The organism is Pelomicrobium sp. G1 (assembly GCF_051905455.1).
In the GTDB taxonomy this organism is placed as follows: Bacteria; Pseudomonadota; Gammaproteobacteria; order Burkholderiales; family UBA6910; genus Pelomicrobium.
The window spans coordinates 1-55586 of sequence record NZ_JBQACR010000003.1 but is presented as its reverse complement, the minus strand read 5'-3'; the positions used below and the strand labels follow the sequence as shown (position 1 = coordinate 55586).

53 protein-coding genes and 1 pseudogene (1 of these 54 running past the window's edge) are annotated in these 55586 nt (G+C 67.4%); 27 read left to right on the top strand and 27 right to left on the bottom strand.

Features of this window, described 5'->3' with window-relative positions:
* Nucleotides 1-94: the end of a rhodanese-like domain-containing protein gene (locus ACTFO6_RS03960; RefSeq protein ID WP_439933404.1), read on the top strand. The gene continues 302 nt to the left of window position 1, outside the view; 94 of the gene's 396 nt are visible here — the last part of the coding sequence; its start codon lies off the left edge, out of view; the stop codon is at nt 92-94.
* A 46-nt stretch (nt 95-140) separates the two neighbouring features.
* Here ACTFO6_RS03960 and ACTFO6_RS03955 read toward each other — a convergent pair whose 3' ends face one another.
* The gene (locus ACTFO6_RS03955; RefSeq protein WP_439933152.1) at nt 141-1637 is read right to left on the bottom strand and encodes a YifB family Mg chelatase-like AAA ATPase; all 1497 of its coding nucleotides are present in this window, start codon (nt 1635-1637) and stop codon (nt 141-143) included.
* Between the two features lie 79 nt (nt 1638-1716).
* Nucleotides 1717-1962, bottom strand: a complete 246-nt coding sequence (locus tag ACTFO6_RS03950) for an accessory factor UbiK family protein (RefSeq protein WP_439933151.1) — start codon at nt 1960-1962, stop codon at nt 1717-1719.
* A gap of 301 nt (nt 1963-2263) precedes the next feature.
* On the opposite strand from ACTFO6_RS03950, the gene ACTFO6_RS03945 reads away from it, so the two are divergent.
* From ACTFO6_RS03945 to ACTFO6_RS03890, 12 genes are all read left to right on the top strand, one after another.
* A complete protein-coding gene (locus ACTFO6_RS03945; RefSeq protein ID WP_439933150.1) occupies nt 2264-3064 on the top strand; it encodes a TorF family putative porin in 801 nt (266 codons plus the stop codon).
* Nucleotides 3065-3115: 51 nt separating this feature from the next.
* Complete coding sequence (gene glnK, locus ACTFO6_RS03940) at nt 3116-3454, top strand: P-II family nitrogen regulator (RefSeq protein ID WP_147799005.1); 339 nt, start codon at nt 3116-3118, stop codon at nt 3452-3454.
* A 9-nt stretch (nt 3455-3463) separates the two neighbouring features.
* A complete protein-coding gene (locus ACTFO6_RS03935; RefSeq protein WP_439933149.1) occupies nt 3464-4888 on the top strand; it encodes an ammonium transporter in 1425 nt (474 codons plus the stop codon).
* Nucleotides 4889-5016: 128 nt separating this feature from the next.
* Nucleotides 5017-6318 carry a glutamate--cysteine ligase gene (gshA, locus tag ACTFO6_RS03930; protein WP_439933148.1) on the top strand — a complete coding sequence of 434 codons (1302 nt, stop codon included), beginning with the start codon at nt 5017-5019 and terminating at the stop codon, nt 6316-6318.
* Nucleotides 6319-6325: 7 nt separating this feature from the next.
* The gene (gshB, locus tag ACTFO6_RS03925; protein WP_439933147.1) at nt 6326-7306 is read left to right on the top strand and encodes a glutathione synthase; all 981 of its coding nucleotides are present in this window, start codon (nt 6326-6328) and stop codon (nt 7304-7306) included.
* Between the two features lie 82 nt (nt 7307-7388).
* The gene (locus tag ACTFO6_RS03920; RefSeq protein WP_439933146.1) at nt 7389-8456 is read left to right on the top strand and encodes an FAD:protein FMN transferase; all 1068 of its coding nucleotides are present in this window, start codon (nt 7389-7391) and stop codon (nt 8454-8456) included.
* Nucleotides 8457-8486: 30 nt separating this feature from the next.
* On the top strand, nt 8487-8906 hold the full coding sequence (locus ACTFO6_RS03915) for a PTS sugar transporter subunit IIA (protein WP_439933145.1): 420 nt from the start codon (nt 8487-8489) through the stop codon (nt 8904-8906).
* Entirely contained in the window at nt 8887-9156 is a 270-nt protein-coding gene (locus tag ACTFO6_RS03910; RefSeq protein ID WP_439933144.1) for an HPr family phosphocarrier protein, read from the top strand. The genes ACTFO6_RS03915 and ACTFO6_RS03910 overlap by 20 nt, the downstream gene beginning before the upstream one ends.
* Nucleotides 9157-9184: 28 nt before the next feature.
* On the top strand, nt 9185-10909 hold the full coding sequence (gene ptsP, locus ACTFO6_RS03905; protein ID WP_439933143.1) for a phosphoenolpyruvate--protein phosphotransferase: 1725 nt from the start codon (nt 9185-9187) through the stop codon (nt 10907-10909).
* Nucleotides 10910-10954: 45 nt separating this feature from the next.
* Nucleotides 10955-12094 (top strand): homoserine O-succinyltransferase MetX, encoded by a 1140-nt coding sequence (gene metX, locus ACTFO6_RS03900; RefSeq protein ID WP_439933142.1) that lies wholly within the window; start codon nt 10955-10957, stop codon nt 12092-12094.
* Entirely contained in the window at nt 12091-12729 is a 639-nt protein-coding gene (gene metW, locus ACTFO6_RS03895; protein WP_439933141.1) for a methionine biosynthesis protein MetW, read from the top strand. Before metX ends, metW begins: the two co-directional genes overlap by 4 nt.
* Before the next feature lie 188 nt (nt 12730-12917).
* Entirely contained in the window at nt 12918-13352 is a 435-nt protein-coding gene (locus ACTFO6_RS03890) for a DUF4426 domain-containing protein (RefSeq protein WP_439933140.1), read from the top strand.
* Here ACTFO6_RS03890 and ACTFO6_RS03885 read toward each other — a convergent pair.
* Entirely contained in the window at nt 13334-14746 is a 1413-nt protein-coding gene (locus tag ACTFO6_RS03885) for an AmpG family muropeptide MFS transporter (protein WP_439933139.1), read from the bottom strand. The genes ACTFO6_RS03890 and ACTFO6_RS03885 overlap by 19 nt on opposite strands.
* Before the next feature lie 24 nt (nt 14747-14770).
* On the bottom strand, nt 14771-15562 hold the full coding sequence (locus tag ACTFO6_RS03880; protein WP_439933138.1) for an exodeoxyribonuclease III: 792 nt from the start codon (nt 15560-15562) through the stop codon (nt 14771-14773).
* Nucleotides 15563-15680: 118 nt separating this feature from the next.
* Between ACTFO6_RS03880 and pyrE the strand changes: the two genes are divergently transcribed.
* Entirely contained in the window at nt 15681-16325 is a 645-nt protein-coding gene (gene pyrE / locus ACTFO6_RS03875) for an orotate phosphoribosyltransferase (protein ID WP_439933137.1), read from the top strand.
* 48 nt (nt 16326-16373) lie between these two features.
* Nucleotides 16374-17045 carry a DUF4124 domain-containing protein gene (locus tag ACTFO6_RS03870; protein WP_439933136.1) on the top strand — a complete coding sequence of 224 codons (672 nt, stop codon included), beginning with the start codon at nt 16374-16376 and terminating at the stop codon, nt 17043-17045.
* 22 nt (nt 17046-17067) lie between these two features.
* Here the strand turns inward: ACTFO6_RS03870 and gatB are convergent, their stop codons facing one another.
* The 3 genes from gatB to gatC are packed head-to-tail and all read right to left on the bottom strand — an operon-like array spanning nt 17068 to nt 20328.
* Nucleotides 17068-18531 (bottom strand): Asp-tRNA(Asn)/Glu-tRNA(Gln) amidotransferase subunit GatB, encoded by a 1464-nt coding sequence (gatB, locus tag ACTFO6_RS03865; protein ID WP_439933135.1) that lies wholly within the window; start codon nt 18529-18531, stop codon nt 17068-17070.
* Nucleotides 18528-19991: an Asp-tRNA(Asn)/Glu-tRNA(Gln) amidotransferase subunit GatA gene (gene gatA / locus ACTFO6_RS03860; protein WP_439933403.1), complete on the bottom strand. Its 1464-nt coding sequence runs from the start codon at nt 19989-19991 to the stop codon at nt 18528-18530. Before gatA ends, gatB begins: the two co-directional genes overlap by 4 nt.
* Before the next feature lie 49 nt (nt 19992-20040).
* A complete protein-coding gene (gatC, locus tag ACTFO6_RS03855; protein ID WP_439933134.1) occupies nt 20041-20328 on the bottom strand; it encodes an Asp-tRNA(Asn)/Glu-tRNA(Gln) amidotransferase subunit GatC in 288 nt (95 codons plus the stop codon).
* A gap of 88 nt (nt 20329-20416) precedes the next feature.
* Between gatC and ACTFO6_RS03850 the strand changes: the two genes are divergently transcribed.
* From ACTFO6_RS03850 to ACTFO6_RS03825, 6 genes are all read left to right on the top strand, one after another.
* On the top strand, nt 20417-21463 hold the full coding sequence (locus tag ACTFO6_RS03850; protein WP_439933133.1) for a rod shape-determining protein: 1047 nt from the start codon (nt 20417-20419) through the stop codon (nt 21461-21463).
* 95 nt (nt 21464-21558) lie between these two features.
* Nucleotides 21559-22431 carry a rod shape-determining protein MreC gene (gene mreC / locus ACTFO6_RS03845; protein ID WP_439933132.1) on the top strand — a complete coding sequence of 291 codons (873 nt, stop codon included), beginning with the start codon at nt 21559-21561 and terminating at the stop codon, nt 22429-22431.
* Nucleotides 22431-22952 carry a rod shape-determining protein MreD gene (mreD, locus tag ACTFO6_RS03840; protein WP_439933131.1) on the top strand — a complete coding sequence of 174 codons (522 nt, stop codon included), beginning with the start codon at nt 22431-22433 and terminating at the stop codon, nt 22950-22952. Before mreC ends, mreD begins: the two co-directional genes overlap by 1 nt.
* The gene (gene mrdA / locus ACTFO6_RS03835; protein WP_439933130.1) at nt 22949-24850 is read left to right on the top strand and encodes a penicillin-binding protein 2; all 1902 of its coding nucleotides are present in this window, start codon (nt 22949-22951) and stop codon (nt 24848-24850) included. The genes mreD and mrdA overlap by 4 nt, the downstream gene beginning before the upstream one ends.
* Nucleotides 24834-25937: a rod shape-determining protein RodA gene (rodA, locus tag ACTFO6_RS03830; protein WP_439933129.1), complete on the top strand. Its 1104-nt coding sequence runs from the start codon at nt 24834-24836 to the stop codon at nt 25935-25937. The genes mrdA and rodA overlap by 17 nt, the downstream gene beginning before the upstream one ends.
* A gap of 203 nt (nt 25938-26140) precedes the next feature.
* Nucleotides 26141-26977, top strand: coding sequence for a septal ring lytic transglycosylase RlpA family protein (locus tag ACTFO6_RS03825; protein ID WP_439933128.1), 837 nt, complete (start codon nt 26141-26143; stop codon nt 26975-26977).
* Between the two features lie 28 nt (nt 26978-27005).
* On the opposite strand, the gene hslU is transcribed toward ACTFO6_RS03825, so the two are convergent.
* From hslU to ACTFO6_RS03810, 3 genes are all read right to left on the bottom strand, one after another.
* Nucleotides 27006-28331, bottom strand: coding sequence for an ATP-dependent protease ATPase subunit HslU (hslU, locus tag ACTFO6_RS03820; protein WP_439933127.1), 1326 nt, complete (start codon nt 28329-28331; stop codon nt 27006-27008).
* Nucleotides 28332-28358: 27 nt separating this feature from the next.
* Complete coding sequence (gene hslV / locus ACTFO6_RS03815; protein WP_439933126.1) at nt 28359-28895, bottom strand: ATP-dependent protease subunit HslV; 537 nt, start codon at nt 28893-28895, stop codon at nt 28359-28361.
* Nucleotides 28896-28964: 69 nt separating this feature from the next.
* On the bottom strand, nt 28965-30626 hold the full coding sequence (locus ACTFO6_RS03810; protein ID WP_439933125.1) for an AMP-dependent synthetase/ligase: 1662 nt from the start codon (nt 30624-30626) through the stop codon (nt 28965-28967).
* A gap of 169 nt (nt 30627-30795) precedes the next feature.
* On the opposite strand from ACTFO6_RS03810, the gene ACTFO6_RS03805 reads away from it, so the two are divergent.
* A complete protein-coding gene (locus ACTFO6_RS03805) occupies nt 30796-31989 on the top strand; it encodes a THUMP domain-containing class I SAM-dependent RNA methyltransferase (protein ID WP_439933124.1) in 1194 nt (397 codons plus the stop codon).
* A gap of 82 nt (nt 31990-32071) precedes the next feature.
* Here ACTFO6_RS03805 and ACTFO6_RS03800 read toward each other — a convergent pair whose 3' ends face one another.
* On the bottom strand, nt 32072-33208 hold the full coding sequence (locus ACTFO6_RS03800; RefSeq protein WP_439933123.1) for a PilT/PilU family type 4a pilus ATPase: 1137 nt from the start codon (nt 33206-33208) through the stop codon (nt 32072-32074).
* Nucleotides 33209-33326: 118 nt separating this feature from the next.
* A complete protein-coding gene (locus ACTFO6_RS03795) occupies nt 33327-34373 on the bottom strand; it encodes a type IV pilus twitching motility protein PilT (RefSeq protein ID WP_439933122.1) in 1047 nt (348 codons plus the stop codon).
* An 82-nt stretch (nt 34374-34455) separates the two neighbouring features.
* Between ACTFO6_RS03795 and ACTFO6_RS03790 the strand changes: the two are divergent.
* The 4 genes and pseudogenes from ACTFO6_RS03790 to ACTFO6_RS03775 form a co-directional block, all read left to right on the top strand.
* Nucleotides 34456-35133, top strand: a pseudogene (locus ACTFO6_RS03790) (YggS family pyridoxal phosphate-dependent enzyme); the annotation flags it as partial.
* A gap of 189 nt (nt 35134-35322) precedes the next feature.
* Complete coding sequence (gene proC / locus ACTFO6_RS03785) at nt 35323-36132, top strand: pyrroline-5-carboxylate reductase (protein WP_439933121.1); 810 nt, start codon at nt 35323-35325, stop codon at nt 36130-36132.
* Nucleotide 36133: 1 nt separating this feature from the next.
* Nucleotides 36134-36712 (top strand): YggT family protein, encoded by a 579-nt coding sequence (locus tag ACTFO6_RS03780; protein WP_439933120.1) that lies wholly within the window; start codon nt 36134-36136, stop codon nt 36710-36712.
* 21 nt (nt 36713-36733) lie between these two features.
* The gene (locus ACTFO6_RS03775) at nt 36734-37042 is read left to right on the top strand and encodes a DUF167 domain-containing protein (protein WP_439933119.1); all 309 of its coding nucleotides are present in this window, start codon (nt 36734-36736) and stop codon (nt 37040-37042) included.
* Nucleotides 37043-37079: 37 nt separating this feature from the next.
* On the opposite strand, the gene rng is transcribed toward ACTFO6_RS03775, so the two are convergent.
* The 15 genes from rng to ACTFO6_RS03700 form a co-directional block, all read right to left on the bottom strand.
* Nucleotides 37080-38534: a ribonuclease G gene (rng, locus tag ACTFO6_RS03770; protein ID WP_439933118.1), complete on the bottom strand. Its 1455-nt coding sequence runs from the start codon at nt 38532-38534 to the stop codon at nt 37080-37082.
* Nucleotides 38535-38568: 34 nt separating this feature from the next.
* Complete coding sequence (locus ACTFO6_RS03765) at nt 38569-39201, bottom strand: Maf family protein (protein ID WP_439933117.1); 633 nt, start codon at nt 39199-39201, stop codon at nt 38569-38571.
* A 24-nt stretch (nt 39202-39225) separates the two neighbouring features.
* Nucleotides 39226-39693 carry a 23S rRNA (pseudouridine(1915)-N(3))-methyltransferase RlmH gene (gene rlmH / locus ACTFO6_RS03760; RefSeq protein ID WP_439933116.1) on the bottom strand — a complete coding sequence of 156 codons (468 nt, stop codon included), beginning with the start codon at nt 39691-39693 and terminating at the stop codon, nt 39226-39228.
* 25 nt (nt 39694-39718) lie between these two features.
* Nucleotides 39719-40093 (bottom strand): ribosome silencing factor, encoded by a 375-nt coding sequence (rsfS, locus tag ACTFO6_RS03755; protein ID WP_439933115.1) that lies wholly within the window; start codon nt 40091-40093, stop codon nt 39719-39721.
* Nucleotides 40090-40758 (bottom strand): nicotinate-nucleotide adenylyltransferase, encoded by a 669-nt coding sequence (gene nadD / locus ACTFO6_RS03750; protein WP_439933114.1) that lies wholly within the window; start codon nt 40756-40758, stop codon nt 40090-40092. Before nadD ends, rsfS begins: the two co-directional genes overlap by 4 nt.
* Nucleotides 40755-42113: a dihydrolipoyllysine-residue acetyltransferase gene (aceF, locus tag ACTFO6_RS03745; RefSeq protein ID WP_439933113.1), complete on the bottom strand. Its 1359-nt coding sequence runs from the start codon at nt 42111-42113 to the stop codon at nt 40755-40757. Before aceF ends, nadD begins: the two co-directional genes overlap by 4 nt.
* A gap of 43 nt (nt 42114-42156) precedes the next feature.
* Entirely contained in the window at nt 42157-44823 is a 2667-nt protein-coding gene (gene aceE / locus ACTFO6_RS03740; RefSeq protein ID WP_439933112.1) for a pyruvate dehydrogenase (acetyl-transferring), homodimeric type, read from the bottom strand.
* 201 nt (nt 44824-45024) lie between these two features.
* Complete coding sequence (folD, locus tag ACTFO6_RS03735; protein WP_439933402.1) at nt 45025-45918, bottom strand: bifunctional methylenetetrahydrofolate dehydrogenase/methenyltetrahydrofolate cyclohydrolase FolD; 894 nt, start codon at nt 45916-45918, stop codon at nt 45025-45027.
* A 119-nt stretch (nt 45919-46037) separates the two neighbouring features.
* Nucleotides 46038-47279, bottom strand: a complete 1242-nt coding sequence (locus ACTFO6_RS03730; protein ID WP_439933111.1) for a phenylacetate--CoA ligase family protein — start codon at nt 47277-47279, stop codon at nt 46038-46040.
* A 15-nt stretch (nt 47280-47294) separates the two neighbouring features.
* The gene (locus ACTFO6_RS03725; RefSeq protein WP_439933110.1) at nt 47295-48107 is read right to left on the bottom strand and encodes an ABC transporter ATP-binding protein; all 813 of its coding nucleotides are present in this window, start codon (nt 48105-48107) and stop codon (nt 47295-47297) included.
* 128 nt (nt 48108-48235) lie between these two features.
* A complete protein-coding gene (locus tag ACTFO6_RS03720; protein ID WP_439933109.1) occupies nt 48236-49630 on the bottom strand; it encodes an ABC transporter substrate-binding protein in 1395 nt (464 codons plus the stop codon).
* 98 nt (nt 49631-49728) lie between these two features.
* Nucleotides 49729-50796 (bottom strand): branched-chain amino acid ABC transporter permease, encoded by a 1068-nt coding sequence (locus ACTFO6_RS03715; RefSeq protein ID WP_439933108.1) that lies wholly within the window; start codon nt 50794-50796, stop codon nt 49729-49731.
* Nucleotides 50797-50838: 42 nt separating this feature from the next.
* Nucleotides 50839-51720, bottom strand: coding sequence for a branched-chain amino acid ABC transporter permease (locus ACTFO6_RS03710; protein WP_439933107.1), 882 nt, complete (start codon nt 51718-51720; stop codon nt 50839-50841).
* A gap of 10 nt (nt 51721-51730) precedes the next feature.
* Nucleotides 51731-52519 carry an ABC transporter ATP-binding protein gene (locus tag ACTFO6_RS03705; RefSeq protein WP_439933106.1) on the bottom strand — a complete coding sequence of 263 codons (789 nt, stop codon included), beginning with the start codon at nt 52517-52519 and terminating at the stop codon, nt 51731-51733.
* Complete coding sequence (locus ACTFO6_RS03700) at nt 52519-54489, bottom strand: AMP-dependent synthetase/ligase (RefSeq protein ID WP_439933401.1); 1971 nt, start codon at nt 54487-54489, stop codon at nt 52519-52521. The genes ACTFO6_RS03705 and ACTFO6_RS03700 overlap by 1 nt, the downstream gene beginning before the upstream one ends.
* A gap of 305 nt (nt 54490-54794) precedes the next feature.
* Here ACTFO6_RS03700 and ACTFO6_RS03695 point away from each other — a divergent pair, with 305 nt between their 5' ends.
* Nucleotides 54795-55487, top strand: coding sequence for a Crp/Fnr family transcriptional regulator (locus ACTFO6_RS03695; protein WP_439933105.1), 693 nt, complete (start codon nt 54795-54797; stop codon nt 55485-55487).
* The last annotated feature ends 99 nt before the right edge of the window (nt 55488-55586 follow it).

The window sequence follows — 55586 nt, the reverse complement described above, 5'->3', positions numbered from 1 at the left end:
CACCCATGGCTTCGAGGGGGACCTGGACGAGAAACACCACCGCAGCACCAAGAACGGTTGGCGCTATGAGGGCCTGCCCTGGGAGCAGTGCTGATTTCAGGGATCAGAAGCTAGAAGACAGCGTTGAGCTTCTCCTTCCTTCAGCCCCGATCGAGCTTTCGGTACTGGATGGCCTCCGCCACGTGGGCGGCGCCGATCCCCTCCGCTCCCGCCAGGTCGGCGATCGTACGGGCCACCTTAAGCACCCGGTGGTAGGCCCGGGCGGAGAGGTTGAGCTGGCCCATGGCCCGGCGCAGCAGGGCCGCCCCTTCCCGCTCGGGCACACAGAAGGCGTCGATCTCCTGCACCGATAGTCGGGCGTTGGGCTTGTCCTGGCGCTGGAGCTGGACCCGGTAGGCCCGCTCTACCCGGGCGCGGATGGCGCGAGAGGGCTCGCCGGTAGGCTGGCCCATGAGTTCCTCTTCGGCCACGGCCGGCACCTCGATCTGCAAATCGATGCGGTCTAGGAGCGGCCCCGAGATGCGGCCCCGGTAGCGGGCCACCTGGTCCGGGGTGCAGCGGCAGCGACCGCTGAAGTGGCCCAGGTAGCCGCAGGGGCAGGGGTTCATAGCGGCCACGAGCTGGAAGACCGCAGGAAAATCCGCCTGGCGCGCCGCACGGGACACGGTCACCCGGCCCGACTCCAGGGGCTCCCGCAGCACCTCCAACACCTTGCGGTCGAACTCGGGCAGCTCGTCCAGGAACAGCACCCCGTGCAGGGCAAGCGAGATTTCCCCTGGCCGCGGGTTGCCGCCGCCTCCCACCAGGGCGACGGCGGAGGCGGTGTGGTGGGGGGCGCGAAACGGCCGGCGTTTCCACGCCGCGGGGGAAAACCCCTGGCTGCCCAGGGACTGGAGGGCCGCCGCCTCCAGGGCCTGGGCGTCGGTCATCTCCGGCAGGATGCCCGGGAGCCGGGCGGCCAGCATGCTCTTGCCGGTGCCCGGGGGCCCCACCATGAGGACGCTGTGGCCCCCCGCCGCGGCGATTTCCAAGGCCCGCTTGGCCGTCCCCTGGCCGCGCACCTCCTGCATGTCCGGGTATTGGGGCTCGGCGGGCTGGGGAGCTGGGAGGGCCCGCTCCAGGGGCTGCTTGCCGTGGAGAAAGGCGCACACCTCCAGGAGGCTCCGGGCGCCGTAGACGAGGGCCTCCCCCACCAGGGCCGCCTCCCGGGCGCTCTCCTGCGGCAGCACGAAGCCGCGCCCATCCCGGGAGGCCCCGTACACCATGGCCAGGGCCCCGCGGATGGAGCGAAGCTCTCCCGTGAGGGCCAGCTCCCCGGCCCATTCCATCCCGGCGAGCCGCTCCCGGGGGACCTGGCCCGAGGCGGCCAGGATGCCTAGGGCGATGGGCAGGTCGAAGCGGCCGCTCTCCTTGGGAAGGTCGGCGGGAGCCAGGTTCACCGTGATGCGGCGGTTGGGAAATTCGAAGCGGCTGTTCTGCAGCGCCGCCCGCACCCGGTCCTTGGCTTCCTTCACCTCGGTCTCGGGCAGGCCCACGATGGTGAAGCCGGGAAGCCCGTTGGCGAGATGCGCCTCCACCGTCACCAAGGGCGCTTCGATTCCAGCGAGCGCCCGGCTGTAGAGCACCGCAACGCTCATCCGCTGCGGGAGTGAGGGCGAAGACCAGGACGCAAGGGGCCCTGCCCCGCGCCGAAGGGGGGTCCGGCAAGACCCGTGCTCACTCCTGCTCCCCCGCCTGGGCCTCCAGCGCCGCCACCCGGCGCTCCAGGGCTTCCAGCTTTTCCCGGGTGCGGGCGAGCACCTCCCGCTGCACGTCGAATTCCTCCCGGGTCACCAGGTCGAGGCGGGCGAAGACGCTCGCCAGCAGGGCTTTCAGGTTTTTCTCCAGGTCCTTCGCCGGGCTCGCCGCCAGCACTTCGCTCACCCTGGAACCGATCTCATCCAGCAGCTCTTTTCTCATCATCTTCGGGATCCCCTTGGAGCGACGACGTGGGCGCAACTATTCCATCACTTGACCCCCTTGTGCAATGCCAGACTCCATCGCCGGATCCGCCGGGGCGACGACCTCCGCGCCTTGGCACCAATATGGTGCAGCAGGGCACAGCGACGCATCGATTCGGTGCATGGCGCAGGCCGATCCTCCCCCACCTTTATGCAAGCCCATGAACCGACGAACGATTTTCCTTTGGCATAAAACCTGCTGAACCGGCGGTGATTTCGTCTAGGCATCCTCCCAACCGCCGAATAGAAAGGAAGGAATCGTCATGCGCAAAGCCCTTGTCGCTGCCGCTACTGCCATCGTATTCACCGCGCCCGGCCTGGCTCTGGCGGAGGACTCTCCCCATTCGTTCACCGGCAACGTAGGGCTGTTCAGCCAATACGTCTTCCGTGGCCTGACCCAGACCAACGAGGATCCGGCCGTGCAGGGGGGGTTCGACTACGCCTACAACTTCGGCCCCGCCAGCCTCTATCTCGGCACCTGGGCGTCCAACATCAGTTGGCTGCGGGACTCCGGCCAATACACGAGCTCCAGCCTGGAGTGGGACTTCTACGGCGGCGTCAAGGGCAATATCGGCGCCACCGACTTCACTTACGACGTCGGCTACCTCTTCTACTACTACCCGGGCGATGTGGCTCCCGGGGGCGTGCGCGGCAATACCCAGGAAGTCTACGGCGCCCTCGGCTGGAAATGGTTCACGGTGAAGTATTCCTATAGCGTCGACAACAAGACGTTCGCGGTTCAAGACAGCCGGGGAACCTGGTACCTGGACCTCTCGGCCAGCGTGCCCCTAGGCGACACTGGCTTCACGGCTTTCGCCCACTGGGGCAAGCAGGAGTACGACGGCACGGATCCGCGCAACGCCGGCGGCGCCTCCAACGACAGTCTCTTCAGCTACGAGGATTGGAAAGTTGGCGTGTCTTATGCGGTGCCCTCGGGGGTGCTCCAGGGCCTGAATATCGGCGCGTACTATACCGACACCAACGCCAACGACGCCGGCTACACCATCAACGGCAAGAACATCGGCGATAGCCAGTTCGTGGTGTACGTGCAAAAGTTTTTCTGATGCAGGCCTGCCGACGGCTTATCCGTTATCACAACCCGCTGGGGGAATGACATGAAATTCGTCACGGCCATCATCAAGCCATTCAAGCTCGACGAGGTGCGGGAGGCTCTGTCCGCCATCGGCGTGCAAGGCATCACGGTCACCGAGGTCAAGGGCTTCGGACGGCAGAAGGGACACACCGAGCTCTATCGCGGTGCGGAGTACGTGGTGGACTTTCTGCCCAAGGTGAAGGTGGAAGTCGCCATCAAGTCCGAGCTGCTCGACCAGGTGATCGAGGCCATCGAGAAATCGGCCAGCACCGGCAAGATCGGCGACGGTAAGATCTTTGTCTTTGACCTGGAGCAAGTGATCCGCATCCGCACCGGCGAAACCGGCGCGGACGCCCTGTAGGAGAATGTCATGAAGCGACTCATCGCACTCTTCGCCCTGTGCGCCTCCCTGGGGGTGGCAGCGCCGGCTCTCGCGCAGCAGAGCACCGAGGGTGCCGGCGTACCCGCTGCCGCGCAGACAGAAGCCAAGCCGGCGGAAGCGGCACCCGTCACCGCTGCGCCCGTCCCTGCTCCGGCGGCCCCCGCACCAGCGCCGGCCGAAGAGAAGAAACCCACCCTCGACTCGGGCAGCACCGCCTGGATGATCACCGCCACGGTGCTGGTCATCATGATGACGATCCCGGGCCTGGCGCTCTTCTACGGCGGCTTGGTGCGCGCCAAGAACGCGTTGTCCATCCTGATGCAGGTGTTCATCACCTTCTCCCTGGTGTCGGTGCTGTGGGCCCTTTTCGCCTACAGCCTGGCCTTCACCGAGGGGGCGGGTGCGCTCAACAAGGTGATCGGAGGCCTGTCCAAGGCCTTCATGAAGGGCATCACGCCCGAGACCCTGAGTGGGGTGATTCCCGAATACGTCTTCGCTACGTTCCAGATGACCTTCGCCGCCATCACGCCCGCGCTCATCGTCGGGGCGTTTGCCGAACGCATCAAGTTCTCCGCGGTGCTGTGGTTCATGGCGCTATGGCTCGTTTTCTGCTATGCGCCCATCGCCCACATGGTGTGGGGCGGCGGCTGGCTGGCAGACTTGGGCGCCAAGGACTTCGCCGGCGGCACGGTGGTGCACGTCAATGCCGGCATCGCCGGGCTGGTGGGGGCGCTGGTGCTGGGCAAGCGGGTGGGCTACGGGCGCGAGCCCATGCCGCCCCATAACCTGGGGCTCACCATGGTGGGAGCCTCCCTGCTGTGGGTGGGCTGGTTCGGCTTCAACGTGGGCTCGGAGCTGGCCGCCGACGGCATCGCCGGCATGGTGCTCGCCAACACCCAGTTCGCCACCGCCGCCGCGGTGCTCGGCTGGATGTTCGTGGAGTGGATGAGCAAGGGCAAGCCCAGCATGCTGGGCGCCGCCTCCGGCGCCATCGCGGGGCTGGTGGCCATCACCCCGGCGTGCGGATTCGTCGGGCCGATGGGCGCCCTGGTCATCGGGGCGCTGGCCGGCATCATCTGCTACTGGGCGGTGACCAGCCTCAAGCACGCCCTCGGCTATGACGACTCGCTGGATGTCTTCGGCGTCCATGGGGTGGGCGGCATGCTCGGCGCGATCCTGACCGGCGTCTTCATGTCCGCCGGGCTGGGCGGCGTGGGCTATCCGGAAGGCGTGTCCATGGGCGGGCAGGTCATGAAGCAAATCATCGCCACCCTCACCACCATCGTGTGGACCGGCATCCTGAGCTTTGTCATTTACAAGGTGATCGACGCCACCATCGGGCTGCGGGTCACCGAAGAGGAAGAGCGCGAAGGCCTCGACGTCACCTCCCACGGCGAGAAAGCCTACAACTGAGCCATTGATCCTCTGAAGTCGGCCTGGACGGGCGCCTGCGGGCGCCCGTTTTTTTTTGGCGAGCGTCCCCGCGCCGGGCTGGCCCCGGCCGGTTCCGGTAGTAAAATCCTGGTTTTCAGGAAGCTCCCATGAACGTTCCCCGCCTCACCACGGCCCAGTCCGGCCCCCTCCTGGATCTGGAGCGCGCGATCCTCGACGCCATGCCCGCGATCGAGCATTGGCTCCGTGGTCAGTGGCAGGAGCATGCGGCGCCGTTCTACGCCTCCGTGGATCTGCGCAACAGCGGCTTCAAGCTGGCGCCGGTGGACACCAACCTCTTTCCCGGCGGCTTTAACAACCTCAATCCGGACTTCCTGCCCTTGTGCGTGCAGGCGGCGATGGCGGCGGTGGAGAAGATCTGCCCCGAGGCGCGGGGCGTGCTGCTGATCCCCGAGAGCCATACCCGCAACGTCCACTACCTGCAAAACGTGGCCGCCCTCGCCAACATCCTGCGGCTCGCGGGGCTCCACGTGCGCGTGGGAAGCCTGCTGCCGGAGGTAACCGCCCCCAAGACGATCCCCTTACCGGACGGACAGATCCTTACCCTGGAGCCGCTCCAGCGCAAAGGCAACCGCCTGACCGTCGAAGGCTTCGACCCCTGCGCCGTGCTGCTCAACAACGACCTCTCGGCGGGGGTGCCGGAGATCCTCAAGGGGCTAGAGCAGCCGGTGATCCCGCCCCTGGTCGCCGGCTGGAGCACGCGGCGCAAGTCGCGCCATTTCACCGCCTACGAGCGGGTGGCCAAGGAGTTCGCTGGGCTCATCGGCATCGACCCCTGGCTCATCAACCCCTACTTCGCCGCCTGCGGCCAGATCAACTTCAAGGAAAAGCGCGGCGAGGAGTGCCTCGCGGCCTACGTGGACGAGATCCTCAAGGACGTGGGCGAGAAGTACCGGGAGTACGGCATCCGCGAGGCGCCCTTCGCCGTGGTAAAGGCCGACGCCGGCACCTACGGCATGGGCGTGATGATGGTGCGGGACGCCAGCGAGGTGCGGGAGCTCAACCGCAACCAGCGCAAGAAAATGGCGGTGGTCAAGGAAGGGCTGGAAGTGCACGAGGTGCTGGTTCAGGAGGGCGTCTACACCTACGAGAACATCGACGACGCGGTGGCCGAGCCGGTGATCTACATGATCGACCACTTCGTGGTGGGCGGCTTCTACCGGGTGCACACCGCCCGAGGCAAAGACGAGAACCTGAACGCGCCCGGCATGCACTTCGTGCCCCTCGCCTTCGAGACCTCTTGCCTCACCCCCGACTTCACCGGCAGCCCGGACTGCCCGCCCAACCGGTTCTATGCCTACAGCGTGGTGGCGCGGCTCGCCCTGGTGGCGGCGGCGATGGAGTTGGAGCAGTACCTGGCCGAGCCCCAGCTCGCCGCGATCTCCGGCTGAGGCGGGCATGGACCTGCTGTTCATCCTCGACCCCCTCGACAGCCTCAAGACCTACAAGGATTCCTCCTACGCCATGATGCGGGAGGCGGCCGCCCGGGGACATCGCCTCTGGGCCATGGAGCAGGGCGATCTCGCCTGGCGCAACGGCGGCGTGGTGGGCCACGCGAGGCCCCTTTCCCTGACCGATGACCTTCACGACTGGTACCGGGCGGGCGAGGCCGCCGAGACCCCCCTCGAGCGCTTCGACGCGGTGCTCATGCGCAAGGACCCGCCCTTCGACATGGAATACGTTTTCTCCACCTATCTCCTGGAGCTGGCCGAGGCAGCGGGGACCTGGGTGGTGAACCGGCCCCAGGCGCTGCGGGACTTCAACGAAAAGATGGCCTGCGCCCGGTTTCCCCAGTTCATCCCGCCCAGCCTGGTGACCCGCCGGCACGACCTGATCCGCGCTTTCCTGGAAGAGCACGGGGACGTGATTCTGAAACCCCTGGACGGCATGGGGGGCGCCGAGATCTTCCGGGTGCGCCGGGACGACCCCAACTTCAACGTCATCGTGGAGACCCTGACCCGCCACGGCGCCCGCTCGGTGATGGCCCAGCGCTATCTCCCCGACATCGTCAAGGGAGACAAGCGGGTGTTGGTGATCGACGGGGAACCGGTGCCCTACTGCCTCGCCCGCATCCCTCGGCCCGGGGAAACCCGGGGCAACCTGGCGGCGGGGGGCAAAGGCGTGGCCCAGCCCCTCTCGCCCCGGGACCGGGAGATCGCGCAAAGCCTCGGGCCGACCCTCAAGGCCCATGGGCTCCTGCTGGTAGGCCTGGACGTCATCGGCGACTATCTCACCGAGGTGAACGTCACCAGCCCCACCTGCATGGTGGAGATCGCCCAGCAGACGGGTTTCAACGTGGCCGGCATGATGATCGACGCCCTGGAGCGGGGGGCGGCGCTACGGCACGAGCGGCGCGACCGGCCCAAGGAAATCCCATGACGAGCTGCCGGAAAGCGCGCGGGGCCATGGCTTAAGCTTTCGTCCGGCGCTTGTGGCTCGATTGCCTCTTTCCCCGCACCGTTTGCGGTCCCAGCGATTTTGGCGCTTCCCGCTCCTGGCGCTCGCCCTCGCCCTTGGGGGCTGCGGGGGCGAGCCGGTCCACCAGGAGCAGGCCTACGTCTTCGGCACCCTGGTAGAGGTGACCCTGTACGGGGAGCCCGAGCCCCGCGCCCGGGCCCTCGCCCGGGAGGTGTTCCGGGAGTTCCAGCGCCTGCACGACCAGTACCACGCCTGGAAGCCGAGCCGGTTAACCGCCCTCAACGCGGCATTCGCCGCAGGCCCCCAGCCCGTGCCGGTGGAGGAGGAGCTCGCCGGTTTCATCCGGGAGGCGACCGAGCTCTCCCGCCGCTCCGGAGGGCTGTTCAACCCGGCCATCGGCCGCTTGGTGGCGCTGTGGGGCTTCCACGGGGAGACCTTCGAGCCGCGCCTGCCGGAGGCCGGCGCCGTGGCCCGGCTCGTGGCCCAGCGCCCCGCCATGGAAGACATCGTTCTGGCGCAAGGAACCGCGGCGAGCCGCAACCCGGCGGTGCAGCTCGACTTCGGGGGCTACCTCAAGGGCAAGGCCCTGGACCACGCGGCCCGGCTGCTACGGGGGAAAGGGGTGGCCAACGCCCTCATCAACGTGGGGGGCAACGTGCTCGCCCTGGGCCGCCGGGGGGATCGGCCCTGGCGCGTGGGCATCCAGCACCCGCGCAAGCCCGGGCCCATCGCCGTGCTCGATCTCCAGGACGGGGAGGCGATCGGTACCTCCGGCGACTACCAGCGGTATTTCGAGCTGGACGGCCGGCGCTACTGCCATCTCATCGACCCGCGTACCGGCCTGCCGGGGCAAAGCGCCCAATCGGCCACGGTGCTGGCCCCGCCCGGCCCGGACGCCGGAACCTTGTCGGATGCGGCCTCCAAGCCCGTGTTCCTGGCGGGCCTTGAGGGGTTTCCCGCCTCGGCCCGGACCATGGGCACCCCGGCGGCCCTCTTGATCGACGCCCAGGGCGGACTCCATGTCACGCCGGAACTGGAGGCGCGCCTGAGCCTGGTGGACCGGGAAGCCAGGAGCCTGCCCGCGCCGCCTGGGCCGGTGGCTTTGCAGTAAAATCATCTTATTGAACTTGGGGGACAACCCATGGTAGGCATCCTGATCGTCGCCCACGGCACCCTGGGCGAGAGCCTGATCCACTGCGCCAGCCACGTGATGGGCAGCCGCCCGCTGCAGCTCATGCAGGTGGGGGTGACGGTCCACGACGACCCGGAGGCGATCCTGCCCCAGGCGCTCAAGCTGGTGAAGCAACTGGACCAGGGGGACGGGGTGCTGGTGCTCTCGGACATCTGCGGCGGAACGCCGTGCAACATCGCCTGCCGTTTGAGGGTGCCAGGGCGCGTGGAAGTGGTGGCCGGGGTGAGCCTGCCCATGCTGATCCGCGCCCTCACCTACCGCAACGAGCCGCTCGCCACGGTGATCGCCAAGGCGCTTTCCGGCGGCATCGAAGGCGTCATGCATCTTGCGGCGAGCGACCCCCAGCGGAATGTTGCGACGGGACGTTGAGATCATCAACAAGCTGGGCCTCCACGCCCGGGCTTCCGCCAAGCTCAGCCAGCTCGCCTCCCAGTACCGGAGCGACGTATGGCTCTCCCGGGACGGGCGGCGGGTCAACGCCAAGAGCATCATGGGGGTCATGATGCTGGCGGCGGGGAAAGGCTCCCGCATCGTGATCGAGACCGAAGGTCCCGACGAGGAAGAAGCGATGCAGGCCCTGATCGCCTTGATCGGCGACTATTTCGGCGAGGGGGAATAGCCCGCCGCCCCAACCGGACCCTTCTGCCATGAGCTTCACCTTGCACGGCACGGGCGCCTCCCCCGGCATCGCCATCGGCCGCGCCCACCTCGCCTCCCAGGCCAGCCTGGAGGTGGCCCATTACGTGCTGCCCGAGTCCCGCATCCCCGACGAGGTGGCCCGCTTCAAGGCGGCGGTGAAGGCGGCCCGCAACGAGATCATCGCCCAGCGGGAAAGCCTGCCGCCCAACGCGCCAGCGGAGCTGGAAGCGTTCCTCAACGTCCATCTCATGATCCTGGAGGACGAGATCCTGTCCCGGGCGCCGATCCAGCGCATCCGCACCGAGCAGTGCAACGCCGAATGGGCCCTACGAATGCAGATGGACGCCCTCGTCGCCCAGTTCGACGAGATGGAGAACGAGTACCTGCGCGAGCGCAAGAACGACGTGGTGCAGGTGGTGGAGCGGATCATAAAGGCCCTGCTAGGGCATCCGCCCGCCGCCGTCCCCGCACCCGCCGCCGGCGAGCCCGTGATCCTGGTGGCGCGGGACCTCTCCCCCGCGGACGTGATGATCTACAAGCACCACCAGTTCGCCGCCTTCGTCACCGACCTGGGCGGCGCGACCTCCCACACCGCCATCGTCGCCCGCAGCCTGGGCATCCCCTCCATCGTGGCCCTGCGCCACGCGCGCCAGCTCGTCCGGGAAAACGACCTGGTGATCGTGGACGGCGGCGCCGGGGTGGTGGTGGTGAACCCGGACCGGAGCATCCTGGCGGAGTACGAGCTGCGGCGCCACCTGTGGGAGCTGGAACGGCAGAAGCTGAAGCGCCTGAAGAGCGCCAAGGCGGTCACCCTGGACGGGGTGCCGGTGGAACTGCAGGCCAACATCGAGCTGCCCGAGGACGTGGAGCAGGTGAAGGAGAGCGGGGCGAGCGGCATCGGGCTGTTCCGCAGCGAGTTCCTGTTCCTGAACCGCAACGACTTGCCCAGCGAGGACGAGCAGTTCGAAGCCTACCGCCGGGTGGTGCGCCAGATGAAGGGGCTGCCGGTCACGATCCGCACTCTAGACCTGGGAGCCGACAAGCAACTGAACGGGGCCCAGCGCTTCAGCGCCAATCCGGCCCTGGGTCTGCGGGCCATCCGGCTGTGCCTCGCCGAGCCGCACATGTTCCGCACCCAGTTGCGGGCGATCCTGCGGGCCTCCCATTACGGGCGGGTGCGCATCCTGCTGCCCATGCTCTCCAGTCTCTCCGAGCTGGTCCAGGCCCTCGCCCTGATCGAGCAGGCCAAGCGGGAGCTGGCCGACGAGCGGGTGAAGTTCGATCCCCAGGTGCCGGTGGGCGGCATGATCGAAGTGCCGGCCGCCGCCCTTATGCTGGAGGCGTTCCTGCGCCGACTTGAGTTCCTGTCCATCGGCACCAACGACCTGATCCAGTACACCCTGGCCATCGACCGTACCGACGAGGCCGTGGCCCACCTCTACGATCCCCTGCACCCGGCGGTGCTGCACCTGGTGGCTCGGGTGATCGGCACCGCCACCCGGGCGGGGGTGCCCGTGGCGGTGTGCGGCGAGATGGCGGGGGACGTGGCGCTTACCCGCCTGCTCTTGGGCTTCGGGTTGCGGGAGTTCTCCATGCACCCGTCCAACATCCTCATGGTCAAGCAGCAGGTGCTGCGCACCGACCTCTCCCGTATCGCCGGGCTCACCCGGAAAATGCTCAAGGCCGAAAGCCACGAAAGGCTGCTCACCCTGCTCGAGCGGCTGAACGCCTAGATGACGCTATAATCGCGCCTCGAATCGAGCGATCGCGCCATCTCCATGTTCGATCCCACTTCGGTCGGCCTGGTCACGCCGCAGAAGGTCCGCTTCGACGAGCCCCTCACCCTCAAGTGCGGGCGCGCGCTGGCGGGCTACGAGCTCGCCTACGAGACCTACGGGGAGCTCAACGCCGAGCGCTCCAACGCGGTGCTGGTGTGCCACGCCCTGTCCGGCAGCCACCACGTGGCGGGTTACCACTCCGACGACCGCAAGAGCGCCGGCTGGTGGGAAAACATGGTGGGCCCGGGCAAGCCCATCGACACCCGCCGCTTCTTCGTCGTGGGCGTCAACAACCTGGGCGGCTGCCACGGCTCCACCGGGCCGGCTAGCATCAACCCGGAGACGGGCAAGCCCTACGGCGCCTCCTTTCCCATCGTCACCGTGGAGGACTGGGTGGCCTCCCAGGCCCGGTTCGCCGATTACCTGGGCATCGAGCAGTGGGCCGCGGTGGTGGGAGGGAGCTTGGGCGGCATGCAGGCGCTGCAGTGGGCCATCGATTTCCCGACCCGGATCCGCCACGCCATCGCCATCGCCGCGGCACCCAAGCTCACCGCCCAGAACATCGCCTTCAACGACGTGGCGCGCCAGGCGATCCTCACCGACCCGGACTTCCATCACGGGGACTTCTATTCCCACGGGGTGGTGCCGCGCTGGGGCCTGCGGCTCGCCCGCATGCTGGGCCACATCACCTACCTCTCCGACGACTCCATGGCGGAGAAATTCGGCCGCGAGCTGCGCGCGGGGGACTACACCTTCGGCTGGGACATCGAGTTCGAGATCGAGTCCTACCTGCGCTACCAGGGCGACAAGTTCGCCAGCCATTTCGACGCCAACACCTACCTGCTGATGACCAAGGCCCTGGACTACTTCGACCCCGCCTATCCCCACGGCGGGGATCTTTCGGCGGCGTTCCGGCCGGCGCGGGCGGCCTTCCTGGTGATCTCCTTCAGCTCCGACTGGCGCTTCGCCCCGGGCCGCTCCCGGGACATCGTCAAGGCGCTGCTGGACAACAAGCTGGACGTGACCTACGCGGAGATCCGCTCGGCCCACGGCCACGATTCCTTCCTCATGGAGGATCCCCACTACCACGCGCTCATGCGGGCGTACATGGAGAACATCGACCTGGGAGGCGGTCGATGAAGGAGCCCAGGCTGCCCGCCGCCATCGATCCCGCCGTCGCCCAGCTCGCCGCGGCGCGGCCGGACTTCCAGGCCATCGCCCGCTGGATCAAGCCCGGCGCCCAGGTGCTGGACCTGGGCTGCGGGGACGGGTCGCTGCTGCGCTACCTGCGGGAGACCCGCAGCGCCCACGGCTACGGGGTGGAGATCAACGACGAAGGCGTGCTCGCCTGCGTGAGGAACCGGGTCAACGTGATCCAGGCGGACCTGGAGTCGGGGCTTTCGGGTTTCGAGTCCGGTTCCTTCGATTATGTGATCCTGTCCCAGACCCTGCAGGCCATGCGCCACACCGAGCGCATCGTGCGCGAAATGGTGCGAGTGGGACGCGAGGCCATCGTCTCGTTTCCCAACTTCGGCTACTGGCGCCACCGGGTGCAGGTGCTGATGGGGCGCATGCCCGTGTCCAAGAGCCTGCCGTACCAGTGGTTCAACACGCCCAACGTGCACCTGTGCACCCTCAAGGATTTCGAATGGTTCTGCGATCAGCACGGGGTGCGGATCCTGGAGCGCATGGTGCTCGGCAACGGGTCCACGGTGACCTGGTTCCCCAACTTGCTCGGCTCCATCGCGGTCTACCGGGTCGAGCAGCTCCGGTGAAGCTTCATGTCACCCGGAATGGCGCCACGAATCGACCCGAGCGCCGGGAACGAAAATGAGAAAGAGGCGCTGGTCTTGCCTTCCCCGACCCGGGCCCATCAAAATGACGAAACGGGCATAATGCCGTTCGTATCCACCCGGCAGCCGGAGAAAAATATGGCTCCAGGCCATCTCAAGGGGCTCTCCCCATGAAAGCATGGAAATTCGTCTTTGGGCTGGCGGCGCTGCTGCTGCCCCTCGGCGGCGTCGCCGAGCTGTCCAAGAAGTTCGGCGACTACGAGATCCATTACAACGCCCTCGTCACCGAAGATCTCGCGCCGGAGGTGGCCCGGGCCTACGGCATTACCCGCAGCCGCAACGCCGGCATGCTGACCGTGGCGGTGCTGAAGCGGGACGCGAGCGGTGCGCTCCAGCCGGTGGCCGCCGAGGTCAAGGCGACCGTGGTCACCCTGACCGCCCGGCTCACCACCCTGGAGCTCAAGGAAGTGCGGGAAGGCGGCGCCATCTACTACATCGGCGAATACCGCCTGTCCCGGCCCGAGACCCTGCGCTTCAGCCTGCAGATCCAGCCCCGGGGCGAGCCGCGCCGCTTCGACCTCCAGTTTCAGCGCACCTTCGACTGAGGAGGGGGAGGGGCGAAGGCCGTCCGACGCCGCTCGCTGCGAGCGGCGAGCCACACCAGCAGCAAGACTGGCAGGCCGATCAGGGCGGTCCCGACGAAGAAGCTTTCGTAGCCGAAGCGGTCCACCGCCAGCCCCGAGAAGCCCGCCAGGACCTTGGGCAGGAGCAGCATGACGGAGCTGAACAGGGCGTACTGGGTGGCGGAGTAGGCCACGTTGGTCAGCCCCGAAAGATAGGCGACGAAAGCGGCGCTGGCGATCCCGGCGCTTAAGTTGTCGGCGGAAATCGCCAGGATCAGCCCCGGCAGGTTGTGCCCCTGGGTGGCGAGCCAGGCGAACAGGAGGTTGGTGGCGGCGGAAAGGGCGGCGCCCAGGAACAGGATGCGCATCACCCCGAGGCGCAGGCTCAGCACCCCGCCGATGGCCGCCCCCACGATGGTCATGACGACCCCGTAGACTTTGGACACGGCGGCCACTTCGTCCTTGGTGTAGCCCATGTCCACGTAGAACGGGTTGGCCATCACCCCCATCACCACGTCCGAGATCCGGTAGGTGGCGATCAAGGCCAGGATCAGCAGGGCCTGCCAGCGGTAGCGCAGCAGGAAATCCAGGAACGGGCTCACCACCGCGCTGTAGCCCCAGGCGAGCAGGTCCGCGAGCCCCTTGGGCAAGAGGCCGCTGCCGTGGAGGCGGGCGCTCACCCGGGCTTCCCGCTCCAGGGTCTCCCGGGACACCGCCACCCGCGGCTCCGCGGAGTAGAGCACCGTGACCATCCCCACCCCCATGAAGCCGGCCATCGCCAAGTAGGCGACGGTCCAGGGCAACGCTTCGTAGGTTGCCTCGCTCGGATCGAAGCGCGCTGCGATCCACAGGGCCCCGGCGGAAGCGAGGATCACGGCCAGCCGGTAGCCCGCCTGGTAGGCGGCGGCCATGGCGCCCTGCAGCTCGGGCGGGGCGGATTCGATGCGGAAGGCGTCGATGGCGATGTCCTGGGTGGCGGAGGCGAAGGCGGTGAGCAGGGCGAAGGCCACCAGCCGCTCCAGGTGGGTGGCCGGATCGGAGAAGGCCATGCCCGTAAGGCCCACGACAACGGCGAGCTGGGCCGCGAGCAGCCAGCTCCGGCGCCGCCCGAGCCGGTGGGTGAGCCAGGGCAACCGCAGGCGATCCACCAGGGGCGCCCAAGCCCACTTGAGCCCATAGGCGAGGGCCACCCAACTCAGGAACCCGATGGTGGTGCGGTCCACCCCCGCTTCCCGCAGCCAGAAAGAAAGGGTCCCCAGGGTGAGCAGCAGGGGCAGCCCCGAGGAGAAGCCCAGGAGCAGCATGCGCGCCACCCGGGGCTCCAGGTACACGCCCAGGGCCGCGAGCCAGGGGTGCGATGAGCGGTCGATGGGCAAGGGAGGCGCGGCGAAGGCCTGAAATCAGCGCCCGGGCAGGGTCAGGTCGTAGTCGATCACCAGGGGCGCGTGGTCGGAGAAGCGCTCGCCCTTGTAAACGAAGGCCCGCCGGGCGAGCTGGGCCACTTTCGGCGTGGCGATCTGGTAGTCGATACGCCATCCCACGTTCTTCTCCCACGCCCGGCCCCGGTTGGACCACCAGGTATAGGCCTCCCCGGTCGCGTCCGGGTAGAGCCGGCGATAGACGTCCACCCATCCCAACTCATCGAAGACCCGGCTCAACCAGGCGCGCTCCTCCGGCAGGAAGCCCGAGTTCTTCTGGTTGGAGCGCCAGTTCTTGAGATCGATCTCCTTGTGGGCGATGTTGATGTCGCCGCAGAGGATGTACTCGCGCCCGCTTTTGGCCAGCTTGGCGAGCACCGGAAAGAAGCGGTCCATGAAGCTGAACTTGGCCGCCTGCCGCTCCGGCCCGGCCGAGCCCGAAGGCACGTACAGGGACACGATGGAAAGGGCACCGTAGCGGGCCTCCAGGTAGCGGCCCTCCGCGTCGATGTCGGGAATGCCCAGGCCTTCTACCACGCGGTCGGGAGGATGCTTGCAGTACATGCCCACGCCGCTGTAGCCCCGCCGCTGGGAGAAGTGGAAGTGTCCCTGCATCCGGTCCGGCCGCACCATCTCCGGAGTGAGATCGTCCGCCAAAGCCTTCAACTCCTGCACGCAGGCCACGTGGGCCCGCTGGGCGGGCAGCCACTGGAAGAATCCCTTGGCCGCCGCCGAGCGGATGCCGTTCAGGTTGAGGGTGATGATCCGCAACACGCCGATACTGGAAAAAAAGCGCCGGGCCGCTTAAATTGTCGGCTGTCCGCTCAAACCGCCGCCCCGAGCCCTTCTCGTTCCCTATGCCCTCGCTTGGCCATCGCCCGGCTCTTTCCCCATGACCGATTTCCGCCGGCAGTTCGTCCAGTTCGCCATCGCCCGCGGCGCGCTGCGCTTCGGCGAGTTCCGGACCAAGGCGGGACGCGTGTCCCCCTACTTCTTCAACGCGGGCCTGTTCAACGACGGCGCTTCCCTCAGGGCGCTGGCGCAATTTTACGCGAAAGCCATCCGCGCGAGCGGGATCGCCTTCGACATGCTGTTCGGGCCCGCCTACAAGGGCATTCCCCTGGTCACCGCCACCGCCGTGGCCCTGGCCGAGGAGGGCTTGAACTGCCCCTTCTGCTTCGACCGCAAGGAGCCCAAGGACCACGGGGAAGGCGGCGCCACCATCGGCGCCCCCCTCCAGGGCCGGGTGCTGATCGTGGACGATGTGATCTCCGCCGGCACCTCGGTGCGGGGGGCGGTGGAACTGATCCGCGCCGCCGGCGCCATCCCCTGCGGCGTGGTGATCGCCCTGGACCGGATGGAACGGGGCCTCGGGTCCCGGTCCGCCGCGGAGGAAGTGCGGCAGGCCTACGGCATCCCGGTGATCAGCATCGCCACGCTGGACGACGTGATCGCCCACCTGGAAACCCAGGAGTCACTGGCACAGCGCTTGCTTGAGATTCGCCGTTACCGGGAAACCTTCGGCGCGCGCCCTTGAGAACGCCCGCGCTGCCCGGATGTGCAACGGCTCACAGGGTTTTGCCCTATGTCTGACCGATCTATACCCACCGGACACCCAGCGGCAACGTCGGCCAGGGGACGGCACGCCCTCTTCTGGCTGTGCGGCCTCGCGGCGCTTACCGCCGCGGCCTTCCCCTCCCCGGCTGACGCCAGGATGTACAAGTGCACCGATCCCCAGGGCCGGGTCTATTACACCGATAGGCTCACCCCGGACTGCGTGCAGCAGGGCCTCCAGGAGATGAACAAGCGCGGCATCGTGGTGCGGGAGTACGAAGCGGGGCAGGTTCCGGGGGGGAAGCCGGTCAAGCGGGAAGAACCGAGAACGAGCCCGGAACAGGAGCGGGAGGCGATGGAGCGGGAGCGCCGGGACCGGGCCCTGCTCGCCACTTACGCCAGCGAGCGGGAAATCGATCTCGCCCGGGACCGCAACCTGAAGCAGGCGGAACTCGCCATCGCGAGCTTGAAGGCCCGGGAAAAGAGCGCCGCCGAGAAAGTCGGCAAGTTGAAAGCGGACGCGGATAAGTTCGCCGGGCGCGGGAAGCCCGTGCCCGAGTGGCTCAGCGAAGAGCTGGCCCACGCCGAGCGGGAACTCAGCGCCCTTAAGGCCCAGGTGGCCGCGAAGGAGGGCGAGATGGACGCCATCCGGGCCCGCTTCGAGGCGGACAAGGCGCGCTACCGGGAGCTGAAGGGCCGCTGAGCCGCCCCGCGGCGGGGGTGGCTCACGAGCCGCCCAGCCTGCGCTTGAGGATCTCGTTGAGCTGAGCCGGGTTGGCCTTGCCCTGGGTGGCCCGCATCGCCTGGCCCACGAAGTAGGCGAAGAGCTTCTCTTTCCCGGCTCGGTAGTCCGCCACCTGCTGGGGATTGGCGGCGATGATCCGGTCCACGATGGCTTCCAGCGCGGCGGCGTCGGAGATCTGCTTGAGCCCCCGGGCCTCGATGATCCGGTCGGCCGCCTCCTCCCCTTCCGCCTCCCCCCGCGCCAGGGCGTCGAACACCTCCTTGGCGATCTTGCCGGAGATGGTACCGTCCACCAGGCGGCCGAGCAGGCGCGCCAGTTGGGCGGGGGAGATGGGGCTCGCGTCGATCTCCAGCCCCCGCCGGTGGAGCCAGCCGGAGAGCTCCCCCATCACCCAGTTGGCGCACAGCTTGGGCTCCCGGGGAAGCCGCTCCACCAGTGCCTCGAAATAGTCCGCCATCTCTTTGCTGGAGGTGAGCACCCCCGCGTCGTAGGCGGTGAGCCCGTATTCCCGCTGGTAGCGGCTGCGCTTCTCCTGGGGCAGCTCGGGAAGGGTCGCCCGCACCTCCTCGATCCACGCCTCGCTCACTTCCAGGGGCAAGAGGTCGGGATCGGGGAAGTAGCGGTAGTCGTGGGCCTCCTCCTTGGTGCGCATGGAGCGGGTCTCCCCCCGGTCCGGGTCGAACAGCCGGGTCTCCTGCACGACGCGGCCCCCGTCCTCCAGGAGCTCGATCTGCCGCTCCACCTCGTAGTCGATGGCCCGCTCCAGGAAGCGGAAGGAGTTGAGGTTCTTGATCTCGCAGCGGGTGCCGAGCCGCATCTCCCCCCGCCGCCGCACCGAGACGTTGGCATCGCAGCGGAACGACCCCTCCTGCATGTTGCCGTCGCATATGCCGATCCAGCGCACCAGGGCGTGGAGCGCCTTGGCGTAGGCCACCGCCTCCTCGGTGGAGCCCATGTCCGGCTCGGAAACGATCTCCAGCAGCGGCGTGCCGGCCCGGTTGAGATCGATGCCGGTCATGCCGTGGAAATCTTCGTGGAGGGATTTTCCGGCGTCCTCCTCCAGGTGGGCGCGGGTCAGCCGCACCGCCTTCTCGACGCCCCCCACCTGGATGGGAACGGCGCCGCCCACGATGATGGGCAGCTCGTACTGGCTGATCTGGTAGCCCTTGGGCAGATCGGGATAGAAGTAGTTCTTGCGGGCAAACACCGACCGGCGGTTGATTTTCCCGTTCACCGCCAGGCCGAACTTGATCGCCCGCTCCACCGCGCCCCGGTTCAACACCGGCAACACCCCGGGCAGGGCGATGTCCACGGCGCAGGCCTGGGTGTTGGGGGCGGCGCCGAAGGCGGTGGACGCTCCCGAGAAGATCTTGGCCCGGGTGGAGAGCTGGGCGTGCACCTCCAGCCCGATCACCACCTCCCAGCCTTCCCGCGGCGCGCTCATGACTCCTCCAGGTCCGGCGGCATACGCCGGTGCCAGTCGGTAACCCTCTGGTACTGGTGGGCCGCGTTCAGCATACGGGCCTCGGCGAAATAGCCGCCGACGATCTGCAATCCCACCGGCAGGCCCTCGCCGTCGAAACCGGCGGGGATGGACAGCCCCGGCAGCCCGGCCAGGTTCACGGCGATGGTGAAGATGTCGGAAAGATACATCTGCACCGGGTCGCTCAAGCGGCTGCCCAGGGGGAAGGCGGTGGTGGGCGAGGTGGGTCCCAGGATCAGATCGCAGCGCTCGAAGGCCCGCTTGAAGTCCTGGGCAATCAGCCGCCGCACCTTTTGCGCCTGGAGATAATAGGCGTCGTAGTAGCCGTGAGAGAGCACATAGGTGCCGATCAGGATGCGGCGCTTGACCTCGGCGCCGAAGCCCTCCGCCCGGGTCTTCGTATACATGTCCAGCAGATCCTGGTACTGCGGCGTCCGGTAACCGTAGCGCACCCCATCGTAGCGGGCCAGGTTGCTGGAGGCCTCCGCCGGCGCCAGGACGTAGTACACCGGCACCGAAAGCTCCATGTTGGGAAGGGAAACCTCCACGGTCTCGCAGCCCAGCTCGCGGAACACCGTGCAGGCCTGCTCCACCGCCCGGGCCACGTCCGGCGCCACCCCTTGCGCGAAGTATTCCCGGGGCAGCCCCAGGCGCAAGCCCTTGAGGGGGCTTTCCAAGTCGCGGGTGTAATCTTCGGGTTCCCGCTCCAGGCTGGTGGAATCCCGGGGATCGAAGCCCGCCATGACGTTGAGGAGCAGCGCCAGGTCCTCGGCCGACCTGGCCATGGGCCCGCCCTGGTCCAAGCTGGAGGCAAAGGCGATCATTCCGTAACGGGACACCAGGCCGTAAGTGGGCTTCAGGCCCGAGATCCCGCACAGGGCCGCCGGCTGCCGGATGGAGCCCCCGGTGTCGGTGCCGGTGGCGGCTGGCGCGAGCCGGGCCGCCACGGCGCAAGCCGAGCCCCCGGAGCTGCCGCCCGGGACCCGGTCCAGAGCCCAGGGGTTACGCACCGGCCCGAAGTAGGAGGTTTCGTTGGACGAACCCATGGCGAACTCGTCCATGTTGGTCTTGCCCAGGCTCACCATGCCGGCAGCGTTCAGCTGCTCCACCACGTGGGCATCGTAGGGAGCAACGAAGTTGGCGAGCATCTTGGAGCCGCAGGTGGTACGCCACCCCTTTGCGCAGAAAATGTCCTTGTGGGCCACCGGGACCCCGGTGAGGGGTCCGGCCTCCCCCCGGGCGAGGCGCTGGTCGGCCGCCTCCGCCTGGGCCAGGCTCGCTTCCGGATCCAGGGTAATGAAGGCGTTCAACCGGGGGTTGAGCCGCTCGATCCGGGCGAGATACGCCCGGGTGAGCTCCACGCTGGAGACCCGGCGCTCTGCCAGCGCGGCCGCCAGAGCCTTGAGGCTGGAATTCAGCAGATCCACGGGGCTTTGGCCCGTTCCGGGCGTTTCGGCCGGGAGCGGGTTTTCACTCGATGACCTTGGGCACCAGGTACAGGCCGGCCTCCACGCGCGGGGCGATCGATTGGAACAACTCCCGTTGGTCGGCTTCGGTCACCTCGTCGGGCCGCAGCCTCAGCACCACGTCCTGGGCGTGGGCCATGGGCTCGATGTCCCGGGTGTCCACCGCCTGCATCTTCTCGATCAGGGCGAAAATTCCGGTAAGCTGTTGCAGCACCATCTGCGCCTCCTCCTCGGTGATGGCGATGCGGGCGAGGTGGGCGATGCGCCGAACGTCGTCCAGGGAGAGGCTCATGGCGGCCGCTTAAGTGCTTCAATTAACAAAGCTCGTTAGGGTATCATAATTTATTTATCGGGCGCAGCCCGGCCGCGGAAGAAAATCCATGTTCGGTTTCCTAAGCTCTTACTTTTCCAATGACCTCGCCATCGACCTCGGCACGGCCAACACCCTGATCTGGGTCCGCGGCAAGGGCATCGTCCTCAACGAACCCTCCGTCGTGGCAATCCGCCAGGAAGGCGGGCCCAACGGCAAGAAGGTCATCCAGCAGGTGGGGCTGGCGGCCAAGCAGATGCTCGGCCGCACCCCGGGCAACATCACCGCCATCCGGCCGATGAAAGACGGGGTGATCGCCGACTTCACCGTCACCGAGCAGATGCTCAAGCAGTTCATCAAGAAGGTCCACGACTCCAAGCTCTTCTCCCCCAGCCCGCGCATCGTGATCTGCGTGCCCTGCGGCTCCACCCAAGTGGAGCGGCGGGCGATCCGGGAATCCGCCTACGGGGCGGGCGCGCGCAAGGTGGAGCTGATCGAGGAGCCCATGGCGGCGGCCATCGGCGCGGACCTCCCCGTGGAGGAGGCCACCGGCTCCATGGTGGTGGATATCGGCGGCGGCACCACCGAGGTGGGGGTCATCTCCCTGGGCGGGATCGTCTACTCCAACTCGGTGCGGGTGGGGGGCGACAAGTTCGACGAGGCCATCATCAACTACATCCGTCGCAACTATGGCATGCTGATCGGCGAGACCACCGCCGAGGAGATCAAGAAGGAGATCGGCTCCGCCTTCCCGGGCTCAGAGGTGCGGGAAAAGGAGGTCAAGGGACGTAACCTGGCCGAAGGCATCCCCCGCAGCTTCACCATCTCCTCCAACGAGATCCTGGAGGCCCTCACCGAGCCCCTGAACGCCATCGTGAGCGCAGTCAAGCAGGCGCTGGAGCAGACTCCCCCCGAGCTAGGGGCGGACATCGCCGAAAAGGGCATGGTGTTGACCGGGGGCGGGGCGTTGCTGCGGGACATCGACCGGCTCCTCATGGAAGAGACGGGACTGCCGGTGATCGTGGCCGACGATCCGCTGACCTGCGTGGTGCGGGGATCGGGGCGGGCCCTGGAGCGCATGGACAAGCTGGGAGGCAGCATATTCACCAGCGATTGAGGCACGGGAAGGGCCCGGGGAGGGGCGGGGCTTCACGGGGGAGGCCGGGGCCCGCGGGCTCTTTGGTTCCCTGCCTTTTTTCCCCGCCTGCGTGAATGGAATACTCCCCGCCCCCTTTCTTCAAACGCGGACCCAGCCCCTTCGCCCGATTGGCGCTATTCGCCGCCCTGTCGGTGGCCCTGCTGGCGACCGACGCCCGTTACCACTACCTGGACGTGCTGCGGGACGGCGCGTCCATCGCTCTCTATCCCCTGCAGCGCATCGCCACGGCACCCGGCGCCCTCTACCACCGGGTGAAGGACTTCTTCGTCACCCAGAGCCAGCTCGCCCGGGACAACGCCCGGCTGCGCCAGGAACAGCTCTCCATCCTCGCCCGCTTGCAGCGGCTGGAGGCGCTGGAGGCGGAGAACGCCCACCTGCGCAACCTGCTGGAGGCCCGGGAGCAGTACGGGCAGCGGGCGGTGGCGGCCGAGATCCTGTACGCGGAGCGCAACCCCTTCAGCCGCAAGATCCTGGTGGACAAAGGCTCGGCCCACGGGATCCAGGCGGGGGAAGTGGTGATCGACGGGGCGGGGGTGGTGGGCCAGGTCACCCGCGTCTATCCCCTCCTCTCCGAGGTGACCCTGGTCACCGACCGGGACCACGCCGTGCCGGTGCTGGTGGTGCGCACCGGGCTGCGGGCCATCGTCTTCGGCGGCGAGGACGGGACCCTGGAGCTGCGCTATCTGCCCCAGGCGGTAGACGTGGAAACCGGTGACCTGCTGGTCACCTCGGGCATCGACAGCGTCTATCCGCCGGGGTTACCCGTGGCCCGGGTCACCCGAATCGAGCGGGACACGGGCCAATCCTTCGCCCGCATCGTCTGCCAGCCGGTAGCGGGGGCGGAACAGTACCGCCAGGTGCTGATCCTGGCGCGGCAGGGGGCGGTGCCGGCCCGGCCCCACCCGGTCCAGGGCAAGGAACGTTGATGGCGGTAAGTGTCCCCCGGGCGGAAGAGCTGCTGCGGCCGGCCGGCCCTGGCCTCATCGCCCTCACCTTGATCGGCGCCCTGCTGCTCACCCTGCTGCCCTGGTCCGGGATTTGGCTGGCGGCTCGCCCGGACTTCATGGCCGTCGCCCTGCTCTATTGGTGCATCCGGGAACCGCGCCGGGTGGGAATCGGCATCGCCTGGGGCCTGGGTCTGCTCATGGACGTGGGTCATGCCACCCTGTTCGGCCAGAACGCCCTCGCCTATGCGGTGCTCGCCTTCCTCGGGCTCACTTGGCGGCGCCGGGTGTTGATGTTCGGGCCCGGCGGCCAGGTGCTGCACGTCGCCCCGATCCTCCTGGCCCAGCAGCTCGTCTCCCTGCTGGTGGCCCTGGCGGGGGGCGCGTCTTTTCCCGGCTGGAGCGTCTTTCTGTCGGTGCTCACCGGCGCCCTCCTGTGGCCCGTGGTCTCCCTCCTGTTCACCCTTCCGCAGAAGCCCAAGCCGGATCCCGACGCGCTATGAACCGGCGGGTCGAGCTCAAGAACACCGAGCGGGAAGTGCACGCCTTTCGCCTGCGGCTGGCGGCGGCCGGCTTCTTGGTGCTGGCGGCGTTCGCGGTCCTGGCAGCCCGGTTTTTCTACCTGCAGGTGGTGCAGCGGGAGCACTACCAGACCCTGGCCGAGGCGAACCGCATCTCTCTGGTGCCCATCGTGCCCAACCGGGGCCTCATCCTGGACCGCAACGGCGAGGTCCTGGCCAGCAATTTCTCCGCCTACACCCTGGAGATCACGCCGGCCAAGGTGCGCGATCTGGACGCCCTGATCGACGAACTCTCCACCGTGGTGGAAATCGCGCCCAGGGACCGGCGCCGCTTCCAGCGGCTGCTGGAGGAGGCGAAGAGCTTCGAGAGTCTGCCCATCCGTACCCGGCTCTCCGACGAGGAGGCAGCGCGCTTCGCCGCCAACCGTTTCCGCTTCCCCAACGTGGAGCTGCGCGCCCGGCTGTTTCGCCAGTATCCCTGGGGCGAGACCGCCTCCCACGTGGTGGGCTACATCGGCCGCATCAGCGACCGGGACATCGAGACGCTCAAGGAGCAGGGCAGCTACGCCAATTACCGAGGCTCGGACTACATCGGGCGCGTCGGCATCGAACGCAGCTACGAAGAGGAACTGCATGGCGTCACTGGGGTGGAACAGGTGGAGGTGGACGCCTCCGGCCGAGCGCTGCGCACCCTCGCACGCACGCCCCCGGTGGCCGGCAACACCCTCACCCTGGCGCTGGACATCCGACTGCAGGAAGTGGCCGAGCAGGCCTTCGGCGAGCGTCGGGGAGCGCTGGTGGCGATCGAGCCGGCGACCGGGGGAATCCTGGCACTGGTCTCCAAGCCAGGCTTCGATCCCAATCTCTTCGTCGAAGGCATCGATCCCCAGAACTGGAAGGCGCTCAACGAATCCCCCGAGCGCCCCCTCAACAACCGGGCTCTGCGGGGCCAGTACCCCCCAGGTTCCACCTTCAAGCCCTTCATGGCCCTGGCGGGCCTGGAGCTGGGCAAGCGCACCCCCTCCTACACCATCAGCGATCCGGGCTGGTTCTCCCTCCCTGGACACAACCACCGGTACCGGGACTGGAAGCCGGGGGGCCACGGGCTGGTGGACCTGCGCAAGTCCCTGGTGGTCTCCTGCGACACCTACTACTACGGCCTAGCGGTGGACCTGGGCATAGACGCGATCCATGCCTTCATGAGGAAGTTTGGTTTCGGCCAGAAAACCGGGGTGGACATCGAGGGAGAGCTTCCCGGCCTGCTGCCGTCCCAGGAATGGAAGCGGAAGCGGCTGCGGGACAAATGGTACGTGGGGGACACGGTGTCGGTGGGCATCGGCCAGGGCTACATGCTGGCCACCCCGATGCAGCTCGCCCAGGCGACCGCCATCCTGGCCAACGGGGGCACGGCCTTCCGCCCCCACCTGGTGCAATCCATCGAGGACGCCGCCACCGGCGAAGTGCGGCGCATCGCCGCGGAGCCCCTCTACACCCTCAAGCTCGACCCCAACCATTTGCGGCTGGTGCAGGAGGCCCTGGTGGACGTCACCCGTCCCGGGGGCACGGCGGCGCGGGCCGGGGCCGGTGCCCCGTACGAATTCGCCGGCAAGACCGGCACCGCCCAGGTGGTGGCCATGAAACAGGGAGAAAAATACGACGAGAAAAAGCTCCGCGAGGAGCACCGGGACCATGCCCTCTTCGTCGCCTATGCCCCCGCGGAGGCGCCCCGCATCGCCCTGGCGATCCTGGTGGAGAACGGAGGCGCCGGGAGCGCCACCGCCGCCCCCATCGCCCGGGTGGTGTTCGACTACTATCTTCTCGGCAAGCGGCCGAGCCCCGGGCCGCTCCAAGGGGAGCCTACGAATGAGCCCAACGATTAAGCGAGCCCTGCGCTTCGTCGCGAGCCGCATGGACGGCATGCTGCTCACCGCCACGGCCCTGCTCCTCGCCACCGGGTTGATCACCCTGTACAGCGCCTCGGGCGCGAGCCTCGCCCGGGTGATGGGTCAACTGACCAACCTGGGAGTCGCCCTGGCCGCCATGTGGGCGGTGGCGCTGGTGCCGTCCCAGCGGCTGATGCGCGCCGCGGTGCCCCTGTACCTGCTGGGGCTGGCGCTCCTCGTCGCCGTGGCCCTGGTGGGGGAAGTGGTGAATGGGGCCCGGCGCTGGCTGGACCTGGGTTTCGTCCGCATCCAGCCCTCGGAGCTCATGAAGATCGCCGTGCCCATGCTGCTAGCCTGGTTCTTCGCCCGCAAGGAGGAAGCGCCGCGGCTAGCCGATTTCGCCGTCGCCGCCCTGCTGCTCGCCGTCCCCATGGGGCTCATCGTCCGCCAGCCGGACCTGGGCACGGCGCTCCTCATCGGCGCCTCCGGCTTCTACGTCCTGTTCCTGGCGGGGATGTCGTGGCGGCTGATGGCGGGGCTGGCGGCGGCGGCCCTGGCGAGCCTGCCCATCCTGTGGTCGGTGCTCCACGACTACCAGCGCCGCCGGATCCTGACCCTGCTGGACCCGACCCAGGACCCCCTGGGAGCGGGTTACCATACCATCCAGTCCACCATCGCCGTCGGCTCCGGCGCCATCGCCGGCAAGGGCTGGCTCCAGGGTACCCAATCCCACCTGGACTTCCTGCCGGAGCGCACCACCGATTTCATCTTCGCCGTCTACGCCGAGGAGTTCGGTTTCATCGGCAATCTGCTGCTGCTCCTCATGTACCTGCTGGTGATCGGCCGCGGCCTCTACATCGCCGCCCACGCCTCCACCCCGTTCGGTCGGCTGCTGGCGGGCGCCATCACCCTCACCTTCTTTACCTACGCCTTCGTCAACATGGGCATGGTGAGCGGCATCCTGCCGGTGGTGGGCGTGCCCCTGCCCTTGATCTCCTACGGCGGCACTTCCCTGGTGACGCTGCTCCTGGGCTTCGGTATGCTCATGAGCATCCACACCACGAAGAAACTGGTCAGAACCTGACGTCCGGCGAGGGAGGCATGATGCGGGAAGCGGGAAAGGGGGCCGGGATCGAGGGCGAAAACCGGGCCGGGCCTTCGGCCCCAGGGCCTCGGCCATCCGCCGGCGCCCCCCCTTTCTGCGCCGGGTGGCTTCTGCCCCTGGGGCTGGCGGCGGCCCTCCTCCTGGGCGGCTGCGGCACGGCCCCCAAACGAAGCCCCGTAGCGATGGAACCCCCGCCCGGGGGCGTCCCCACTCGGGGCGGCTATTACCTGGACGACGGCCCTGGGGAAAATCCACCGCCCAACCTGGAGGCGATTCCCGACGCCGTGCCCCGGCCGGAGCCCATCCGCGCCGCCAACGCCCGCCCCTATGAGGCCATGGGGCGCACCTACATCCCCATGGCGGAGCCAAGGCCCTTCAAGCAGCGGGGCATGGCTTCCTGGTACGGGCGCCGTTACCATGGCCGCCCGACCGCTTCGGGAGAGCCCTACGACATGTACGCCATGACCGCGGCCCACCCCACGCTGCCGATTCCGAGCTACGCCCGGGTGACCCACCTGGGCAACGGCAGGTCCGTGGTAGTGCGGATCAACGACCGGGGGCCGTTCCTGTCGGAGCGCATCATCGACCTCTCCTACACCGCGGCCTACAAGCTAGGCATGGTGGAGGCGGGGAGCGCCTGGGTGGAAGTGGAGGCCCTGCTGCCGGGGACGCTGCCCGCCGCCCCACCCCTTCAGGCGAGCGCCCCGGTCCCGGGGGCCGAGCCCGGGCCAACAAGCCCGCCCGCCTCCCCAGTCAGCGGCGGCCCCGACGCCGCGCTCTCCGCCGCCCCGGGCTACTACCTGCAATTGGGCGCTTTCGGCTCCCGGGAGAACGCGCAAGCCTTCCTCGGCCGACTGCGGGGCGAGCTCGCCTGGCTAGCGGACGCCCTGGGGCTCGCCTTCCACGAACGCCTGTTCCGGGTGCAGGCGGGGCCCTACCCCGACGCCGCCTCGGCCCGGGAGGCAGCCGAGCGCATCGCCGCCGCCCTCAACCTGAGGCCCCTGATCGTCTCCCGGTAGGCCGCAACGCCGGCCCGCAGAGGCCGGCTTAGAGGATGTAGCGCGACAGGTCGTCGCTCTGGGCTAGGTTCTTGAGCCGGGCGTCCACGTAGGGCGCGTCGATCACCACGCTCTCGCCGGAGCGGCGTCCCGCCTCGAAGGACACCTCTTCTAAAAGCTTCTCCATCACCGTGTACAGCCGCCGCGCACCGATGTTCTCGGTACGCTCGTTCACCTGATAGGCGATCTCCGCCAGCCGCCGGATGCCGTCCGGGCGGAAGTCCAGGATGATCCCCTCGGTCGCAAGCAGCGCCTGGTACTGCCGGGTGAGGCAGGCATCGGTGTTGGTGAGGATCTGCTCGAAGTCGTCCACCGAAAGGGAGTCGAGCTCCACTCGGATGGGGAAGCGCCCCTGCAGCTCAGGGATCAGGTCCGAGGGTTTGGACAGATGAAAGGCGCCGCTGGCGATGAACAGGATGTGGTCGGTGCGGATCATGCCGTACTTGGTGGAGACGGTGGTCCCCTCCACCAGGGGCAGCAGGTCCCGCTGCACCCCCTGGCGGGAGACGTCGGCGCCTACCGTCTCGGCGCGGCTCGCGATCTTGTCGATCTCGTCGAGAAATACGATGCCGTTCTGCTCCACGTTGGCCACCGCCTTGGCCTTGATCTCGTCCTCGTTCAGGAGCTTCCCCGCCTCCTCGTCGGTGAGGAGCCGCATCGCCTCCTTGATCTTCAACTTGCGCAGCCGCTTGCGGGCGGCGCCCAGGCTCTGGAACAGGCCCTGGATCTGGGAGGTGAGCTCCTCCATGCCGGGCGGGGCGAAGATCTCCATGTGGGGCTGCACCGCCGCCACCTCGATCTCGATCTCCCGGTCGTCCAGCTCGCCCTCCCGCAGCTTCTTGCGGAACTTCTGCCGGGCGGCGCTATCGGCCTCCGGCGCCGCCTCGGTGCCGAAGCCCCGCGCCGGGGGGAGCAGCGCGTTCAGGATGCGCTCCTCGGCCAAGTCCTCCGCCCGGTGTCGCACCTTGCGGGCTTCCTGCTCCCGAGTCTGCTTGACCGCCACCTCCGCCAGGTCGCGCACGATGGTGTCCACGTCCCGCCCCACGTAGCCCACCTCGGTGAACTTGGTGACCTCCACCTTGATGAAGGGGGCGTCGGCGAGCCGCGCCAGGCGCCGGGCGATCTCCGTCTTGCCCACCCCGGTGGGGCCGATCATGAGGATGTTCTTCGGCGTGATCTCCTGGCGCAGGGGCTCCGGGACCCGCTGCCGCCGCCAGCGGTTGCGCAACGCGATGGCCACCGCCCGCTTGGCGGCTTCCTGGCCGATGATGTGCTTGTTAAGCTCGTGGACGATTTCCTGGGGGGTCATGGACATGGCGAAATCCCTTGAGCTTCCCGGCGGCTACTCCAGCACCTCGACCACATGCTGCTGGTTGGTGTAGATGCAGATGTCGGCGGCGATGGCGAGCGCTTTGCGCACGATCTCCTCGGCGCCGAGCTCGGTGTTCTCCAGCAGCGCCCGCGCCGCCGCCTGGGCGTAGGGCCCGCCGCTGCCGATGGCGATCACGCCCATCTCCGGCTCCAGCACGTCCCCGTTCCCGGTAATGATAAGGGAGGTCTCCCGGTCCGCCACCGCCAGCATGGCCTCCAGCCGCCGCAGGATGCGGTCGGTGCGCCAGTCCTTCGCCAGCTCCACCGCCGAGCGGGTGAGGTTGCCCTGGTGCTTTTCCAGCTTGGCCTCGAAGCGCTCGAACAGGGTGAAGGCGTCGGCGGTGCCGCCGGCGAACCCGGCCAGTATCCGCTCGTTGTAGAGCCGCCGCACTTTGCGGGCGCCCGCCTTCACCACTACATTGCCCAGCGTGACCTGGCCGTCGCCGCCCAGCGCCACCTGGGCGCCCCGGCGCACGGAAACGATGGTGGTGCCGTGAAATTGGTCCATGGGTCGAAAACCCGAAGAACGGAAAAAAAGAATTATAGCCCGCCTCGGGCGCCGCCGCCGGGACGCGGCCTACTCGCCCAGGCGGTCGGAGGCGTAGATTTTTTCGATTTGCGCCTGGTAGCGCTTCAGGATCTCCCGGCGCTTGAGCTTCATGGTGGGGGTGAGCACGCCGTTCTCGATGGTCCACGGCTCCCGCTCCACGATCACCCGGCGCACCCGGATGTAGCGGGGGAAATCCTTCAACTGTTCGTTGGCCCGCTTGATGAGCTTCTTCTCGTCGGTTTCCTGGGTCACCGCCACCATGACGATGTATGGCCGCCCCTCCCCCACCAGCGCCACCTGCTCGAAAATCGGGTCGTTGAGAATCGCCGCCTCCACGTGCTCGGGCGGGAACTTCTCGCCGTTGGAGAGCACCACGATCTCCTTGGTGCGGCCGATGATGTAGACCCGCCCGTCGCGCATCTCCACCTGGTCCCCCGTGTTGAGCCAGCCGTCCCGATCGATGACGGCGGCGGTGGCCTCCGGATCGCGCCAGTAGCCCAGCATCACGTTGGGGCCCCGCACCAGCAGCTCCTGCTTCTCGTTCACCCGGATCTCCACCCCGTCCAGGGGCTTGCCCGCCGAGGTGGGATCGTTGTCGTCCTCCCGGTTGGCGGTCACTACGGGGGAGGCTTCGGTCAGGCCGTAGCCCTGGAGCAGGAGGAGGCCGAGCCCGACGAAGGTCTTGGCGATGCGCAGCTCCACCGCCGCGCCGCCCACCACGGAGAGGCGCACGCGCCCGCCCAGGCGCGCCATGATCTTCCGGGCCACCAGCCGCTTGAGTAGCGCGTACTGCAGCCGGTCCAGGGCGCCGCCCCGTTTCTGGAAGAGTTTCCAGCCCAGCTCCACTGTGCGGTGGAAAAGCGCCCGCTTGAGCCGCGCGTTCGCCAAGCTCTGCTCGATGCGGGCGAGGAAGCGCTCGTAGACCCGCGGCACCGCCAGCAGAATGGTGGGCCGGACGGTGGCGAGATCCTCCGCCAGTTGCTGGATGCTGCGGGAATAGGCCACGCGGATGCCCCGCTTGAGGGGCAGGTAATAGCCCGCCGTCCGCTCGAACATATGGGACAGGGGGATGATGGACAGCATCACGTCGTCATCGTAGAGGGTGACCACCTTGAGGCAGGCTTCCACGTTGGACATGATGTTGCGATGGGAGAGCATTGCCCCCTTGGGGCGGCCGGTGGTACCGGAGGTGTAGCAAATGGTGGCGAGGGTTTGGGGCTCGAGATCCATTGCCTGGAACGGCTGCTGCGCCCGGGGCAGCCAGGATTCTAGGCTCGCCACTCCCTTCTCCGCGCCCCCCTCCAGGCACACCAGCAGGGGGAGCTTCTGGGACGCGGCGCGCAGGGAGTCCACCAGGCGCTCGTTTTCCAGGAGAAGCAGCCGGGCTTCGGCATGGTTCGCGCACCAGGCGATGTTCTCCGCGTTGTCGTTCACGTAGAGGGGTACCACCACCAGTCCCATTCCCAAGGCCGCCAGGTCCGCCGCCACCCAGTGAACCCCGTTTTTGAGGCACAAGGCCACCCGGTCGCCCGGCACGAAGCCCTGGTCCCGGAAGGCCTGCTGCCAGCGCGCGGCGAGATCCAGCATTTCCGCCGCGGTGTAATCTTTCCAGCGGTCGCCGGTCCATTGGGTGTAGAGCACCCGGTCGCTCCGGGTGCGATACTGGTCAAGATACTGGGCCAGGTTCATGAGGTGGGAGAGATGCGTAACAGGCAGGGGATGGCAGCTTCGGATCGGGACGCGCGGTCGTGCTCCTTCCGTCTTATTCTGCTTTTTTGCATGCCGAAGGGTTGCAAGCGCTTTCAGGTACAAGACGTAGTGTACAGTTGCACCGCCGTTTTGCAACCCGTATAACGCCATGCAATTTGACCTTCATCGGGCGCGCTTGTTCTCCCCCTGCCCCCGGGGCCTGGAGCCCGTCCTTGCCCAGGAGCTGGCGGAACTGGGAGCCCGCGATCCCACGCCCCTGGAGGGCGGGGTCGCTTACGGCGGCGACCTGGCCGTGTGCTACCGGGTCAATCTGGCGAGCCGCATCGCCAGCCGGGTCCTGTGGCAGGTGGCGGAGGGCGCCTACCGGAACGAGCAGGACGTCTATGACGCCGTCTCGAGCCTGCCGTGGCCCGTCTGGTTCGGGTCGGGGAATACCATTCGCGTGAACGTGGCGGCGACCCGTTGCCGGTTGAAAAGCCTGGACTACGTAACCCTGCGCATCAAGGACGCGATCTGCGACCGGTTCCGCGCTGAGCAGGGCGGGCGGCCCGACGTGGACACCCGCTCCCCCGACGTGCGCGTCCACGCCTTTCTCGATGACCGGCGCCTCGTCCTTTACCTGGACACCAGCGGCGAACCCCTGTTCAAGCGGGGCCTGCGCACCGCCAGCGCGGAGGCGCCTATCCGGGAAAACCTGGCCGCGGGCATCCTCCGGCTGACCGGATGGAAGCCCGGCGTGCCTCTCCTCGATCCCATGTGCGGCAGCGGCACCTTCCTGCTAGAAGCGGCCCAGATGGCCCTCCAGATCCCGGCGGGGCTCAAGCGGTCCTTCGCCTTCGAGAAGCTCGCCTTCCACGACCCGCGCCAGTGGCAGGAAGTGCGCCGCGAGGCCGAATCCCGCATCCGCCGGACCTCCCCCGGTCCCATTTACGGCGCGGACGTGGACGCCGGAGCCGTGCGCGCGGCCGCCGCCAACCTCCGGGCGGCCGGGCTGATCGAAGTGGTACAACTGCGCCGAGCCGACGTGCTGGAACTTCCACCGCCCGCGCCCTCGGGCATCCTGGTGGCCAACCCGCCCTACGCGGTGCGCCTGGGGGAACGGGACGCCCTCGGCGCCTTCTACCCCCGCCTGGGCGACGCGCTGAAGGCGCGCTTCGCCGGATGGAGCGTCTACCTGCTGACGGCGGACCTGCGGCTGCCGCGGCTGATCCGCTTGAAGCCCACCCGGCGCGTGCCCCTCTTCAACGGCGCCCTGGAGTGCCGCCTGTTCGAGTTCCGCATGGTGGAAGGCAGGATGGTAAAGAAGCGCGTAGAAGGAAGGAGGGACGAAAGCGAAGGATGAAACGGGCGGTGGGCGTTTCGATCCTTAAGCCTGGGAAACCTCTAAACGACTCGCGCTCTCGCGCGACGGCGCGACCGCCGCCTCAGGTCAGACGGAGGTGGTCCAGGCCCTCCATCAGGTTCTTGTCCTTTGCCTCCTGGCCCCGCAGCTTGATCTCGAGCCGCAGCTCGTTCATGGAGTCCGCGTTGCGCAGCGCGTCCTCGTAGGTGATGACGCCGGCCTCGTGCAGGTCGAACAGGGCCTGGTCGAAGGTCTGCATGCCCAGCTCCCGGGAGCGCTTCATCACGTCCTTGATCTCGTGTACCTGGCCCTTGAAGATCAGGTCGGAGATGAGGGGCGTGTTGAGCATGATCTCGATGGCGGCCACCCGTCCCTTGCCCTCCGCCCGCGGGATCAAGCGCTGGGAAATCATCGCCCGCAGGTTCAGGGAAAGATCCATGAGGAGCTGGGGCCGCCGGTCCTCGGGGAAGAAGTTGATGATGCGGTCCAGGGCCTGGTTGGAGCTGTTGGCGTGGAGGGTGGCCATGCACAGGTGGCCGGTCTCGGCGAAGGCGATGGCGTAGTCCATGGTCTCCCGGTCGCGGATCTCCCCCATCAGGATCACGTCCGGCGCCTGGCGCAGGGTGTTCTTGAGGGCCACGTCCCAGGAATCGGTGTCCACGCCCACCTCCCGCTGGGTGACGATGCACTTCTTATGCTCGTGCACGTACTCGATCGGGTCTTCGATGGTGATGATGTGGCCGTGGCTGTTCTCGTTGCGGTAGCCGATCATGGCCGCCAGGGTGGTGGACTTGCCCGAGCCGGTGGCCCCCACCACGATCACCAGCCCCCGCTTGCTCATCACCACCTCCTTGAGCACTTCCGGCAGGCCCAGGCTCTCCAGCGTCGGGATCTCGGTGTTGATGGTGCGCAGCACCAGCCCTACCCGCGCCTGCTGCACGAAGGCGTTGACCCGGAAGCGGCCGATGCCGGAAGGGCTGATGGCGAAGTTGCACTCCTTGGTGGACTCGAACTCGGCCGCCTGCCGATCGTTCATGATGGCGCGGGCGAGCTCCAGGGTGTGCTGGGGCGTGAGGGGCTGGCTGGAAGCCGGGACGATCTTGCCGTCCACCTTGATGGCGGGCGGGAAGCCGGCGGTCAGGAACAGGTCAGAGCCGTTCTTGCTCACCATCAGGCGCAGAAGATCGTGCACGAGCTTGGTTGCCTGGTCGCGTTCCATGTCGGTCTCCTACTGAGCCCCCGGGAGAGGGGGAAGGGGAGAAGGCGGGAGAGGGTCAAGTGTCGTCAAATGTTTTGAGAATCGCTTCCGGAGCACAGGGCTTCAACCGCCCGAATGCTCACGCACCGGGGAACAGGTCCTTATTGGCGGCCCGGGAGCGAGCCTCGGAAGCCGCTACCACGTTGCGCCGTACCAGGTCCTGCAGGCACTGGTCCAGCGTCTGCATGCCCACCGCCTGCCCCGTCTGGATGGCGGAGTACATCTGGGCGATTTTGTTCTCCCGGATCAGGTTGCGGATGGCGGGCGTGCCGATCATGATCTCGTGGGCCGCCACGCGGCCCGAGCCGTCCTTGGTCTTGAGCAGGGTTTGGGAGATGACCGCCCGCAGGCTTTCCGAAAGCATGGCCCGCACCATCTCCTTCTCCGCCGCTGGAAACACGTCCACGATCCGGTCCACGGTCTTGGCGGCGGAGCTGGTGTGGAGCGTCCCGAACACCAGGTGCCCGGTCTCCGCCGCCGTGAGGGCAAGCCGAATAGTCTCCAGGTCCCGCATCTCCCCCACCAGGATCACGTCCGGGTCTTCCCGCAGGGCGCTGCGCAGCGCATTGGCGAAGGAATGGGTGTGGGGCCCCACCTCCCGCTGGTTGATGAGGCAGCGCTTGCTCTCGTGCACGAACTCGATGGGATCCTCGATGGTGAGGATGTGGCCATGCTCGTTCTCGTTGATGTAGTTGATCATGGCGGCCAAGGTGGTGGACTTGCCCGAGCCGGTGGGGCCGGTCACCAACACGATGCCACGGGGCTGGCTGGAGATGTCCTGGAAGATCTTGGGGGCGTTCAGCTCCTCCAGCGAAAGCACCTTGGACGGAATGGTGCGGAACACCCCGCCGGCGCCACGGTTCTGCACGAAGGCGTTGACCCGGAAGCGCGCGAGGCCGGGAATGGCGAAGGAGAAATCGCATTCCAGGTGCTCCTCGTAGTGCTTGCGCTGGGAATCGTTCATGATGTCGTAGATCATCGCGTGCACGTCTTTGTGCTCCAGGGGAGGCAGGTTGATGCGGCGCACGTCCCCATGCACGCGGATCATGGGAGGCAGGCCCGCCGAAAGGTGCAGGTCGGAGGCCTTGTTCTTGACGGCAAACGCGAGGAGCTCGGCGATGTCCATTATAATTTCCTGCTGCGGCTTCCCGGATACAGAGATAAGATCCTGCGATTAAAGCGATTTCCAGCCAAAAGCCCGGCCGATTATGTCCCCAATTGCAAAGCGCTTGCAAGCCGTGCGGGAGCGCATCCGACGAGCGGCCGAGGCGGCCGGAAGAACGGCGCAGGAAGTGCAGCTCGTGGCGGTGAGCAAAACCTGGCCCCCCGAGGCGATCCGGGAGGCCTATGGGGCCGGCCAGCGGGCCTTCGGCGAGAGCTACGTGCAGGAAGCCCTCGGGAAGATGGACGCCCTGGCGGAGCTGCCGCTGGAATGGCACTTCGTCGGCCCCATCCAGAGCAACAAAACCGGAGCCATCGCGCGCCGCTTCGCCTGGGTCCACGGCGTGGACCGGGAGCGAATCGCCCGACGGCTCGCCGACTCCCGCCCCCTAGAGATGCCGCCCCTCAACGTGTGCATCCAGGTCAACGTGAGCGGCGAAGCTTCGAAAGGCGGCGTCGCGCCGGAGGAGGTCCTCCCCTTGGCGCAAGCCATCGCCGGCCTTCCGCGCCTGAAACTGCGCGGGCTCATGGCGATCCCCCGCCCCACCCGGGACGAAGGGGAACAGCGGCGCCAGTTCCGCCTTTTGCGGGATATGCACCTGGCGCTCCAGGCCCGGGGAATCGACATCGACACCCTGTCCATGGGCATGTCGGACGACCTGGAAGCGGCTATTGCCGAAGGCGCCACGATGGTGCGGGTGGGCACGGCGATCTTCGGCGCCCGCGGGAGAAAGGTGAACCCCAGAGACACGGAGGCACAAAGGAAAGAAAAAGAAGTCCTCAATGCAAAGAGCGCAAAGGGCGCGCAAGAAACTCCTACAAGATCATGTTTTCCTTTGCGCCCTCCGCGCCCTTTGCGTTGAAAGAGGTTTTTCATCTCTTTTTTCTTGGCGCCTCCGGCGCAGGAGAAAACGATGGCTATCACTTTCATCGGCGGCGGCAACATGGCGACCGCCCTGATTGGCGGGCTGCTCCACAAGGGCTGGAGCGCGGGCGAGATCCGCGTGGTGGAGATCGACGCGGCCCAGCGGGAGCGCCTGGCGGGCCGCTTCGGCGTGGCGACGACCGCAGCGCCGGAGGTAGGCGCCGACGACACAGTGCTCCTGGCGGTCAAGCCCCAGCACATGCGCGAGGCGGCCCGGGGCCTGGCCGGGCGCCTTGGCCTACAACTCGTCATCACCATCGCCGCCGGCATCCGGTTGGACGACCTGGCCCGCTGGCTGGGAGGTTATCGGCGCCTGGTGCGCTGCATGCCTAACACCCCCGCCCTGGTTCACTGCGGCATCACCGGCCTCTACGCCCTCCCCGAGGTAGGTCCCGAGGAGCGGCAGCGGGCCGAAGCCATCCTAGGCGCCGTGGGCCGCACCCTGTGGTTCGAGCGGGAGACGCTGCTCGACGCGGTCACGGCGGTCTCGGGCAGCGGGCCGGCGTACGTGTTCTATTTCATGCAGGCGCTGGAGGAGGCGGCGGTGGGCCTGGGACTGGAGCCCCGGCAGGCGCGCCTGCTCACCCTGGAGACGTTTTACGGCGCCGCCACCCTGGCCCGCCAGAGCGAGGTGCCGGTGGCGTCGTTGCGGGCCCAGGTCACCTCCAAGGGCGGCACCACCGAGCGGGCCGTCGCCGTGCTGGAAGCTGTCCGGGTGCGCAGCCACATCGAGGAAGCGGTGCGCGCCGCCCATGCCCGGGCAGCGGAGCTGGGTGACGAATTCGGAAAGCTCGACTGACATGGCAAGCCAAGCCCTCGTTTTTCTGCTGGAGACCTTTTTCGGGTTGTTCATCCTGGCCCTGCTCCTGCGCTTCTACCTTCAGCTCTTCCGCGCGCCGCCCTACAACCCGTTGTCCCAGTTCCTGGCGGCGGTCACCAACTTCGCCGTCCTGCCGGCCCGGCGGGTGATCCCGGGTCTGTGGGGCGCCGACCTGGCGACGCTAGTGCTCGCCTGGCTGGCCGAAGTCCTGCTCCGCCTGCTGGTTCTCTTCATCGCGGGCCATACCCCGGGGGGCTCGGCGATCGGCGCGGGTCTCATCGCCCTGGGCGTCTTCGCCGCGGTGAAGCTCTTGAAGCTCAGCATCTACATCCTGATGGTGGCGGTGATCGTCCAGGCGGTGCTCTCCTGGGTGAATCCCTACAGCCCGGCCACCCCGATCCTGAACAGCCTCACCCGGCCGTTTCTGAGGCCCTTTCAGCGGTGGATCCCGCCCATCGCCAACGTGGACCTGTCGCCTCTCTTCGTCCTGATCGCCTGCCAGTTGGCGCTCATGCTGCCGGTGGCCTGGCTGGAGATGAGCCTCGCCCAGGCCTTCTAACCCGGTGCCGTTTCCGTCATCGTGAAGCCCGCCCCTCCCCATCCCGGCGGACCGCTGGTGCTCAGCGTGTACGTGCAGCCCGGGGCGCGGCGCACCGAGGTGGCCGGCTTCCACGGAGACGCCCTCAAGATCCGCGTGGCCGCCCCGCCCGTGGAGGGCCAGGCCAACGCGGAGCTCATCCGCTTCCTCGCGGAAGCGCTCGACGTGCCCGTGTGCCGGGTGCGGATCGCCTCCGGCGCCGGCGCGCGCCGCAAGCGGGTGGAAGTGACGGCGCCGGCGCAGGCGATCGAAGCGCTGCTTCGCGCCGCCGCGGAAAAGGACAAGCGGTAGCCGGGGGCCCAGCGGCCGCGGAGCTACGGCCGCGAAGTTACATGAGGACTACGTCGTACTGCTCCTGGGTGTAGAGGGTCTCCACCTGCAGGCTCACCGGCTTGCCGATGAAGTCGCCGAGCTGGGCCAGGCTCTGGGACTCCTCGTCCAGGAACATGTCGATGACCGTCTGGGAGGCGAGGATACGGAACTCCCGGGCGTTGAACTGGCGCGCCTCCCGCAAGAGCTCCCGCAGGATCTCGTAGCACACCGTCTGGGCGGTCTTGATCTCGCCCCGGCCCTGGCAGGTGGGGCAGGGCTCGCATAGGACGTGGGCCAGGCTCTCCCGGGTGCGCTTGCGGGTCATCTCCACCAGCCCCAGGGCCGTGAAGCCGTTGACCGTCATCTTGGTGCGGTCCCGGGCGAGGGCCCTCTTGAACTCGGAGAGCACCGCGGCCCGGTGCTCTTCGCTGTCCATGTCGATGAAGTCGATGATGATAATGCCGCCCAGGTTGCGCAGCCGCAACTGCCGGGCGATCACCTGGGCCGCTTCCAGGTTAGTCTTGAAGATGGTCTCGTCGAAGCTGCGGCCAGACACGTAGCCGCCAGTGTTGACGTCGATGGTGGTGAGGGCCTCGGTCTGATCGATGATGAGATAGCCGCCGGACTTGAGGTCCACCCGGCGGGCCAGGGCCTTTTCGATTTCGTCCTCCACCGCGTAGAGGTCGAACAGGGGCCGCTCCCCGGCGTAATGCTCGATTTTCTCCACCACGTTGGCCACGAAATCCGCCGCGAAGGCGAGCATCCTCTGGTACGTTTCCCGGGAGTCCACCAGGATGCGCCCCGTCTCCTCGCCGACGAAATCGCGCAGCACCCGCAGCGCCAGGGTGAGGTCCTGGTAGAGGAGGGCCGGGGGGCCGGAAGCGCGGAACTTCTCCTGGATGTCGGCCCACTGCTTGCGCAGGTAGCCGATGTCGGCCACCAGCTCGGCGTCGGTGGCGCCCTCCGCCACGGTACGGATGATGTAGCCGCCGCCTTCGCCCGGCGGAATGAGCTGCAGCAGCCTCTCTTTCAGCATCTGCCGCTCGGTTTCGTCCTCGATGCGCTGGGAGATGCCGATATGGCTCTCCTGGGGCAAATACACCAGGAACCGGCCGGCGATGCTGATCTGGGTGGAAAGCCGCGCGCCTTTGCCGCCGATCGGGTCCTTGATCACCTGCACCAGTAGGCTCTGGCCTTCGGACAGCAGACGCTCGATGGGAAGCGCACCCTGGCCGTTCTGGCGCGGCGCCCAGATGTCGGCCACGTGGAGGAACGCCGCTCGGTCGAGCCCGATGTCGATGAACGCCGATTGCATGCCCGGGAGCACCCGCGACACCCGCCCCACGTAGACGTTGCCGACCAGGCCCCGGCTACTGGCCCGCTCGATGTGCAGCTCCTGGACCACGCCCTGCTGGATGACGGCGACCCGGGTCTCCTGGGGCGTGACGTTGATCAGGACCTCGTCGCTCATGGCGGCGGATTTCTGCATTTCGGCCACGGGGCGCTCAGAAAATTCCATAGCCGAGCCGCTTGAGGAGCATGCTAGTCTCGTACAGGGGCAGGCCGACCACCCCGGAATAGCTGCCGCGCAGCTCGGTCGCGAAGACGGCGCCGAGGCCCTGGATGCCGTAGGCGCCCGCCTTGTCCATGGGCTCCCCCGTAGCGACGTAGGCGGCGATCTCCTCGTCCGAGAGGGCCCGGAAGGTGACCTGGCTCGCCGAAAGGGCCGATTCCAGCCGGTCCTCGAAGGCCACCGCCACGCCGGTATAGACCTGGTGGGTGCGACCAGAAAGGCGGCGCAGGATCTCCGCCGCGTGGGCGCTGGACTGGGGCTTGCCAATGACGGCTCCGTCCAGCGCCACCACAGTGTCGGCGGCCAGCAGTGGGTAGACGGGATACATCCGGGGCAGCCGCCGTTGCAAGAGGTAGCGCATGCCGGCTTCGGCCTTGGCCCGGGCGATGCGCTCGGCGAAGGCTTCGGGCGTCTCGCCGGCGTGGGGCGTTTCGTCCACGTCCGCCTGGCGGGTCGGGCCTTCCCGCAGGAGCAGAAGCTCGAACTCGATGCCGATCTGTTTCAGGAGCTCCCGCCGCCGGGGGCTGCGGGAGGCGAGATAGACGCGCCTGCGGTTGAGCACCATGGTTTCTTTTTGTTGCGGTTTGCGTTATTCCCGGTGATAGGGATGCCCGTGCAGCAGGGCAAGCGACCGGTACAACTGCTCCGCCAGCACCACCCGCGCGAGGCCGTGGGGCAGGGTCATGGGAGAGAGGGAAAGGAGCAGGTCCGCTTCCCGCTTCACGTCGGGGTGCAGCCCGTCGGCGCCGCCGATCACGAAGGCGAGGCTGCGCCCGCTTCCCAGGCAGCGGGAGAGGAAGCGGGCGAAACCCCGGGTATCCAGCGCCCGGCCGCCCTCGTCCAGCACCACCCGCATGCACCCCGCGGGCAGGGCCGCCAGGATGCGGTCCCGCTCATGCCTCAAGGCCTGTTCCACGCCCCTCCCCGTCCGCCGTTGCGCCCGGATTTCCACCAGCTCCACGCGCGCTTCCCGGGGCATGCGCCGGGCATATTCCTCGAAGCCGGTGATGACCCAAGACGGCATCCTTTCGCCCACCGCCACCACCAGAAGCTTCATGGCGACGCCCGGTGGAAGCCCGAGGTCAGGGCAAGCTCACCGGTTCCGGCTGAATCCGCTGGCGCTCGCGGCGGGGGCGGCTGCCACCCCAGAGCTCCTCCAGGTTGTAATAATCGCGAGCCGCCGGCTGCATCACGTGGACGATGACCGTGCCCAGGTCGATCAGGATCCACTCGGCGGCCGCCTCTCCCTCGACGCCCTGCACCGGGGCGCCGGCTTGCTTCGCTTTTTCCACCACGTGGATCGCCAGGGCCCGCGTCTGCCGCGAGGAGTCGGCACTGGCGATGATCATGCGGTCGAACAGGGTGGTGAGCTTGGTCGTGTTCAACACGACGATATCGCGGGCCTTGATATCTTCGAGCGCCGTAACGGCGATTCTGGCCAGTCTTTCGGGTTTCATCCGCCTCCTGGGACGTACAACCGGTTGATCTCAATATAATCGAGAACCGAATCGGGAAGCAAATAACGGGGGCTGCGGCCGGCGCGCAGCAGGGCCCGCAGGGAGGAGGCGGAGATGGCGAGGGGGGTGGTGGCCACCTGGAGCATGCCCCCCGCCGGGGCGCGGGCGAGCTCCGCCGGGGCGTCGCGGCGGCGCGCCTCCCACTCCCGCAGGAGCGCCGGCGGCCAAGCCGGATCCGGAACCGGGCCGCCGCCCGGCCGGTTAACCAGCACCAGGTGGGCCAGCTCCCCCAATCGCTGCCAGCGAGACCAGGCGGGCAGGCGCGCCGCCGCGTCGCCCCCCAGGATCAGGCAGAGGCCCGTATCGGAGCCCAGCGCCCGCCGCAGGGTCTCCAGGGTGTCCACGGTGTAGCTCACCCCCGGGCGCTGGAGCTCGCAGGGCTCCAGGACGAAGCGAGGATTCCCGGCGATGGCCAGGCGCACCATCTCCGCCCGGTGCTCCGCCGTCGCCACCGGGGCCTCCCGCAAGGGCGGCCGGGCGGCCGGCACGAACCGGACTTCCGCCAAGCCCAGGGCTTCGGCCACCTCCTCGGCGACGCGCAGGTGGCCGTAGTGGATGGGGTCAAAGGTGCCCCCGAGGACGCCGATGAGCCGGAAGGCTTTCAAAGCACCAGCCGTCGGATGTCGGACAGAACTTCCGCCAAGGCGGTGATGAACCGGGCGGCTGCCGCTCCGTCGATCACCCGGTGGTCATAGGACAGGGACAAGGGCAGGAGCAGCCGGGGAACGAACTCCCCATCCCGGTATACCGGCTTCCAGGCGGAGCGAGAGACCCCCAGGATGGCCACCTCGGGGGCATTGATGATGGGGGTGAACGCGGTGCCGCCGATACCCCCCAGGCTGGAGATGGAGAAGGTGCCTCCCTGCATGTCGGCGGGCGAAAGTTTCTTCTCCCGGGCCCGGGCGCTCACCTCCGCTAGCTCCCGGGCGAGGGTCAGTACCCCTTTCCGGTCCACGTCCCGGATCACCGGCACCACTAGGCCCTCGGGCGTGTCCACCGCCACGCCGATGTGGTAGTAGCCCTTGAGCACCAGGGCGTCCCCCTCCGCCGTCAAGGAGCTGTTGAACTCCGGGTATTTCTTGAGGGCCGCCACCGCGGCCTTGAGCAGGAAGGCGAGGAGCGTCAGGCGCACCCCGTCCTTTTGGGCCTCCTCCGCCATCTGCCTGCGAAACGCCTCCAGCTCGGTGATGTCGGCCTCCTCGTGCTGGGTGACGTGGGGAATGGCCACCCAGTTGCGGTGCAGGTTCGCTCCCGAGATCTTCTTGATTCGGCTCAAGGGCCGGGTCTCTACCGGGCCGAACTTGGAAAAATCCACTTGCGGCCACTCGGGCAGGGCGAACCCGAAACCCGGGCCCGTCGCCGGTCGGGCGAGGGCCTGCTTGACGAAGGCCTGCACGTCCTCCTTGAGGATGCGGCCCTTGGGACCCGAACCTTTCACCCGGGTAAGATCGACCCCCAGCTCCCGGGCAAAGCGGCGCACCGCCGGGCTCGCGTGGGCCTTGCGAAACCCCGCCTCGTCGATGGGAGGCGGCGCCCCAGGGGCCGCAAGGGGCGGCTCCCAGGGAGGAGCGACCGGGGCGCTTTCCCGCGGCGGCAGAGCCGCTCCCGGGGCTGGTGCAGGCGGGGCCGAGGCCGCCTGGGCCGCGGCTGCGGGGGGCACTTCGTTTCGGGCGGGGGCTGGCGGCGTGGCCTCAGGTGGTCGGGGAGCTTCCTGGGCAGGGGCGGCCTCCAGGGTCAGCACCAGGGTTCCCTCGGAAACCTTGTCCCCCACTTTCACCTTGACCTCTTTCACCGTCCCGGCCGCCGGCGAGGGCACGTCCATGGTGGCCTTGTCCGACTCCAAGGTGATGAGGGGATCCTCCGCCTTCACCAGGTCGCCCGGTTTGACCAGCACCTCGATAACGGGCACGTCTTTGAAGTCGCCGATGTCCGGTACCCTTACTTCTTGCAGTGTTGTCATGGGTTGCGTGTTCCGGCTGCCGGATGCTGTCGTTGCACGGGACTCATACTTTCCACGGGTCGGCCCGCTCGGGATCGAGGCCGTACTTCTTGATGGCCTCCGTAACCCTGGAGGCCGGCACCGCGCCCTCGTCGGCCAGGGCCTTGAGGGCCGCCACCGCTACCTGGTGGCGGTCTACCTCGAAGAAGCGGCGCAGCTTCTCGCGCGTGTCAGAACGGCCGAAACCGTCCGTGCCGAGGGCGATGAAGCGCTTGGGCAGATAGGGCCGGATCTGGTCGGCGAAGAGCCGCATGTAGTCGGTGGCCGCAACCACCGGGCCGGGCCGCTGCGCCAGGCGCTGCTCCACGTAGCTCTTGCGCGGCGGCGACTCCGGATGGAGCAGGTTCCAGCGCTCGACGCTCATGCCCTCCCGCCGCAGCTCGTTGAAGCTGGTCACGCTCCACACGTCGGAGATCACGCCGAAGTCGTTCGCCAGGAGCTCTGAGGCGGCGATCACCTCCCGTAGGATGGTGCCGCTGCCCAGAAGCTGGACCCGCGGCGCCTTCGTGCCCTTGCCCGCTTCTGCCTCGGAGAAGAGGTACATCCCTTTGAGAATGCCCTCCCGCGCGCCTTCGGGCATGGGCGGGTGAGCGTAGTTCTCGTTCATGACGGTGATGTAGTAGTACACGTCCTCCTGGTCATGCATCATGCGCCGCAGGCCGTCCTGGATGATGACGGCTAGCTCGTAGGCAAAGGCGGGGTCGTAGGCGATGCAGTTGGGCACGGTGGAAGCGAGGATGTGGCTGTGGCCGTCCTCGTGCTGCAGCCCTTCACCGTTCAGGGTAGTGCGGCCGGCAGTGCCGCCTATGAGAAAGCCGCGGCAGCGCATGTCCCCCGCCGCCCATAGGAGGTCGCCCACCCGCTGGAACCCGAACATGGAGTAGAAGATGTAGAACGGGATCATGATCTGGTTGTGGACGCTGTAGGAACTCGCCGCCGCCATCCAGGAGCAGGTGGCGCCGGCCTCGTTGATCCCCTCCTGCAGGATTTGGCCGTGCTTGTCCTCCTTGTAGAACATGAGCTGGTCGGCGTCCTCGGGCACGTAGAGCTGGCCTACCGACGACCAGATCCCCAACTGGCGGAACATCCCCTCCATGCCGAAGGTGCGGGACTCGTCCGGCACGATGGGCACCACGTACTTCCCGATGTTCTTGTCCCTCACCAGCACGTTCAGGATGCGCACGAAGGCCATGGTGGTGGACATTTCCCGGCCGTCCGAACCCTTGAGCAGGGCCTCGAAGGCGGACAGCTCCGGGACGTCGAGGGACTTGTCGGCCTTCTGCCGCCGCGAGGGAAGGTAGCCCCCCAGGGCCATGCGCCGCTCGCGCATGTAGTTGAGCTCGGGCGAGCCTTCCTCGAACTTGAGGTAAGGGATCTCTTCCAGCTTTTCGTCGGGAATGGGCAGCTTGAAGCGGTCGCGGAAAGCCTTGAGGGAGGTAGTGCCCATCTTTTTTTGCTGATGGGTGATGTTCTGGCCCTCGCCCGCCTCACCCATGCCGTAGCCCTTGACCGTCTTGGCCAGGATCACCGTGGGCTGGCCCTTGTGGCTCACCGCCGCGTGGTAGGCGGCATAGATCTTGTGGGGATCGTGGCCGCCCCGGTTCAGGCGCCAGATGTCGTCGTCGGTCATATGAGCGACCATCTGGGCGAGCTCCGGGTACTTGCCGAAGAAGTGCTTGCGCACGTAGGCGCCGTCGCGCGCCTTGAAGGTCTGGTACTCCCCGTCTACGCACTCCTCCATGCGCTTGAGCAGCAACCCGTTCTTGTCCTGGGCGAGCAGCGGATCCCAATAAGAGCCCCAGATCAGCTTGATCACGTTCCAGCCGGCGCCGCGGAAGTCCCCTTCCAGCTCCTGGATGATCTTGCCGTTGCCGCGCACCGGGCCGTCCAGCCGCTGCAGGTTGCAATTGACCACGAAGATCAGGTTGTCCAGCTTCTCGCGCCCCGCCACGGAGATGCAGCCCAGGGACTCCGGCTCGTCCATCTCCCCGTCGCCGCAGAAACACCACACCTTGCGCCCGGAGGTGTCGACGATGCCGCGGTCGTGCAAGTACTTCATGAAGCGGGCCTGGTAGATGGCCTGGATGGGTCCGAGCCCCATGGACACGGTGGGAAACTTCCAGAACGTGGGCATGAGCCAGGGGTGGGGATAGGACGAAAGCCCCCGGCCGTCCACCTCCTGGCGGAAGTTGTCGAGCTGCTCCTCGGTCAGCCGCCCCAGGAGGAAGGCGCGGGCGTAGATGCCCGGGGCCGAGTGCCCCTGCACGAACACCAGGTCGCCCCCATGGTTTTCGCTCTCGGCGTGCCAGAAATGGTTGTAGCCCACGTCGTAGAGGGTGGCGGCGGAGGCGAAGCTGGCGATGTGGCCGCCCACGTTGGTGTGGCGGTTGGCCCGCAGGACCATGGCCACCGCGTTCCAGCGCACGTAGGAGCGGATGCGGTGCTCCAGCTCGTGGTCGCCGGGCGAGGGCACCTGCTTGTCTGGTGGAATGGTGTTGATGTAGGGCGTGGTGAGGTCACGGGGCACGTAAGTGCCGGTGCGGCGCGCCCGGTCGATCAAGGCGTCGAGCAGGTAATTGGCCCGTTCGGCGCCTTCGAACTCGAGCACCGCCTCGAAGGCCTCCATCCACTCTTTGGTTTCCTGGGGATCGTGGTCGGAAAGAGCAGCCATTTTCTCCACCTTGTCTGTTGGACTTTATGGGGGCGGCGCGGGCGGTGACCCGCGCCTGAAGAACCCCTGAAGGCACCCCGCGCAGGGCGCGTTTTCAGAGGTTCCTTGCACTCAAGCGACCGGCTCGTGGCCTTGCGCTTGGAGGGCCGAAAAATCATGATACCGGGCGCGGGCGCATTTTTCCACGCGCCCTGGCGCTCTTCAGGCGGTGTCGACGGGGTCGGCTAAGGGTGTGGGAAAGCTCGCGCGCGTCTGGCGCTCGGCCGCGGTCACCGTGTTCTCCAGAAGCATGGCCACGGTCATGGGCCCGACGCCGCCCGGCACCGGCGTGATGCAGGAAGCGCGCTGGGCAACGGTGTCGAAGTCCACGTCGCCTGTGAGCCTCCCGTCCGGGAGGCGGTTGATGCCCACGTCGATCACTACCGCGCCAGGCTTCACCATGTCCGCGGTGACGAGGCCGGGCTTGCCCACGGCGACGACGAGAAGGTCGGCAAGCCGCGTGTACCGGGCGAGGTCGCGGGTCTTGGAGTTGCACACGGTCACGGTGGCCCCTTCCTGCAGGAGCATCAAGGCCATGGGCTTGCCCACCAGGTTACTCGCCCCCACCACCACGGCGTGCTGGCCCCGGCAGGAGATCCCCTCGTGGGCCAGCAGCCGCAGGATGCCCGCCGGGGTGCAGGGCGCCAGCCCCCACCGGCCGATGGACAGCAGCCCCACGTTGTGCAGGTGGAAGCCGTCCACGTCCTTCTCCGCCGCCACCGCTTCGAACACCCGATGGACGTCCATGGCGGGAGGCAGGGGCAGTTGCACCAGGATGCCGTGCACCGCCGAGTCCTGGTTCAAGCCTTCGATGGTGCGGATCAATTCCGCCTCGGCGGTCTGGGCGGGGAGCTCGATTCGGCGGGAGAGAATTCCCGCCTCCCGGCAGGCCCGCACCTTGGTGCCCACGTACACCCGGGACGCCGCATCGTCTCCCACCAGGATGACCGCCAGCCCCGGGACGACGCCCGCCCGCCGCAGCCGAGCCACCCGCTCCTTGACCCGGGCCCGCACCTGGGCGGCCACCGCCTTACCGTCAATGATCTTCGCCGTCATGAGAAGAAGAAGGCCGTAACGCGTCATTATAATGCAATGCAACAGCCTTCCCCTCCGGCGCCGGCATGAGGAGAGGGGTGGAAGATGGTCGAGCGGGGTAAAACCTTTCCAGGGACCCGCTAAGACACGCTGCGCCGGTCTTCGATCACCTTGCCGTCGTTGGGTAGCTCTCCCGCGCGGCACAGAAGCGCTCCGCCCCGCAAGCCGGTCACGTCCCGGATGGCGCGGATCAAGGCTTCGAGCAGGCCAGCCCCATCCGTCCCCGACTCCAGTTCGCAGTGGAGGGTCATGCGGTCGTTGCCGGCTTCGTCCCGGTCCACCACCAGGCGCCCGCGGCTTACCTGGGGATGGCGCCGTAGAATCTCCGCCACCTGGGCGGGATGCACGAACATCCCCCGGACCTTGACGGTCTGGTCGGCCCGCCCCATCCAGCCCCGGATGCGCTGGTTGGTGCGGCCGCAGGGGCTTCGCCCCGGAAGCACGGCGGACAGATCCCCAGTGGCGAAGCGGATCAGGGGATAGTCCGGGTTGAGGGTGGTCACCACCACCTCGCCCACCTCCCCGTCCGGGACCGGATCGCCGGTCCCGGGCCGCACGATCTCCACGATCACCCCTTCGTCCACGATGAGGCCCTCCATGGCCTCCGACTCGTAGGCGATCAGCCCCAGGTCGGCGGAGGCGTAGCACTGGAGCACCCGGATTCCTCGGCGGCCCATTTCCTCCCGCAGGCTCGCCGGAAGGGCTTCCGCGGAGACCAACGCCTTGGTGAGCGAAGAGACGTCCGCGCCCAGCTCGTCGGCCCGCTGGCACAGGATCTTGAGAAAGGAAGGCGTCCCGGCGTAGCCCTGGGGCTTGAGCCGGACGATGGCCTGCACCTGAAGCTCGGTCTGGCCCACGCCAGCCGGGAACACGGTGCAGCCCAGGGCCCGGGCGCCGCTGTCCACCATGAACCCGGCCGGGGTGAAATGGTAGGAGAAGGCGTTGTGCACCCAGTCGCCCCGGCGAAAGCCCGCCGCGTAGAGGGCCCGGGCGAAGCGCCACCAGTCGGCACCCGCGCCTTCGGGATCGAAGATGGGACCCGGAGAGGAGAAGACGCGCACCACCGCTCCGGGCAGCGTGGAGGCGAGGCCCCCGAACGGGGGCTCGGCCCGCTGCAGCTCGGGAAGCTCCGACTTGCGGATGAGGGGCAGGCGGGCCAGATCCGCGCGGCTCTTGACGTCGGCGCCGTTGACCCCGGCGAGAAGCCGCGCGAAGGCCGGGGCGACCCGCTTCGCGTGCTCGATCTGGGCCGCGAGCGCTTGCACGAGGGCCCGCTCCCGAAGCTGCGGGTCGCGGGTTTCCAGGGCGTCGTAATAGTCCATGGGAAACGAACTCTGTCACGCCAGCCAGCGTTTCCGGCGCCGGTAGTGCTTGACGTCCCGGAAGCTCAGCCGCCCGCCCTTGGAGATGCCTAGGTAGAACTCCTTGACGTCCTCGTTGTTCGCCAGCGCCTGGGCTTCGCCCTCCATCACCACCCGGCCGTTTTCCAGGATGTAGCCGTGGTGGGCGTAGCGCAGGGCCAGGCTCGCGTTCTGCTCCGCCAGCAGGAAGCTCACCCCCTCATTGCGGTTCAGGCTTTGCACGATCTCGTAGATCTCCTCCACGATCTGGGGCGCGAGCCCCATGGACGGCTCGTCCAGCAGGATCATGCTCGGGCGGGCCATCAAGGCCCTCCCCACCGCGGTCATCTGCTGCTCGCCCCCGGAAGTGAAGCCTGCCAGGGCGTTGCGCCGCTCCTTGAGGCGCGGGAAATAGCCGTAGACCCGCTCCAGGTCCTGGCGGATCTCGGCCCGGCTCGCCCGCCGGGTGTAGGCGCCGGTGAGCAGGTTCTCCTCCACCGTGAGATGGCCGAAGATGCGCCGGCCCTCCATCACCTGGATCACCCCCAGCCTCACCAGCTCGGGGGCGGAGAGGGCGTCCACCCGCCGGCCTTTATAGACGATGCTGCCCTTGGTCACCTCACCCCGCTCTGCCCGCAGCAGGTTGGAGACGGCCTTGAGGGTGGTGGTCTTGCCCGCCCCGTTAGCGCCCAGAAGCGCCACGATCCTGCCTTCCGGCACGTCCAGGGACACCCCTTTTAGCACCAGGATGACGTGGTCGTAGATGACCTCGATGTTGTTGACCGCGAGGAGATAGAGGCTCGCCTCCATCCCGCTCGCGGCGCCAACCGAGCTTCCGCTAGATGGCTGGCCAACCATTTAGCGCCGCCCTTTTCCCCTCTCCCCGGGGGAGAGGGCATGCAGAGAAATGCGAGCGTCCTCCGGCATGCCCGTTCTCTTCAACCACCCGAGACGATCTTCTTCAGGTGCTCGGGATAATTGCCGCAGTCGGAGCCGAGGGACGTGCCCTCCCGGGGCTTGATCCCCTTCTCCTTGGCGTACCTGGCCGCCGACTCCTCGATCATGGGGCGCACGATGGATTGATCCGAGGGAATCCAGTCCGAGATCACCTTCCAGCGCTCCCCGTCCCACTGCTGGAACTTGACCGCGCCGCCGCCCTCGTGGTCCTGACACGAGACCTTCAAGGGCTGCAGCAGCCCGAAGGCCCCGAGCTGACGGATGCGCTTCTCGTCGATGTTGAGATTCTCGATGCCCCAGCGGACCTGCTCCGGCGTGAGGGATTTGCCCCTGCCGAACTTCTCCTGGGCAGTGCGAATCGCCTCCACGGTGAGGATGCCCTGGATCACGCCGCGGTTGAAGTACTGCTGGCCGATGCGGCTCTGATCGGTCATGTTGCCCCGGTTGCCGCCGCCGTAGACGTGCTTCAAGATATCCTGGATTACCGGGAAGTCGCGCCCTGACGGGTGGAAGGCGGCTGAGATGAAGCCCTTGGCGGCGTCACCCGCAGGAATCACGTCCTCCTCCGCGCCGCTCCACCACACGCCCACGATCCGGTCGGCCGGGAAGCCTACCTTCTGCGCAGTCTTGAGGGCCGTCGGGTTCATGACCCCCCAGCCCCGCAGGATCACCCAGTCGGGCTTGTAGCGACGGATCTCCAGCCACTGGGACTGCTGCTCGTTGCCCGGGTGCGGCACTTCGATGTGCTTCACCTCGAAGCCGTACTTCTTCGCCTGGATATCGAGGACCGGGATGGTTTCCTTGCCGTAGGCCGAGCCGTGATAGAGATTAGCAATCTTCTTCCCCTTGAGCTTGTCCATCCCCCCTTCGCGCATGCCGATGAACTTGATCTTGGCAGTGTTCTGGCTCCAGTAGTTGGTGACCAGCGGAAAGATGTAGGGGAAAATGCGGCCGTCGGAAGCGTCAGTACGTCCGTAACCCATGGAGATCACCGGGATCTTGTCGGCGGTCGCGCGCTCGATCAGGGAATAGGTGATGCCGGTGGAAAGCGGCGTGAACACGGTCCCGCCGGTCGGGCCCTTGCCCTTGAGCCGCTCGTAGCACTCCACGCCCCGGTCGTTCTTGTACTCGGTCTCGCACTCCTCCCAGGTGAGCTTGACCCCGTTCACCCCGCCGTCGCGCTTGTTGATCATGTCCAGGTAGTCGATGTAGCCGCCGAAGAACCCGGAACCGCCCGGCGCGTAGGGCCCGACCCGGTAGGACAGCATGGGAATGAACTGCTCTGCGGCCTGGGTCGGCACGAAAGCTCCCGCCAGCGCAACGGCGGCCACCAGGGCCAGGCCGATGCGGCACGACTTGAATGACTCGCGTTTCATCCTCTTTCCTCCTTCCAATGCTGATCGATCGGATTCACGGCCCGGTCGGGCCGGGCCTTGTTAAACCTTGCGCCTTGATCCCATGATACGCCTCCTCGTCAGTGGGGAAAGGGCCAGAGCCGCAGCTTCTCCTTGGCGATCTGCCACAGCCGGGCGAGCCCGTGGGGCTCCACCGCCAAGAAGAAAATGATGAGGCCACCGAAGATTACCAGCTCCAGGTTTGACAGCACCGCCATGCGCACCGCCCCGCCGAACCAGGCGTGGGCCACCACGTTGAGCAGGATGGGGAGCAAGGTGATGAAGGCCGCTCCCAGGAACGAGCCCAGAATGCTCCCCATGCCGCCAATGATGATCATGAACAGCACCTGAAACGAGCGGGTCAGATCGAACGCCTGAGGTTCCACCGTACCCAGATAAGCATAGGCGTACAAGGCCCCCGCGATCCCGCAGTAGAAGGAGCTGATGGCGAAGGCGAGCAGCTTGGTCTTGAGCATGGGGATGCCGATCACCTCGGCCGCCACGTCCATGTCCCTGATGGCCATGAAGGCGCGGCCCGTCTCGCAGCGCATCAGGTTCTTGGCCGCCAGCGCCAGCACGGACACGATGGACAGGGTCAACAGGTATTTCTCCAGGGGGCTGTCCAGGGCGATGCCGAACAGGATCATGGTCTGGGCGTCGATCACCCCCGAAGGGCTGTAGTTGGTGAACCAGCCGAACTTGATGAGGGCCCACTCGATGAAGAACTGGGCGGCGAGGGTGGCCACCGCGAGATAAAACCCTTTGATGCGCAGGCTGGGCAACCCGAACAGGATGCCCACCAGGGCGGCGGCGAGGCCCGCGAGCACGAAGGCCACCAGGAAGGGCATGTCGGGCACGCGCAGGATGAAGTTGTAAGCGGCGAAGGCCCCCACCGCCATGAAGCCCGCCGTGCCCAGGGAGAGCTGCCCCGCGTAGCCGGTCAGGATGTTGAGGCCCAGGGCCGCCAGGGACAGGATCAGGAAGGGAATGAGGATGGCGGTGAACCAATAGTCGTTGCCGATCACGGGCACCACGATGTAAGCGAACGCCAGGATGAGGGCCATGCCGAGGCGATCCTGGCGGATCGGGAAGATCTGCTGGTCGGCGACGTAGCTGGTCTTGAACTGGCCGGCTTCGCGGTAGATCATGGCTTCGGTCCCGTTCCTGCGCGTGCTCCCCCTGCGCCCGGCTCACACCCGCTCGATGCGCTTCTCGCCGAACAGCCCCTCGGGCCGAATCAGCAAAAAGACCATCGCCAGCACGTAGGGGAACCAGTTTTCGATGCCACCGCCGATGAAGGGCCCGACGTAGATTTCGGCCAGCTTTTCGGTGGCGCCGACGATCAGGCCGCCCACGATCGCCCCGGCGATGGATTCGAAGCCGCCCAGGATCAACACCGGCAGCGCCTTGAGGGCGGTGAAGGTGAGGGCGAACTGGACCCCGGTGCGAGCGCCCCACAAGAGCCCCGCCACCAGGGCCACCACCCCCGCCACCGCCCACACGATGGCCCAGATGTGCTGCAGCGGAATGCCCACCGAAAGGGCCGCCTGGTGGTCGTCCGCCACCGCCCGCAGGGCGCGCCCCACCTTGGTGCGGCTAAAGAATATCCCCAGCGCCGTCACCAGCACCGCGGCGGTGCCGGCGGCGAAGAGATCGAGTTGGCTGATGAGCACGCCTTGCACCTCCAGCGGCACGTCGCGGATGCCGATGTCGAGCCCGTGGGGCTGGGAGCCCCACAGGAGCTGGGCCACGCCTTCCAGCAGGAAGGTGAGGCCGATGGTGGCCATGAAAAGCGCAATGGGCGGCTGGTTCACCAGGGGCCGCAGCATGAAGCGCTCCGTCAGGACCCCAAGCAGCACCATCGTGGCGAGGGTCGCCCCCACCGCCAACCAGAAGTTCCAGCCGTGCTCGATCAGGCTCACGCAGGTGAGGGCGGCGAAAAACACCATCGCCCCTTGCGCGAAGTTGAACACCCCGGAGGCCTTGTAGATGAGGACAAAGCCGAGGGCCACCAGGGAATACATGATGCCGGCAAGCAAGCCCCCGATCAGCACTTCGATGAAAAAAGCCATGTCATCCTCTTCAATGGGCCACGCCCAGGTAGGCGTCGATCACCGCTTGGTTGTTGCGCACCTCATCGGGCGCTGCGTCCGCGATTTTGCGCCCATAGTCGAGCACCACCACCCGGTCCGAGATGTCCATGACCACGCCCATGTCGTGCTCGATCAGCACGATAGTGGTGCCGAACTCGTCGTTCACGTCCAGCACGAAGCGGCACATGTCCTGCTTCTCCTCCAGGTTCATGCCCGCCATCGGCTCGTCCAGCAGGAGCAGCTTAGGCTCCGCGGCGAGGGCCCGTGCCAGCTCCACCCGCTTCTGCAGCCCGTAGGGAAGCCTTCCCACCGGAGTCTTGCGGATGTGCTCGATCTCCAGGAAGTCGATGATCTCCTCCACCCTCTTGCGGTGCTCGATTTCCTCCCGCTGGGCCCAGCCCCAGTAGAGGGCCTGGGCGAGAAAGCCCGTCTTCATCTTGAGGTTGCGCCCGGTCATGATGTTGTCCAGCACGCTCATGCCTTTGAACAGGGCGATGTTCTGGAAGGTGCGGGCGATGCCCTGGGCGGCGGCCTCGTGGGGGCGCACCCGGTGGCGCTTCCTGCCCAGGAAGGTCACGGTCCCTTCCTGGGGATGGTAGACCCCGTTGATCACGTTGAGCAGGGAGCTTTTCCCCGCGCCGTTAGGGCCGATGATGGCCAGGATCTCCCGCTCCCGCACTTCGAAGGACACCCGGTCCAGGGCCTTCACGCCCCCGAAGGAGAGGGAGATGTTTTCGACGGTGAGGATCGGAGGGCCGAACCGGCGCTCGCCGTTCATCAGGAGGCCGCTCTTGCCAGGTCCACGCTGTAGGTGCGGGCGTCGGCGATGCGCGCCGTGGCCTTGAGCACGCCGGTGCGCCCGTCCTCGAAGCGCACCTGGGTCTCCACGTAGCACTCTTCCCTGCCCGCGTAGAGCGCCTCCACCAGGGGGGCGTACCTCTCGGCGATGAAGCGCCGCCGCACCTTGCGGGTGCGGGTGATCTCCCCGTCGTCCGGGTCCAGCTCCTTGTGCAGGATGAGGAAGCGGTGGATCTGGGAGCCGGCGAGCTTGGGATCGAGGGATAGGTCCCGGTTCACCTTTTCCACGCACTCCCGGATCAGGTCGTAGACCTGGGGCTGGGCGGCGAGATCGGTGTAGCCGGAGTAGGGCAGCCCCCGGCGCTCCGCCCAGTTGCCCACCGCCTCCATGTCGATGTTGATGAAGGCGCACACCCGGTCGCGCCCGTGGCCGAAAGCCACCGCTTCCTTGATGTAGGGGAAGAACTTGAGCTTGTTCTCGATATATTTGGGGGCGAACAGGGTGCCGTCGGCCAGCCGCCCCACGTCCTTGGCGCGATCGATGATCTTCAGGTGCCCGTCCTCGTCGAAGTAGCCGGCGTCCCCGGTGTGGAACCATCCTTCCCGATCCTTGGCCTGGGCGGTCGCCTCCGGGTTGTTGTAATAGCCCTGGAACAGCCCGGGGGAGCGCACCAGGATCTCCCCGTTGTCAGCGATCCGCACTTCCACCCCCTTCACCGGCGGGCCCACCGTGTCGGGTTTCACCTGCCCGTTCGGCTGCACGCACACGAAGACCGAGGTTTCGGTGGAGCCGTAGAGCTGCTTCAAGTTGATGCCGATGGAGCGATAGAACTGGAACAGGTCCTCGCCGATGGCTTCCCCGGCGGTATAAGCCACTTTGATGCGGCTCAAGCCCAGCACGTTGCGCAAGGGCCCGTAGACCAGGAGGTCGCCGGCCAGGTACAGCAGGCGGTCGAGGAGGGAGACCCGCTCCCGGCGCCCGAGGATCTTTCCCCCCACCCGGCGGGCGATTTCCATAAAGCGGTCGAACATCCGGCGCTTGAGCCAGCCGGCGTCATCCATGCGGATGGTCACCTGGGTGAGCAGCGCCTCCAACACCCGGGGCGGCGCGAAGTAATAGGTCGGCCCGATCTCCCGCATATCGTTGAGCACCGTGTCGGCCGACTCGGGGCAGCTCACGCAGAAGCCCGCCACGTAGGCCTGGGCGTAGGAGAACATGTTCTGCCCGATCCAGGCCATGGGCAGATAGGCGAGCACCTCTTCCTCGGGGGTGAGCCCCTCCATCTCGGTGCCGATGCGGGCGGCGCTGATCAGGTTGTCGTGGGTGAGCACCACCCCCTTGGGGTTGCCGGTGGTGCCCGAGGTGTAGAACAGGGCCGCGGTGTCGCTCGCGCGGCCCAGGGCGATTTCCCGCAGGAAGAAATCCGGGTGCTCCCGGTCGAAGGTACGCCCCCGGGCCTCGAGGGCGTCCAGGCTCTGGAGCTGCGGCTGGGGGTAGTGGCGCAGCCCCCGGGGGTCGTCGTAGCAGATACGCTTGAGAAAAGGGCAGTCGGGCAGGATTTCCAGGAGCTTGTCCACCTGCTCCTGGTCCTCCACGATGGCGAAGCCGATTTCGGCGTCCCGGAATACGTAGCCCATCTCCTGGGCCACGGCGTCCTGGTACAAGGGCACCGGGATGCCGCCCAGGGCCTGGGCCGCCGCCATGGCCCAGTAGAGCCGAGGGCGGTTTTCCCCGATGATGGCCAGGCGCTGGCCGCGCTGGAAGCCCTCGGCCGCCAACCCGCAAGCGATCGCCCGCACTTCGTCCAGCACCTGGCGCCAGGTCCAGGTCTGCCAGATGCCGTAGTCCTTCTCCCGGATGGCGGGACGCTCGCCCCGCACTGCCACGTGGTGCAGCAGCAGCCGGGGAAAAGTGTCCGGAGCCTCCCCCGGCACTCCCAAGGTCTGCATTTCCTCCTGCGCGTCCTGGGACGGGACCAGCCGGCGCCTGCCCGCCATGGCCCACGGACGCTCCCGCACCTTCATGGACTCGCTCCTGCTCTTACGCCACGGCCGGCGCTGATAGGATCGATTCTAGCGGAACGCCTGGCTTCCGGACCCCCATCCTGCGCCAGCGATGAACCCCCTGCCTCCTTTATGCCTGGATCCCGAGGTCATACTGCGTCGCAGCATGCGCCCGTGCCGAAATTGTGTGCTCAGACAAAGCTTAGGGCGGATCTTCCCCGTACACTGTCACTTCATTGACAATTGAGCACGTGCGGTCTCTCGATGAGATGTTGGCCCTGAGCCCCTGGACCCGGGAACTCACGGCCGAGCAGCTCGCCCGGGTCAAAGCCTCCACGGTCGTGCGGGACTACGGGCCGGGGGCTTTGATTTGCCCCCGGGGCGAGCCCTCCCGGGCCTGGCTGGGGGTGGTAGAGGGGCTTGTCAAGCTCCAGTGCACCGCCGATTCCGGCAAGTCGTTCACCCTGGCGGGCATTCCCGGGGGAAGCTGGTTCGGGGAAGGTTCTGTGCTGAAAGGGGAGCCGCGCCGCTACGACGTGGTGGCGCTGCGCGCCTCCCGCATGGCCTTCATGCCCGAGGCCACCTTCCACTGGCTGCTGGACACGAGCTTCGCCTTCAACCGCTTCCTCCTCACCCAGTTGAACGAGCGGCTCGCCCACTTCATCGGCATGCTGGAGCACGAGCGGCTGCTCGACCTGGACGCGCGAGTAGCGAGGTCCCTGGCGCTCCTGTTCAATCCCCTGCTGCACCCGGCGGCCCAGCCCCAGATCCAGATTTCCCAGGAAGAGCTGGGCTACCTGGTGGGCGCCTCCCGCCAGCGAGTCAACCAAGCGCTGCAAGTGCTGGAAAAGGCCGGTTTGATCGTCGCCGACTACGGAGTGGTGACGGTGCTGGATCCGGAGGGGCTCGCTCGGTTCGGGGGCATGACCAACCGTCGCCCGTGACCCCTCCTCCCGCGCGCCGGTCTACTGCCAGTTCGCCGCGATCACCGGTTCGAGCGCCTGCTGGTACTGCGGCGGCAGCGTTCCCTGGCCCATGGAGGG

What these genes read in the sequence shown, in the direction of transcription:
- ACTFO6_RS03705 (WP_439933106.1), bottom strand. Translation starts at nt 52,519, where the DNA reads ATGAACGGCGAGCGCCGGTTCGGCCCTCCGATCCTCACCGTCGAAAAC.
- ACTFO6_RS03950 (WP_439933151.1), bottom strand. Translation starts at nt 1,962, where the DNA reads ATGATGAGAAAAGAGCTGCTGGATGAGATCGGTTCCAGGGTGAGCGAA.
- ACTFO6_RS03725 (WP_439933110.1), bottom strand. Translation starts at nt 48,107, where the DNA reads ATGGAGGCGAGCCTCTATCTCCTCGCGGTCAACAACATCGAGGTCATC.
- ACTFO6_RS03800 (WP_439933123.1), bottom strand. Translation starts at nt 33,208, where the DNA reads ATGGAACGCGACCAGGCAACCAAGCTCGTGCACGATCTTCTGCGCCTG.
- gatB (WP_439933135.1), bottom strand. Translation starts at nt 18,531, where the DNA reads ATGAGCGCGCCGCGGGAAGGCTGGGAGGTGGTGATCGGGCTGGAGGTG.
- gshB (WP_439933147.1), top strand. Translation starts at nt 6,326, where the DNA reads ATGGACCTGCTGTTCATCCTCGACCCCCTCGACAGCCTCAAGACCTAC.
- hslU (WP_439933127.1), bottom strand. Translation starts at nt 28,331, where the DNA reads ATGTCCATGACCCCCCAGGAAATCGTCCACGAGCTTAACAAGCACATC.
- rodA (WP_439933129.1), top strand. Translation starts at nt 24,834, where the DNA reads ATGAGCCCAACGATTAAGCGAGCCCTGCGCTTCGTCGCGAGCCGCATG.
- ACTFO6_RS03805 (WP_439933124.1), top strand. Translation starts at nt 30,796, where the DNA reads ATGCAATTTGACCTTCATCGGGCGCGCTTGTTCTCCCCCTGCCCCCGG.
- ACTFO6_RS03825 (WP_439933128.1), top strand. Translation starts at nt 26,141, where the DNA reads ATGGAACCCCCGCCCGGGGGCGTCCCCACTCGGGGCGGCTATTACCTG.
- mrdA (WP_439933130.1), top strand. Translation starts at nt 22,949, where the DNA reads ATGAACCGGCGGGTCGAGCTCAAGAACACCGAGCGGGAAGTGCACGCC.
- pyrE (WP_439933137.1), top strand. Translation starts at nt 15,681, where the DNA reads ATGACCGATTTCCGCCGGCAGTTCGTCCAGTTCGCCATCGCCCGCGGC.
- mreD (WP_439933131.1), top strand. Translation starts at nt 22,431, where the DNA reads ATGGCGGTAAGTGTCCCCCGGGCGGAAGAGCTGCTGCGGCCGGCCGGC.
- ACTFO6_RS03915 (WP_439933145.1), top strand. Translation starts at nt 8,487, where the DNA reads ATGGTAGGCATCCTGATCGTCGCCCACGGCACCCTGGGCGAGAGCCTG.
- ACTFO6_RS03715 (WP_439933108.1), bottom strand. Translation starts at nt 50,796, where the DNA reads ATGATCTACCGCGAAGCCGGCCAGTTCAAGACCAGCTACGTCGCCGAC.
- ACTFO6_RS03700 (WP_439933401.1), bottom strand. Translation starts at nt 54,489, where the DNA reads ATGCAGACCTTGGGAGTGCCGGGGGAGGCTCCGGACACTTTTCCCCGG.
- aceE (WP_439933112.1), bottom strand. Translation starts at nt 44,823, where the DNA reads ATGGCTGCTCTTTCCGACCACGATCCCCAGGAAACCAAAGAGTGGATG.
- ACTFO6_RS03730 (WP_439933111.1), bottom strand. Translation starts at nt 47,279, where the DNA reads ATGGACTATTACGACGCCCTGGAAACCCGCGACCCGCAGCTTCGGGAG.
- rsfS (WP_439933115.1), bottom strand. Translation starts at nt 40,093, where the DNA reads ATGAAACCCGAAAGACTGGCCAGAATCGCCGTTACGGCGCTCGAAGAT.
- metW (WP_439933141.1), top strand. Translation starts at nt 12,091, where the DNA reads ATGAAGGAGCCCAGGCTGCCCGCCGCCATCGATCCCGCCGTCGCCCAG.
- ACTFO6_RS03910 (WP_439933144.1), top strand. Translation starts at nt 8,887, where the DNA reads ATGTTGCGACGGGACGTTGAGATCATCAACAAGCTGGGCCTCCACGCC.
- mreC (WP_439933132.1), top strand. Translation starts at nt 21,559, where the DNA reads ATGGAATACTCCCCGCCCCCTTTCTTCAAACGCGGACCCAGCCCCTTC.
- ACTFO6_RS03850 (WP_439933133.1), top strand. Translation starts at nt 20,417, where the DNA reads ATGTTCGGTTTCCTAAGCTCTTACTTTTCCAATGACCTCGCCATCGAC.
- gatC (WP_439933134.1), bottom strand. Translation starts at nt 20,328, where the DNA reads ATGAGCCTCTCCCTGGACGACGTTCGGCGCATCGCCCACCTCGCCCGC.
- ACTFO6_RS03710 (WP_439933107.1), bottom strand. Translation starts at nt 51,720, where the DNA reads ATGGCTTTTTTCATCGAAGTGCTGATCGGGGGCTTGCTTGCCGGCATC.
- ACTFO6_RS03870 (WP_439933136.1), top strand. Translation starts at nt 16,374, where the DNA reads ATGTCTGACCGATCTATACCCACCGGACACCCAGCGGCAACGTCGGCC.
- proC (WP_439933121.1), top strand. Translation starts at nt 35,323, where the DNA reads ATGGCTATCACTTTCATCGGCGGCGGCAACATGGCGACCGCCCTGATT.
- ACTFO6_RS03935 (WP_439933149.1), top strand. Translation starts at nt 3,464, where the DNA reads ATGAAGCGACTCATCGCACTCTTCGCCCTGTGCGCCTCCCTGGGGGTG.
- aceF (WP_439933113.1), bottom strand. Translation starts at nt 42,113, where the DNA reads ATGACAACACTGCAAGAAGTAAGGGTACCGGACATCGGCGACTTCAAA.
- ACTFO6_RS03765 (WP_439933117.1), bottom strand. Translation starts at nt 39,201, where the DNA reads ATGGTGCTCAACCGCAGGCGCGTCTATCTCGCCTCCCGCAGCCCCCGG.
- gshA (WP_439933148.1), top strand. Translation starts at nt 5,017, where the DNA reads ATGAACGTTCCCCGCCTCACCACGGCCCAGTCCGGCCCCCTCCTGGAT.
- folD (WP_439933402.1), bottom strand. Translation starts at nt 45,918, where the DNA reads ATGACGGCGAAGATCATTGACGGTAAGGCGGTGGCCGCCCAGGTGCGG.
- ptsP (WP_439933143.1), top strand. Translation starts at nt 9,185, where the DNA reads ATGAGCTTCACCTTGCACGGCACGGGCGCCTCCCCCGGCATCGCCATC.
- metX (WP_439933142.1), top strand. Translation starts at nt 10,955, where the DNA reads ATGTTCGATCCCACTTCGGTCGGCCTGGTCACGCCGCAGAAGGTCCGC.
- ACTFO6_RS03795 (WP_439933122.1), bottom strand. Translation starts at nt 34,373, where the DNA reads ATGGACATCGCCGAGCTCCTCGCGTTTGCCGTCAAGAACAAGGCCTCC.
- ACTFO6_RS03720 (WP_439933109.1), bottom strand. Translation starts at nt 49,630, where the DNA reads ATGAAACGCGAGTCATTCAAGTCGTGCCGCATCGGCCTGGCCCTGGTG.
- ACTFO6_RS03810 (WP_439933125.1), bottom strand. Translation starts at nt 30,626, where the DNA reads ATGAACCTGGCCCAGTATCTTGACCAGTATCGCACCCGGAGCGACCGG.
- rng (WP_439933118.1), bottom strand. Translation starts at nt 38,534, where the DNA reads ATGAGCGACGAGGTCCTGATCAACGTCACGCCCCAGGAGACCCGGGTC.
- rlmH (WP_439933116.1), bottom strand. Translation starts at nt 39,693, where the DNA reads ATGAAGCTTCTGGTGGTGGCGGTGGGCGAAAGGATGCCGTCTTGGGTC.
- hslV (WP_439933126.1), bottom strand. Translation starts at nt 28,895, where the DNA reads ATGGACCAATTTCACGGCACCACCATCGTTTCCGTGCGCCGGGGCGCC.
- ACTFO6_RS03945 (WP_439933150.1), top strand. Translation starts at nt 2,264, where the DNA reads ATGCGCAAAGCCCTTGTCGCTGCCGCTACTGCCATCGTATTCACCGCG.
- ACTFO6_RS03890 (WP_439933140.1), top strand. Translation starts at nt 12,918, where the DNA reads ATGAAAGCATGGAAATTCGTCTTTGGGCTGGCGGCGCTGCTGCTGCCC.
- ACTFO6_RS03955 (WP_439933152.1), bottom strand. Translation starts at nt 1,637, where the DNA reads ATGAGCGTTGCGGTGCTCTACAGCCGGGCGCTCGCTGGAATCGAAGCG.
- glnK (WP_147799005.1), top strand. Translation starts at nt 3,116, where the DNA reads ATGAAATTCGTCACGGCCATCATCAAGCCATTCAAGCTCGACGAGGTG.
- ACTFO6_RS03780 (WP_439933120.1), top strand. Translation starts at nt 36,134, where the DNA reads ATGGCAAGCCAAGCCCTCGTTTTTCTGCTGGAGACCTTTTTCGGGTTG.